Here is a 56,746-nt window from a genome sequence, read left to right as displayed (position 1 = left end):
GGTTTCCAAGACACCCACGCCACCGCCGAGGAACTCGCGAAGGCCCTGAGCAACTGGGGCACCGAGACCGGCGCGGGCGAGATCGCGGTCTGCTCAACGGGTCTCATCGGCGACCGCCTCCCGATGGAGAAGCTGATCCCCGCCATCACCGAGATCGTGCACGAGATGGGCGGCGGCCTGCAGGGCGGCGCGGAAGCCGCACGCGCCATCATGACCACCGACACCGTGCCCAAGGAAGCCGCCTTCCACCACACCGACAAGTGGAACGTGGGCGGCATGGCCAAGGGCGCGGGCATGCTCGCCCCGTCGCTGGCCACCATGCTGGTGGTGCTGACCACCGACGCGGCCGCGACCCCCGAACAGCTCGACACCGCGCTGCGCAACGCCACCCGCCTGAGCTTCGACCGCCTCGACGTGGACGGCTCCTGCTCCACCAACGACACCGTGCTGCTGCTGGCCAACGGCGCCAGCGGCGTCACCCCGTCGCAGGACGAGCTGGACGCGGCCGTGCTGGCGGTCTGCGACGATCTGGCCGAGCAGCTCATGGCCGACGCCGAGGGCGTCACCAAGCGGGTGCACATCACCGTCACCGGCGCGGTCAGCGAGGACGAGGCGCTCATCGGCGCGCGCATCATCGCCCGTGACAGCCTGGTCAAGACCGCGTTCTTCGGCTCGGACCCGAACTGGGGCCGCGTGCTGGCCACCATCGGCATCGCGCCGATCGAACTCGATCCCGACAGGATCTCGGTGTCGTTCAACGGAAAGCCGGTGTGCGTCGACGGCATGGGCGCGCCGGGCGCCCGCGAGGTGGACCTGTCCGGCCCGGACATCACCGTGCTGGTCGATCTCGGACTCGGCGACGGCGCCGCCACCATCCGCACGACCGACCTGTCCATCGGATACGTCGTGGAGAATTCGGCGTACAGCTCATGACCGCCGCGCACGAACAACTCACGGCGCTGGACAAGGCGCACGTCCTGGCCGACGCGCTGCCGTGGCTGCAGCGCTTCCGGGACAAGGTCGTGGTCGTCAAATACGGTGGCAACGCCATGATCGACGATGAGCTGAAGCGGGCGTTCGCCGCCGACATGGCGTTCCTGCGCACCGTCGGGGTGCACCCGGTCGTCGTGCACGGCGGCGGGCCGCAGATCAGCGCCATGCTGAAAAGGCTGGGCCTGCAGGGGGAATTCCGCGGCGGCTTCCGCGTCACCACCCCCGAGGTCATGGACGTGGTCCGCATGGTGCTGTTCGGTCAGGTCGGCCGCGAGCTGGTCGGGCTGATCAACGCGCACGGCCCGTACGCGGTCGGTATCTCCGGTGAGGACGCCGGCCTGTTCACCGCCACCCGGCGCACCGTGGACGTGGACGGCGAGGCAACCGATATCGGCCTGGTCGGCGACGTCACCGAGGTGAACCCGGACGCGGTGCTCGATCTCATTGCCGCCGGGCGCATTCCGGTGGTCTCCACCATCGCCCCGGACGCGGACGGGGTGGTGCACAACATCAACGCCGACACCGCCGCGGCCGCCCTGGCCCAGGGCATCGGCGCGGAGAAACTCGTCATCCTCACCGATGTCGAAGGGCTGTACACCAACTGGCCCGACCGCTCCTCGCTGACCACCCGCATCGACACCGATGAGCTCGCCGAGTTGCTGCCGAGCCTGGATGCGGGCATGGTCCCCAAGATGGAAGCCTGCCTGCGCGCGGTCGAGTCCGGGGTGCCCTCCGCGCACGTGATCGACGGGCGCGTACCGCATTCGGTGTTGCTGGAACTGTTCACCGGCGAGGGCATCGGCACGATGGTCACGCCCGCGCAGGGAAGTTCGAACGGAGTGAAACCATGAGCACAGCCGAGATTCAGCACCGGTGGAACGCCGCGCTGATGAACAACTACGGCACCCCGAAGATCGCGCTGGTGCGCGGCGCGGGCGCGGTGGTCTACGACGCCGACGGCAAGCGCTACCTGGACTTCCTCGGCGGCATCGCGGTCAACAGCCTCGGGCACGCGCACCCGGCCATCCTGGCCGCGGTCACCGCCCAGCTCGGCACGCTCGGGCACGTCTCGAACCTGTACGCCAGCGAACCGGCCATCGAACTGGCCGAGCGGCTGCTCGCGCACTTCGGGGACGGGCACGGGCGCGCGTTCTTCTGCAACTCCGGCACCGAGGCCAACGAGGCCGCGTTCAAGATGGCGCGCCTGACCGGCAAGACCAAGATCGTGGCCTGCCAGGAGGCGTTCCACGGCCGGACCATGGGCGCGCTCGCGCTGACCGGGCAGCCGGCCAAGCGCACGCCGTTCGAGCCCATGCCCGCCGGGGTCGTGCACGTGCCCTACGGCGACGCCGCCGCGCTGGCCGCCGCCGTCGACGATCAGACCGCCGCGGTGTTCCTCGAACCCATCATGGGCGAGAGCGGCGTCGTGGTGCCGCCCGCCGACTACCTGGCGCAGGCCCGCGCCATCACCAAAAAGCATGGCGCGCTGCTGATCCTGGACGAGGTGCAGACCGGCATCGGTCGCACCGGCGCGTTCTACGCCCACCAGGCCGCGGGCATCGTGCCCGACGTCATCACCCTGGCCAAGGGGCTGGGCGGCGGACTGCCCATCGGCGCGGTGCTCGCCCAGGGACCGGCCGCGGACCTGCTGCAGCCGGGCATGCACGGCACCACCTTCGGCGGCAATCCCGTCTGTGCCGCAGCGGCTCTCGCGGTGCTGCGCACCATCGACGAGGAGGGTCTGCTGGCGCACGTGGAGACCGTGGGCAAGATTCTGGTCGACGGCATCGACGCGCTGGACCACCCGCTGGTCGATCACGTGCGGGGCGCGGGGCTGCTCATCGGGATCCAGCTCAACGCCGATGTCTCGGCGCAGGTGGACGAGGCGGCGCGGGAAGCCGGGTACCTGCTCAATCCCGCCAAGCCCGACGTGATTCGGCTGGCGCCGCCGCTGGTGCTCACCGAGACCCAGGCCGACAATTTCCTATCCGACCTCCCCGGCATCCTCGATGCCGCGCAGGCCAAGGCCGAGAAGGAGAACAACCGGTGACGATCCGGCATTTTCTGCGTGATGACGATGTGAGCCCGGCCGAACAGGCCGAAATCCTCACCATCGCAGCCGAACTCAAGAAGGCTCCGCTCTCGGCCCGGCCGCTCGAAGGGCCGCGCGGCGTCGCGGTCATGTTCGAGAAGAACTCCACCCGCACGCGGTTCTCCTTCGAGATGGGCATCGCGCAGCTCGGCGGGCACGCGGTCGTCGTGGACGGGCGCGACACCCAGCTGGGCCGCGAGGAAACCCTCGCCGACACCGGGCGGGTGCTCTCGCGCTACGTGGACGCCATCGTGTGGCGCACCTTCGGGCAGGAGCGGCTCGACGAGATGGCCGGCGCCGCAACGGTTCCGGTGGTGAACGCGCTGTCCAACGAGTTCCACCCGTGCCAGGTGCTGGCGGATCTGCAGACCCTGCGTGAGCGCAAGGGCGATCTGGCCGGGCGCAATCTGACGTTCCTGGGCGACGGCGCGAACAACATGTCGCACTCGCTGCTGCTGGGCGGCGTCACCGCCGGAATGAACGTGACCATCGCCGCCCCCGCGGGTTTCGAGCCGTTCGGCTGGATCGTGGAACTGGCGCAGAAGCGCGCCGCCGAGACCGGTGCGAAGATCACCTTCACCGCTGATCCGCTCGCCGCCGCCGAGGGTGCGGACGCGCTGGTGACCGACACCTGGACATCCATGGGCCAGGAAGGCGACGGGCGCGACCGGGTCGCGCCGTTCCGCCCGTTCCAGGTCAACGCCGAGCTGCTCGCCCGCGCGGCCTCGGATGTGACAGTGCTGCACTGTCTTCCGGCGCATCGCGGTGAGGAGATCACCGACGAGGTCATCGACGGACCGCACAGCGCGGTCTGGGACGAGGCCGAGAACCGCCTGCACGCGCAGAAGGCGCTGCTGGTCTGGTTGCTGGCCAAGCACGCCAACGGTGTCGCGTGACGACCGAGCGCCGCTCGACCGCCCCGGCCGGCAGATCGGGTGCGGCCATCGCGCGCACCCGCGCCGGCCGGCAGGCCCGGATCGTCGCCATCCTGTCCCAGCACGAGGTCCGCAGCCAGTCCGAGCTCGCGGCCCTGCTCTCGGGCGAGGGGATCGACACCACGCAGGCCACGCTCTCGCGTGACCTGGACGAACTCGGCGCGGTCAAACTCCGCGCCGCCGACGGCGGGGCGGGCGTCTACGTCGTGCCCGAGGACGGCAGCCCCGTGCGCGGGGTGACCGGCGGCACCGAACGCCTGTCCAAACTCCTGGGAGATCTGCTGGTCTCGACCGACGCCAGCGGCAACATCGCGGTGCTGCGCACCCCGCCGGGCGCCGCGCACTTCCTGGCCAGTGCCCTGGACCGTGCGGCGCTGCCCGAGATCGTCGGCACGATCGCCGGTGACGACACCATCGCCGTCATCGCCCGAGAACCCATGACCGGCGCCGAATTGGCCGCCAAGATAGAGCAACTCGCGTAACGGCACCCGATCCCCGGATCGGCCGCTCGTTCGCCGCCCCGGGCCCGAGACCCCGAAAAGGCAGCGAACGCATGGCGACGAGTTCCCCCCTCACCACCGCCCTGGCTCACTCCCACCACCCCGCGACCCGCCTGTCGTCCATCCCCGCGCTGGCCGCGCACATCCACAGCGCGGCCGCCCGCCGCCGCCTGGAAGAGCTCCTGGACGACTTCCTGATCCCGGTCCAAGCCGACGCGGCGGCCGCGCTGGTGCTGCACGGCGGAGCGCCGGGCCGGGCCGCGGTGCGGGCCGCGATCGCCCGCCGCCCCGGCGACCCGGACGCCGACTATCTGGCCTACGCGCTCGAAACTCCGCCGCCGGCACCGAAATGCACGTCACCGGCGAACGGCCGCACGCGATCGCCGGGACCGCGCTAGCCGGCACCCCACCGCGCACCCGCGGTCATCCCGGCCCACCGGCCGCCGCGGGTCGAACGTCGGCGGCCGTGGAACTCAGGGTGATCGCGCTACTTCATGTAGCGGAGCAGTCCCAGGTTCGGATTCAGGGCGCCGTCCTGGCCGAGGGCGTGGAAATCGGCTTCGACGGCGTCGCGGGTCAGGACGCCTGCGCGGACCGCGCCGTAGCGGACGAAGGACCACAGGAACACATCCAGGTTGTCGAACCGGGTCTCGGCCTCGATGACCTCCTCCTCGTGGAACCACACGGCCACTTGGCCATTGGCCAGCACGACGTACAGGTTGCCGCCCCCGTCGGCCCCGATGGGATACACGTCGTCGTCGCTGAGTTCGGTCTCGTAGTCCGAATCCAGGATGTTGCAGTCGTTTCCGGCGAAGTCGAAGCCGTAGGACCAGTCGTACATGTCCAGGAACTGGGGGAGTTCGCCGGAGCGCACGCGCCGGTCCAGCGCCGCGAGCGCCGCGGCGTCGGTGGGCGCGAGCCGTTCGAGAAACGCTGCTACCGGGCGGGTTTCGGCGGGCACGTCCACCGGCGGGGCGTCCGGGAACCAGCGGGCGAGATCGGCGTCGAGGGCACGGTCGGTGTAGCCGATGAGATCGGCGGCAGAGAGTGGCACGGCGGGAGTCTAGGGCCGGCCGCCGACACTGTCAGCCGCTACGGCGGCCGCGGAACGCGGCTGCCGTAGCGCTGCCGTGCCGGGGATCAGCTGACCAGGCAGGCGCTGCCGAGGTTGGTGCCGGTGCCGACTTCGAGTGTCGCCCACTGGGATCCGTTGTAGGACCAGGCCTGGACGTAGTGGGTGCCCGTCGACGTGGGGCTCCACGTCGAGGTGCCCGTGCCGGTGGCGTCCAGGACCAACTGCTGGGGGTCGAAGCCGGCGGCGGCGCTGTCGTAGAGCCAGATGTTCTCGCTCGCGCTGCCCTTGACGGTGACCTTGTAGGAGCAGCCCGTGCCGTACTTGCCGCCGCTGGTGGAGGTGACGGTCACGCTGGTGACGTAGGCCGAGGCCTGGGGCGCGCTCCACAGCAGCGCGGCCGCCGTCGCCGTGAACGCGGTGGCGACGAACGCCGACTTCCGAAATCCGAACATGCCGATCATCTCTCTGCAGTGAATCCGCTTGCGCGCCATCAGCGGTGAGTATCCGCGACCGGCGGCGTTCGCGCAGGCCGACACCCGAGAATCGCGAATCGACTCGCCGTCGAGGAGGTGGGAGCGCGGGGGACGGGTGTGCCGGCACCCTGCGTGCGGCCCGCGGGCGCTGCCCTTCATTCAGGAAGCGGTGGGTCGGGTGGTCGCCGGTCGGCGCGGTGTCCGCCGGATCGGCGAGCGCGCCGGCCATCCACTACACCCCCTTGATCCACCTGTTCCCGCCGTATATCGGCACCGCCCCGCCGACGTCCGCACCGGTCCTGGCCAGGCCGTTCCCGTTTGCCCACCCCCGGTTATGAATGGGCTTGCATCATCGTGCATAATCATTTGCAGGACGACGGAGCGGGCACGCGGCGCGTGAACATACCGAGCTCGCCCGCACTGCCCCGTAGCGGGCGCGACCGACCTACACGTACTAATCGAGGAGCACACGGACTATGACCAAGCGCGTCGTACTCGCCTACTCCGGCGGGCTGGACACCTCAGTCGCCATCAGCTGGATCGGTAAGGAGACCGGCGCCGAGGTCGTCGCCGTCGCCATCGATCTCGGCCAGGGCGGCGAGGACATGAACGATGTGCGCCAGCGCGCGCTCGACTGCGGCGCGGTCGAGTCCATCGTGGTGGACGCGCGCGACGAGTTCGCCAACGAGTACTGCCTGCCGACCATCCAGTCGAACGCGCTGTACATGGGCCGCTACCCGCTGGTGTCGGCCATCTCCCGCCCGCTGATCGTCAAGCACCTGGTCGAGGCCGCCGAGTACCACGGCGCCGACACCGTCTCGCACGGCTGCACCGGCAAGGGCAACGACCAGGTTCGCTTCGAGGTCGGCATCGGCGCCCTCGCGCCCGACCTGAAGGTCATCGCACCGGTCCGTGACTACGCCTGGACTCGTGAGAAGGCCATCGAGTTCGCCGGCGAGAACAACCTGCCGATCAACGTCTCCAAGAAGTCGCCCTTCTCGGTCGACCAGAACCTGTGGGGCCGCGCGGTCGAGACCGGCTTCCTCGAGGATCTGTGGAACGCCCCGACCAAGGACGTCTACGACTACACCGTGGACCCGACCGTCAACTTCGAGGCGCCCGACGAGCTCATCATCACCTTCGACAAGGGCGTCCCGGTCGCCATCGACGGCCGCCCGGTGTCGATGTACGAGGCCATCCTGGAACTGAACCAGCGCGCCGGCCGGCAGGGCGTCGGCCGTCTCGACATGGTCGAGGATCGCCTGGTCGGCATCAAGAGCCGCGAGATCTACGAGGCGCCCGGCGCCATCGCCCTCATCACCGCGCACCAGGAGCTCGAAGCGGTCACCATCGAGCGCGAGCTGGGTCGCTACAAGCGCCAGGTCGAGCAGCGCTGGGGCGAGCTGGTGTACGACGGCCTGTGGTTCTCCCCGCTCAAGCGCGCGCTGGACGCGTTCGTGCAGGACACCCAGCAGCACGTCTCCGGCGAGGTCCGCATGGTCCTGCACGGTGGCAACGTGGTTGTGAACGGCCGCCGCTCGGACGAGTCGCTGTACGACTTCAACCTGGCCACGTACGACGCCGGCGACACCTTCGATCAGTCCCTGGCGAAGGGCTTCGTGCAGATTCACGGCCTGTCCTCCAAGGTCGCCGCGCGTCGCGACCTGAGCAGCAAGAAGTAAGTCACAGCACCGCATACGCGTCACCACCGTTCGGCGTCCTACCCATCGCGATCCCCGCGGGTAGGACGCCGATAGTGTGCATACCGGACCCACCCCGAGGACAGGAGAGATCCACATGACCGAGCAGCACGGCACCAATGAGGGCGCGCTGTGGGGTGGGCGCTTCGCCTCCGGTCCGGCCGCGGCCATGGCGGCGCTGAGCAAGTCGACCCACTTCGACTGGGTGCTCGCGCCCTACGACGTGCGCGCCTCCAAGGCGCACGCGCGCGTGCTGCACAAGGCCGGACTGCTCTCCGCGAGTGATCTCGACGCGATGCTGGCCGGGCTCGATGCTCTCGCCGCGGACGTGGCCTCGGGCGCGTACGGTCCCGCGGACTCCGACGAGGACGTGCACGGCGCGCTCGAGCGCGGGCTCATCGAACGCGTCGGCGCCGAACTCGGCGGCCGCCTGCGCGCGGGCCGGTCCCGGAACGACCAGGTGGCAACGCTTTTCCGGATGTGGCTGCGGGACGCGGTCCGCCGGATCGCCGCGGGCATGCTCGATGTGGTCGACGCGCTGGTCGCGCAGGCCGCCGCGCATCCGGACGCCGTCATGCCGGGCAAGACGCATCTGCAGGCCGCCCAGCCCGTGCTGCTCGCGCATCACCTGCTCGCGCACGCGCATCCGCTGCTGCGCGATATCGACCGGCTGCGCGACTTCGACAGGCGCGCCGCCATCTCCCCGTACGGCTCCGGCGCGCTCGCGGGCTCCTCGCTCGGCCTGGACCCCGAGGCCATCGCCGCGGACCTGAACTTCGATGCGGCCGCGTCCAATTCGATCGACGCCACGTCCTCGCGCGACTTCGCCGCCGAGGCCGCGTTCGTCCTCGCGATGACCGCCGTCGACCTCTCGCGCATGGCCGAAGAGGTGATCATCTGGAGCACACCGGAATTCGGCTACATCACCCTGGCCGACGCCTGGTCCACCGGCTCCTCGATCATGCCGCAGAAGAAGAACCCCGACGTCTCCGAACTGACCCGCGGCAAGGCCGGCCGCCTGATCGGCAACCTCACCGGCCTGCTCGCGACCCTGAAGGCCCAGCCCCTGGCCTACAACCGCGACCTGCAGGAGGACAAGGAACCGGTCTTCGACTCGGTGGCCCAGCTCGAGCTCCTGCTCCCCGCGATCGCGGGCCTGGTCGCCACCCTGACCTTCCACACCGACCGCATGGCCGAACTGGCCCCCGCGGGCTTCACCCTCGCCACCGACATCGCCGAATGGCTTGTCCGCCAGGGCGTCCCGTTCCGCGTGGCCCACGAGGCCGCCGGCGGCTGCGTCCGCGCCGCCGAGTCCCGCGGCGTCGGCCTGGACGAACTCACCGACGCGGAGTTCGCCGCCGTGGACCCGGCCCTGACCCCCCAGGTCCGCGAGGTCCTGACCGTGGAAGGCTCGATCGCCTCCCGCAACTCCCGCGGCGGCACCGCCGGCGTCCAGGTGGCGAAACAGCTCGACGAGGTCCGCTCCGCCGCCGCCGACCAGCGCACCTGGCTGAGCTGACACCGACCGGGCGCGCCGCCGTGCGTGAAACCGGCGGCCTCCCCGGGCGGCGCGTCCAACAGCACCGAATCCCTGTTCCCCGGACGCCGCGCTTGCCGTCGATATAACGTCCGTGTTATGAATTGGGGAGAGGTGGAGCTGGAATCGGAGATAGACGGGTGGTTCGACTCGCTCGATCAGGACGACCAGGAGACCGCGATCTTCTACGTCGACCTGCTCGCGGAGCGGGGCGTGCTACTCGGCGAGCCCTACACGCGACAGCTACAGGGCAAACTCCGCGAGCTTCGCTTCTACTTGACCCGAGACGCGGTGCGAATCACCTACTGGATCGCGCCCGGCAGGCGCATCATCCTGCTGACAGTGTTTCGGAAGCGTCGCATGCGCGAGTCTGCCGAGATCGAGCGCGCGATGCGGGCAATGCGGCGATGTATTGCCGAGGCGCACGCCGTGGAGGAGGAGTGAATTCCATGGATGAACGCAAGAATTGGTCGGATAAGCGGGCCGAGATCCTGGACCGTCCAGGGGCCGGCGCGGCGTATGACGCCGCTCGGATTCGTTTCGAGCTGGGGGCGGCGGTGCGTGAGCGGCGGGAGGCGCTCGGCCTCACGCAATCCGAACTCGCGGACCGGGCCGGTCTGAAGCAGCCCGCGGTAGCGCGATTCGAGGCGGGGGGCACGATGCCCACCATTCCGATGCTCGAACGTTTCGCCGAGGCATTGGAACTCAGGCTCCGAGTCGAATTCGCGCTGCCGGAAGCCGGTTGAGCGCCATCGGCGCGCCGGGCGGCTGATCGTGAACGCACCGAGGCCCGTCGCGGTGTGCGCGGCGGGCCTCGGTGCCTGTGCGGAATCGCTTATCCGCGACGGTAATTCATGTGTTTGCTGGCCGGGACGGCGGTGCGGCCGGGGCCGTGGACGCGGCCGGGGACCGACTGCGACTTCTCGGTCTTGCCGCGGCGCTCGCGGCGCGAGAGGGGGCGATCGGCGGGCTCGGGGGAGTGCGACTCGGGCGTGGAAGGCTGATCGGGCATGGGTCCTCCTGCGGGCATGTGGGACCGACTCACCGGAAGCGGCCGGTCAGTATCGGAATTCGCCGCGGGGCGGCGGGAGACTCACGTGGGGGCGACGCGGGGGAGCGTCGTGGCCGTCAGAGCACGCGGGCGCACGGGGCGCGGCGTCGGCCGTCCGAACGTGAAGCGCGAGAAGCGCTCAGGAGTACAGGGGCATCCACATGCCGGACACCGTATCCAGAAAATGTGAATCGGTGCCACCCATTTATTCGACCCGGGTGGGGCGGCGGAGCGAACCCGGCTCACGCGTCGAGCCGATCGGGACGCCGCGGCGGTCCGGGGGAGCGAGATCAGCGTCGATATGCTGCGGGTATGACCCTATTGCTGCTGGGCCTGGCCATCGCGTTCGAGGTGACGGCGACGGTGTCGCTGAAGATCTCCGAGGGCTTCACCAAGGTGGTGCCGTCGATCGTCGTGGTGATCGGGTACGGCTGCGCGTTCTTCTTCCTGTCGCAGGCGCTGAAGCGGGGGATGGCCATCGGGGTGGCGTACGGGATCTGGTCGGCGGTCGGCGTGGTCGCCATCGCGATCATCGGGGCGCTGTTCCTGAACGAGACGCTGACCCTGGTGCAGATGGGCGGCATCGTCCTGGTGATCGCGGGCGTGCTTGCCCTCGAACTCGGCGGGGCGCACTGACCGCGTGATCGGTCCCGCCCCGACCGCGCCGCCGGTCCCGCGCCGCTCCTGTCTCCGGTCCCGAACCCGCCCGGACCGTCAATCCTGTACGCGCACCGCGTATCCCGCGTCCGCCAGGGCGGTGAGGACCTCGTCGCGATGCGCGGGCCCGCGGGTCTCCACGGTGAGCAGCACCTCCACCTCGTCGATGGCCAGCCAGGCCCCGGTGCGGGAGTGGACCACGTCCAGGACGCTCGCGCCGGTGCGGGCCAGCTCGGCCAGCAGGCCACCGAGGCTGCCGGGGCGGTCGGAGATGGTGACGCGCGTGACCAGGTAGCGGCCGGCCGCGCTCAGGCCGTGGCCGATGACGCGGGTCAGCAGCAGCGGGTCGATATTGCCGCCGGACAGCACCGCGCAGACCTGGCCGCGCAGCGCGAGTTCGTCCGCGGCACAGGTCATGAGCGCGGCCACCGCGGCCGCCCCCGCGGGCTCGACGATGAGCTTCGCGCGTTCCATGCACAGCAGCAGCGCCCGCGAGAGCGCGTCCTCGTCGACGGTGAGAATCGCGGGTGCGCAATCGAGTACGTGCGCGAACGGCACCTCGCCCGGCAACCCCACGGCGATGCCGTCCGCCATGGTGGACATCTGGGTGAGCCGCACCGGTTTTCCGGCTTCCAGGGATCCGGGCCAGGCCGCCGCGTTCGCCGCCTGCACGCCGATCACCCGCACCTCCGGGGCCAGCTCGCGCAGGGTGGCCGCGATGCCCGCGAGTAGCCCGCCGCCGCCGGTGGGCACCAGCACCGTCTCCACCTCCGGCAACTGCTCCAGGATCTCCAGCGCCACCGTCGCCTGCCCGGCCACGATGTCGGCGTGATCGAAGGGGTGCACCAGGGTCGCCCCGGTCTGCTCCGCGAAGGTCTGTGCCGCCGTGATCGCCTCGTCGAGGGATTCCCCGACCTGATGCACGGTCGCCCCGTATGCCCTGGTGGCCACCAGTTTCGGCAGGGCCGCGCCCACCGGCATGAACACCGTGGACTCGATGCCCAGCGAGGTCGCCGACCACGCCACACCCTGCGCGTGATTGCCCGCGCTCGCGGCCACCACGCCGAGCTCGCGGGCGGCCGCGGGCAGATTCGCGATGCGGTTGTACGCCCCGCGAGGTTTGAAAGACCCGGTGCGCTGCAGGTTCTCGCACTTGAGCCACACGTCGTGCCCGGTGCGATCGCTCAGCGCCCGCGAGGCCACCACGGGCGTCCGGCGGATCACCGGCTCCAGCAGGGTCGCGGCCGCCTCGACCCGCGCGACGATATCCATGGCGTCATGCTGCCAGGTGTTCGCTGCGGTGTCGCGTAGGACACCATGGCCCGTGGATTGTTGCGCCGGGCGGGCGATGGCGCGATCGTGTTGCATGAGCAATTCCATCGCGATACCCCCGGAGGTGGCCGGCGTCCTCGAACGCCACTACACCGCGGAGTTCGCCACGCGCGCACGCGATCGCACCCCGATCGCCGTCCCCGTCGCCCCGCTCTGGCTGCCCGAACGCGGCGCCATCCTGGTGAGCACCGGAATCGGGTTCCCCTACAAGGCTTTCAACGCCCGGCGCGACCCCAAGGTCTCCCTGCTCTACTCCAATCCCACCGCCGGTGGACTCGATGATCCGCCCGTGGTCCTGGTGCAGGGCAACGCCGTGGTTTCCGAAATCGTCACCTGGGACGAGGAATTGGAGCGCCAGTGGCGCAAGGTCTGGGCGCAGAGCCCCAAGGGCATCGCCGGTGACGCCATCACCCGCCGCGTGTTCTGGTGGTACTACATGCGCCTGAAGATCACCGTCGAACCCGTCCGCATCCGCTGGTGGCCGGGCCGGGATATGACCGCCGTACCCCACGAGTCGGCGCTGCCCGGCTACGAGAACGTGACCCACGCCGACGGGCCGCCGCATCCCGCCGGATCCCCGTTCGCGGATGCCCCGCCGCCGCATCCTGCCGGATCCCCGTTCGCCGATGGCCCGCCGCCGCATCCGAACGCCCCGCATCCGCCCGGCGGCCGGCCGCACCCCGGCCCGCCGCCGCATCCACAGCATCCCGAGCGGCCGGAAGGGGCGCGGTAATGGGTTTGGTTCAGGATATTCACCACGCGCTCTACCGGTTTCCCGACGGCGTCGTGCTGACCGCCGACAGCCCGGCCGGCTATCCCGTGAGTCTGCGCTGCCACCCTGGTCCGCGCGGTGGCTCACTGGTGCTGGCGCGGCCCAGATGGTTCGACGCGATGGACGGCCCGGCGTCCATGCTGGCGCACAGTCACGACGCGGAGGGCGGGAGCATGCGGTCCGTGCGGATCCGCGGGAGCATTCGCGCCGAAGGCATCGACCTCGTCTTCACTCCCACCGGATTCGAGGAGTACACCGGGTCGGCGGCGCAGGGTCTGCGCCTGAGCCGCAGGGCGAGCCGCGCGGCCAAGGAGTATCTGCGCCGGCGCGGCCTGGCCCGCCCCGCGGTGCCGTGGGACCGCATCAAGGCCGTCCGGGCGGAGGTCGAGCGCGGGAAGTAGCCCGGCACTCGCGGTAATCAACCCGGCACTCGGGAACAGGTGCGGGTCGGTCGATCCGCGTGCTTCGCCACGCGGCGGGACCGGGCGCGGCCCGAAATGTCGGGCTCGGCCCCACGGCTCGGTCTAATGTTCGCGTCGAATGCGCTGACCTGCGCCTTTTCTGCTCCACCTCCACCATTCGGAAGAGAGGGAAGCTGTGCCGAAAACCTCGAAGATCATTGCCGCACTCGCTGTTTCCGCCGCTTTCGCAATGGCTCCGGCGGCGCTGCCCTCGGCCGCGGCCACCCCGATGGCCAGTTGTTCCGGCGGTGACTTCCGCTGGACCGCGGTCGACGGCGCGATCGATATGACGCCCAAGGATCTGGTATTCACCTCGGTCGGCCGGCTCTGGGGCTGCACGGGTGCGGACGGCATCACCGGCGGCACCTTCACCGGCGTGCACACCGCCTCCTCGGACTGCATGCACCCGGCGAACGGCCCGATCACGGTGCACATCGTCTGGTCCAACGGCGAGGTCAGCACCCTGTGGGGGCACTGGCCGGTGACGATGATGCAGCCGGCCGCCGGCCCACTCGAGGTCATCAGCGGCGTCGGAGCGGGTGAGCGGGTCCACGTCGTCGCCGAATACGAAATGATGACCCCGGACATGGTGATGGGCTGCATGGGCCCCGGCGTGAAGACGGGCCCGGGCAGGCTGAGCGCCAGCATGATGTGATTCGCGTCGTGCCCGGAATCGCCGCCCGCTCCGAATCAGGAGCGGGCTTTTTCGTTGCCGCCGAGTGTCGACGCCAAAAGTTAACCGGCGCGGCAATATTCGACCGGCAGGGCACCGCTTAAATCCGCACTGATTCGCGTATTAAAGACCACACCCGCAAAACATGCTTTAGAAAAGCGGAATTAGTAGCGTGGGGGACATGCAGCTCTCCCGGTTCACCGATCTCGGACTGCGTGCGCTCATGCGATTGGCGGTGAGTGATGACGCGCAGGAACGCGTCACCGTCAAACTCATTGCGCGACAGGTGAACGCGTCCGAGAACTACGTGGCGAAGGCGGTGTCCCGGCTCGTCGAGCTCGGCTACGTGCACTCCCAGCGCGGCCGGACCGGTGGCATTTTCCTGACCGATCGGGGCCGGTCCGAGACCGTGGGCACGATCGTGCGCGAACTCGAGGGTGATTCCGAGGTCATCGAGTGCCTCGGCGACAATCCGTGCCCGCTGGCGAGCGCCTGCCGTTTGCGCGGCATTCTCGCGCAGGCACAGGAGGCCTTCTATCGACAGCTGGACGGGTACACCCTGGCCGATCTGGTCGATCAGCGCACCGTGGAGTTGCTGCACATGCCGGTGCTCCCGGCCGCCGCATTCGAAGAACAGGAGTCACGATCATGACGTTCGCGCCGGAAGCCGCTCTCGAGGCCGTCCCCGAACTCGAACCCGAGCACGCCGCGGTGATCCGCGCGACGCTGCCGCTGATCGCGGCGAACATCGACGCCATCACCGCGCGGTTCTACCGCGAGATGTTCACCGCGCACCCGGAACTGCTGCGCGACAGGTTCAATCGCGGCAATCAGCGCCGGGGCGCACAGCAGCGGGCGCTGGCGGCCTCCATCGCCACCTACGCGAGTCATCTCGTCGATCCGGCCCTGCCGCATCCGCGCGAGTTGCTCGCGCGCATCGGGCACAAGCACGCCTCGCTCGGCGTCACCGCCCCCGAATACCGCATCGTGCACGAGCACCTGTTCGCCGCCATCGTGGCGGTGCTCGGTGCGGACGTGGTGACCGCCGAGATCGCGGCGGCCTGGGATCGCGTGTACTGGCTCATGGCCACCACGCTCATCGACTTCGAGAACGAGCTGTACGCGGGTGCCGGCGTCACCCCGGGCGACGTGTTCCGCGAGACCGTCGTGACCCAGCGCATCGACGACCCGTCGGGGGTGTCGACTTTCGTGGTGGAGTCCGCGGACCCGTCGCGCCCGCTCCCGGATTTCCTTCCGGGGCAATATGTCTCGGTGGGCGCTGACCTGCCCGACGGCGCTCGGCAGCTGCGCCAGTACAGCCTCACCAATCGTTCGGGCGACGGCAGGCTCGCCTTCGCGGTGCGCCGGGTCGAGGCCGGAGCCGACGGCCCGGAGGGGGAGGTCTCGGCCTGGCTGCACGACACGCTCGGCGTGGGGGACCGACTCCAGGTGACCCTGCCCTTCGGCGATCTCACCGTCGATCCGGCCGCCGGCACCCCCGTGGTGCTGATCTCCGCGGGCATCGGCATCACCCCGATGGTGGGAATCCTCGAGCATTTGCGCGCGTGCGCGTCCGAGCGTCACGCGCTGGTGCTGCACGCGGATCGTTCGGCCGCGACGCATCCGCTGCGCGAGCAGGCCGGCGAACTCGTCGCCGGCCTGCCCACCGCGCGGGCGCGCACCTGGTACGAGACCGACGGCCGCATGGACCTGTCCCGCATCGAGCTGCCCGCGGACGCCGACTTCTATCTGTGCGGCGGCGCGGGCTTCCTACAGGCGCTGCGTGCCCAGCTGCTGGCTCTCGGAATCCCGAGTGACCGTGTGCATTTCGAACTGTTCACGCCCAACGACTGGCTGCTCGACGCCTAGCGGCCGCGAGCGTCCGGGCGGGAACCGGCGTGCCACGCCCGTTCGGCGAGCGCGAGCACCTGCGGCAGCCACGGCGTGTACCCGGTCGGCACCACCGACATGTTCGACCGCAGTTCGCCGATGCCGACCCAGGCGAAGTCGTCGACCTCCTCCGGGTTCGGGCGGGGCGCGCCGTCCTCACCCCAGCCGATGAGGACGTGGTCGAACTCGTACTCGACTCGGCCGGTGGCCGGATCCGCCGCCTGATAGACGAAGGCTCCGACCTCGGTCAGCCGCGCCGCCATGCCCATTTCCTCGTCGAGGCGCACCGCGGCCGCCTCGATGACCGGCTGCCCGGGCATGGGATGCCCGCAACAGGTGTTGGTCCACAGCCGCGGGAAGCGGGTCTTGACCCCGGCCCGCTGCTGCAGCAGCACCTGCCCTTCGGCGTCGAAGAGCAGGACCGAGAAGGCGCGGTGCAGGCGCCCGGGCGCGGTATGGGCCGCCGCTACCGGCAGCGACCCCGCCGCCCGGCCCTGCTCGTCCACGAGCTCGACGAGCAGGGATTCACGATCGACCGCCGGGGTGGCGTCGGAAGTGTCGAGATAGCCGGTCACCTACCCACCTTATCGGCGGTGATCATCAGGTACTGGAAGCTGCCCTCCTTGTACGAGGTCAGGAAGGGCTTCTCCACGCCGGTGGCCAGCTCGGAATGGGTGCGCAGCTCCCAGTACGGGATGGTCGCCGGGGTCAGATCGGTAACCGCCACCGGGACCAGGTTATTGGCCGCGAGCGCCTTGAAATACGTGCTGCGCGGGTGGATGTTGCAGCCGTAGTGCGCGTCGATCCAGCTCACCGACGCCGAGCGGGCGCCGAAGACATCGTTGGAACAGCCGGTGATGCACACGTACCGGCCGCCCGGCTCGAGCAGCCGCGAGAATTCGGCGAAGAGCTCGAAAAGGTCGACGTACATGGTGGTTTCGTTGGTCCAGATGCCGCGCCGCGAGCCGGTCTCGAAACCGGTGTCCAGCATGTTCTTGAAGTGGAAGTTCACCTTGTCGGTGACCCCGCGCTCCCTGGCCTGGTCGTTGGCGAAGCCGGCCTGGTACTCGGAGATGGTGACGCCGTCCACGCTGCAGCCGAAACGCTGATTGGCCATGAAGCTGGTGCCGCCGCGCCCGGATCCGCCGTCCATCAGCCGATCGCCCGGCCGGACGTCGCCGAGCTGATCCAGCAGCGTGTCCGCCTGCGCGGTCTCGAGCCGGTGCAGCTCCTTGACCAGACGCTCCTGCCGGGTGTCCTCCGGGCCCTCCAGGACCGAGAGATCGGGCTCGCCGATGCCGTAGTGGTGGTGGTAGAGCCCGTCCACCTCGCCGAGCTTGGTGTTGACCCGATCGTCGTTGGGATTGTTGTTCCAGTACGCGGCGACCGACTTCTGGTATTCGGTGCGCAGGACGCCTTCGGGCTGGGGGTCGATCATGGTCATGGCAGATCATCCTCTCGATCACTGATGTGCGGTAGGAGAACGGGATCCGGTCTCCGAGATCAGGAACGCTCGGCAGCCTCACCGAGTCGGAAAGTCTTGGGGCTCAGGGGTTATCGCGCCGGGCCGGCGGTATGGATGGCGCGCCGGCCGGCAGCGGGGGCGGGGCGCCCGGGGTGGGGGCGCGCGCCGGACCCGCCCCGGGAACGGCTGCGGCAGTGGAACAGCGGCCGTCCGGGGCGGTCTCACGGGGGTCGTGCGCCGGCGGTGGGGATCGTGCGACGGTCGGGTGCGGGTGGGTCGGTGTGCGGGCTCGCGGATCCCAACCCCATGGGCCCGAGTAGCCGTTCCGAGGACCGTCGCGTCCGGTCGTTCCACCGCCGGGTGGCGTCAGTCCGACTGGCGGGCCACCAGCACGTTGTCGAGAATGCCGAGTGCGTCGGGCACCAGGACCGCCGCCGAGTAGTAGCAGCTCACCAGGTACGAGATGATCGACTGATCGTCGATGCCCTTGAACCGCACGTTCAGGCTGGGCTCGTACTCGTCCGGAATGCCGATCTGGTGCAGGCCGATCACGCCCTGCTCCTTCTCGCCGACGCGCATGGCCATGATCGAGGTGGTCTGGGTGTCGTTCACCGGGATCTTGCCGCAGGGGAAGATCGGCACCCCGCGCCAGGCGGGCACGCGGCGGCCGTCGATGTCGACCGGGTCCGGGTACAGCCCGCGCTTGGAGCATTCGCGCCCGAATGCCGCGATGGCCTTGGGATGCGCGAGGAAGAACGTGGTGCTGCGCCGCATGCTGAGCAGCTCGTCCATGTCGTCCGGGGTCGGCGGGCCGGACTCGGTGTAGATCCGCTGCTTGAGATCGCAGTTGTTGATCAGGCCGTAGTCCGGGTTGTTGACCAGGTCGTATTCGCGGCGCTCGTACATGGCCTCGATGGTCAGGCGCAGCTGCTGTTCGACCTGATCCATCGGGTCGTTGAACAGGTCCGCGACGCGACTGTGCACGCGCAGCACGCTCTGCGCCAGGCTGAGCTCGTATTCGCGGGGCTGCGAGTCGTAGTCGACGAAGGTGCCGTCGAGCAGCGGTTCCCCGGAATGGCCGGAGGAGACCACGATTTCGGCCTCGCCGTACTTGTTCTGCGACTTGGGCGGCGCGGAGGCGACCGCGGACAGGTGGTCCGCGAGCGCGGGGATGTTCTCGCTGAGTTCGCCGAGCCCGGCGCGCGGCAGCACCAGCACGGTGCAGGGCGTGACGGTCTTGACGGTCACCGGCCAGATGCCCGAGGGCTCGACCAGCATCTCGTCGCCGAAATAGTCGCCGCCGGCGAGCATGCCGAGCTTGGTGACCTCGCCGTATTCGCCGGTGCCGAGCTTGGTGAGCTTGCCGTGGACGATCAGCATGACCTGATCCATCGGATTGCCGAATTCGGCCACGACCGTGCCGGGCGCCAGATCGCGCTGTTCGAAACGCGCGGCGATGGCGGCCAGCGCCTCTTCGTCGTCGAAGCCGCGCAGCTGCGGCAGTTCCTGCAATTCGGCCGGGATGACCCGGGCGTTCGGGCCGTTGATGATGAATTCCACCTCGCCGTTGCCCACGGTGTGGGTGAGCCGGCGGTTCACGCGGTAGACGCCACCCTTTACCTGCACCCACGGCAGGCTGCGGGTCAACCAGCGCGAACTGATGCCCTGCATTTGCGGTTCGGATTTGGTGGTGTGCGCCAGCTGGTGGGCGGCAGTGGTGCTGAGAGTTTTGCGCTGGCCATTGGTTTCGGCGTGAATGGGCAATTCGATGGTCATGCTGCGGTCCTCACCTCGAAGGGCCACCGGGGACGGCACGCGAGCGTTGGAGTCCACGGCGAAACGGCAGGTCCGATAAGGGCCTGCTGAAATTAGACATGGGGATGAAATGACAAGCGAGACAGTGCGTTCCAGCGATACCGATGGTAGATCGCGAGGTTCGGCACGCGCAGGCAAACGCATAAACATGATGACTGGCGCATTGCTATCACCGGCGTGTCCGGGCTTCGCGGACTCGCAGCTACATTGCGCTATTCGGCGTGTCGCGCCCGCGACCCGCAGCGTGACCGGGTGAACTTGTTCGCGGATGGGTGTATTCGCAGGTTTACAGGATCTCGCTGAAAGATTGCTCCGCGGCTAAATAGCGATCGGTCGGTATTGGTAGCCCGCATGGTGCTGGTCACAGCCGCCACGCGATAGGGTGGCTCTATGGCAAGCTCTTCTGGACGCGTTGGGGCGGATAACGCAGGTCACAAGCAGGATGGGTCTGGGAGCGAAGCCGTGAAATTCAGTACGAAGTCCGTTGTCGGGCCGATGCAGCGCCTGATGGCGACCGCCCAGAACGGGCTCGAGGTGATCCGGTTCGGGGGACTGGTTCACGACATCGAGTCGTCGCCGTACGAAATCGTCGAGCGCAAGCGCATGTACCGGCTGCGGCACTACTTCCCGGACGATGTCGGCGCCGAGCGGCCCGTGGTGGTGCTCGTGCCCCCGCTCATGGTGACCGCCGAGATCTGGGACGTGAACGGCGCGGACGGCGCGGTGGGCATTCTGCATCAGGGCGGAATCGATTGCTGGGTGGTCGATTTCGGCTCGCCGACCACCGAGGAGGGCGGCTGGGACCGCGACCTCGCCGACCACGTGCTCGCCATCGGCAGCGTCATCGACACGGTCACCGAATTGACCGGGCGCAGCGTGCATCTCATGGGCTACTCGCAGGGCGGCATGTTCGCCTACCAGACCGCGGCCTACCGGCACGGCAAGGGCGTGGAGTCCATCGTCACCTTCGGCAGCCCGGTGGACGCCGTCGCGGGCATGCCGTTCGGCATCCCGCACGGACTCGCCTCCGACGCGGCCGACTTCCTGACCGATCACGTGCTGAACCGGCTGCCGATCACCGATTCCATGGTGCGCCTGGGCTTTCAGGCCCTGGATCCGGTCAAGACCGCCAAGGCGCGGCTGGACTTCCTGCGGCAGTTGCACGATCGCGAGGCGCTGCTGCCCAAGGAGCGCCAGCGCCGGTTCCTCGAGACCGACGGCTGGCTCGGATACCCGGGGCCCGCACTCACCGACCTGCTGCAGCAGTTCGTCAAGCACAACCGGATGATGCTGGGCGGCTTCGTCATTCGCGATCAGCCCATCTCCTTCGCGGACATCGCGAGCCCGATCCTGGCCTTCGTCGGCGAGGTCGACGACATCGGCCAGCCCGCCGCGGTGCGCGGCATCGTGCGGGCCGCGCCCAATGCCGACGTGTACGAAGCCAGCGTCGTGGCCGGGCATTTCGGCCTGGTGTCGGGGTCCACCGCCACCCGCAACACCTGGCCGCTGGTGCGTGACTGGGTGAACTGGCTCAGCGGGCGCGGCGAACTGCCCGCCCAGATCGACCACATGAGCCAGGAGGTCGGGCGCAACGGGCCGCGTACCGGGCTCACCCGCGTGGTGCACGCGGTCGGCACCCTGGCCGAGGCCGGCGCCGGACTCGGCCGGGCCATCGAGGGCGTGGCCGGGCAGACCCTGCGCGGCACCGTGGAACTCGGCGGCGAGGCCGCGCGGGCACTGCCGCGCCTGACCCGGCTCGGCATGATCCAGCCGCACACCCGCGTCTCGCTGGGCCGCCTGCTCGCCGAACAGGCTCGCCGCGGGCCCGATCGCGAGGCGTTCCTGTTCGAGGATCGCGTGCACACCCATCGCGCGGTCAATACCCGCATCGACAACGTCGTGCGCGGCCTGCTCTCGGTCGGCGTGCGCCCGGCCACCCGGGTCGGCGTGGTCATGGAGACCCGGCCCAGTGCGATGGTCGCCATCGCCGCGCTCTCGCGCATCGGCGCGGTCGCGGTGCTGCTGGCCCCGGGCAGCGAACTGGCCAAGGTCGCGGAACTGACCGGCGCGCGACTGCTCATCACCGATCCGGAGAACCTGCACGCCGCGGCGGGCACCGGGATCCGGGTGCTGGTGCTCGGCGGCGGCGACGCCCGCAAGCTGGACATCCCGGACGGGTGCGAGGTCGTCGATCTCGAACAGATCGACCCCGCCCGGGTGACCCTGCCCGCGTGGTACCGGCCCAATCCCGGCCTGGCGCGCGAGCTGGCGTTCATCCTGGTCACCGGCACCGGCGACCGCTTCGACATCAAGTACGTCACCAATCACCGCTGGGCGCTCTCGGCGTTCGGCACCGCCTCGGCGGCGGATCTGGATCGCAAGGACACCGTCTACTGCCTTGCGCCGCTGCATCATTCGTCCGGTTTACTGGTGAGCCTGGGTGGCGCGGTGGCCGGCGGCAGCCGGATCGCGCTGGCCCGTTCGCTGGATCCGGCGCAGTTCGCCGCGGAGGTGCACCGGTACGGGGTCACGGTGGTGACCTACACCTGGACCATGCTGCGCGACATCCTGGACGCGGACACCTTCGTCAAGGGGCACGCGCATCCGATCCGGCTGTTCATCGGCTCGGGCATGCCCGCCGGACTGTGGCGGCGCACCCAGGACCGCTTCGCCCCGGCGCGGGTGCTCGAGTTCTACGCTTCCATCGAGGGTGATGTGGTGCTGGCCAACGTGTCCGGCGCCAAGGTCGGCAGCAAGGGCCGGCCGGTGCCCGGCACCGCCAAGGTCGAACTCATCGGCTACGACCCCGAGGTCGAGCAGATCCTGGTCGACGGCGCGGGTTTCGCCCGGCGCTGCGCCGACAACGAGGTGGGCCTGCTCATCGGCACCGCCTCGGACAGCGTGGACCTGTCCGCGGGCGGGCTGCGGGGTGTCTTCGCCCCCGGTGACTCCTGGATGCCGACCGAGAACCTCTTCCGCCGCGACAGCGACGGCGACTACTGGCTGATGGATCGCGTGGACACCGTGATCCGGACCCCGCGCGGCCCGGTCTTCACCCAGCCCATCGTCGATGTCCTCAACGACATCACCGCGGTGGACATGGAGGTGGCCTACCGCCTGCCCGCCGCCGATCGCACCCTGGCGGTCGCCGCGGTCAGCGTGCGCGCGGGCCACCGCCTCGGGCCCGCCGACGTCACCGAGGCGCTGCGCGCCCTGGCCCCCGACCAGCGCCCCGACCTGATCTACGTCGTGGACGACATTCCCCGCAGCTCCACGTTCCGCCCCTCCACCCGCGCGGTGCAGGCCGCGGGCCGCCCGGTCGCCGGCGACCGAACCTGGTGGTACAACCGCGAATCCGAGCAGTACGAGGTGCTCACCCCCGAGCTGGCCGAGCGCCTGGGCATCTGACGGGCGCTAGGCGGCGTCGGCATCGCGTGCCGCGCACGGACCTGCCGGGCGGGATCCCGGCGGTAGCATGCGAGGGGTGAATCCCCTTGTCGCGCGTGTGATGTCCACGGTCGCCGGTCAGCTCGGTTATCCGCGCGGGGTGCTGGGGCGGGCGACCGCCGTCCTGTTGAACCGGGCCAATCGGGTGCTCATCGAGGAGGCGGTGCGCGCTGCGGATCCCGGAGCGGGGGAGACCGCGGCCGACATCGGGTTCGGCGGCGGGGTGGGGCTGACGCTGCTCGGGGATCGGGTGGGTGCGCAGGGGCTGGTGTTCGGGATCGAGGTCTCCGGCGACATGGCCGCGCGCGGGCGGGCGCGGTTCGCGAAGGAGATCGCGGCCGGCACGCTGCGCATCGCGGCGGGATCGCTGACAGCGCTGCCGGTCCGAGCCGGCATGCTCGACGCGGTGATCACCGTGAACACCGTGTACTTCGTTCCCGAGCTGGATCGGGTGGCCGCCGAGTTCGCGCGGGTCCTGAGCCCTGAGGGGCGCGCGGTGATCGGCATCGGCGATCCCGACGACATGGCGCGAATGCCGTTCACCCGGTACGGGTTCCGGCTGCGCTCGGTGGCCGAGATCGTCGCCGTGCTCGAGGCCGCCGGGCTGCGGGTGGAACACCGGACCGTGCAGCGCAAGCCGATCAACGGCCACCTGCTGATCGCCCGGCGCGCCTAACCGCGGGCGGACGCGGGTTCGCACACCTCGATCCGGCCGCGCTCTGAGCGGCGAACGGCGGACTCGGGTGAGACTTCCTCTGCCCGGCATCGGAATCCACCGGTTTGCCCGGTGGTCGCGCCACCCGGCTAGACGGTGAAGCTCGTGACCCCGTCGAGCACGCGCTCGATCTGCTCGGCCGACAGACCCGGCCACAGCGGCAGGCGCACCACGGTCCCGGAGAACTCGGCGCTGCGCACGCACGGCACCGGGGTGCGGCCGAGCTTGAGGCCGGCCGGGCTGGAGTCCAGCGGAACGTAGTGGAACGGGGCCGAGATGCCCAGCGAACCGAGATGTTTGATGAGGTCGTCGCGGCGGTCCTCGGTGGGCACCCGCAGGTAGTACAGGTGCGCGGTGTGCTCGCGGTCCTGCGGCACGCTCATCAGCCGCACGTCGTTGCGCGCCGCCCACTCCGGCAGCGCCGCCGCGTACGCGTCCCACACCCGATGCCGGTTGGCCTGGATGTTCTCGAACTCGGCCAGCTGCGCGTCCAGCACCGCCGCGTTCAATTCGCTGGGCAGATAACTGGATCCGATGTCCTGCCACGAGTACTTGTCGACCGCGCCGCGCAGGAACCGTGCCCGGTCGGTGCCCTTCTCGCGGATGATCTCCGCCCGCGCCATCAGGATCTCGTCGGTGAGCAGCAGCGCGCCGCCCTCGCCGCAGTGCACGTTCTTGGTGTCGTGGAAGCTGAGCGCGCCCACGGTGCCGATGCTGCCCAGCGCCCGGCCCCGCCAGCGCCCGCCCAGGCCGTGCGCGTTGTCCTCGATGATCGCGAAACCGTATGCGTCGGCGAGCTTTTGCAGCCCCTCCATATCGGCCGCGACGCCACCGTAGTGAATGACAACCACGGCCTTGGTGCGCGCGGTGACCACCGCGGCCACCGCCTCGGGGTCGAGATTGCCGGTCGCGGAGTCGATGTCGGCGAAGACGACCGTGGCCCCGCGCAGCGCCATGGAGGTGGCGGTCGAGGTGAACGCGAAGCTGGGGACGATGACCTCGTCCTCGGGCCCGAGCTCCAGCAGCAGTCCGGCCATCTCGAGGGAGTGCGTGCACGAGGTGGTGAGCAGCGCGTACGGCGCCTCGGTGATCGACCGGAGCTTGGCGCTCGCGGCCGCGGTGAACTGTCCGTCGCCGTGGCTGTGGTCCGAGGCCAGCACGGCCTCGAGATTGGTGAGTTCTCCGCTCGCCCGGTACGGACGGCTGAAGATGACGCGGTCGGTACTCACGCGGTCGGTCCCCCTCGTGGCGGTCGGTGGCGGCCCCGGGTTGCGGGCACGCCCCGACGGACGGCGGGGCCCGAGCCGTCGAACTCTAACATGGTGCCGATCCGCTGATTCTCCGCTGTTCCGGGGGAATGCGGTATGGGCGTCGCGACGACGATCCGCGCGGTCCCTGTAGTCTCTGGAACTCGTGGTCGACAGTGGAAGTCTCGATACCCGGCGCGTGGTCTTCCGATGGGGAGCGGTCACCGCGATCGGGGTACTACTCGGATACGCGGCGGTCCTGCTGGCGGACGTCCGCCACTTCTACACCGACGACACCGAATCCCAGTACGCGCCGATGTGGGTGATGATCGGCAACGCGTTGCGCGAGGGCCGTTTCCCGGTGATGGTTCCCGACCAGTGGATGTCGGGCAACTACACGATGGAGGAAGCGGGCCTGTTCAATCCGCCGCAGCTGCTGATCGATCTGATCGCGCCGTCGGTGCCGAACCTCGCGGTCTACGCCACCATCGTGAAGCTGATCTTCTCGATCATCGCGGGCCTCGGCGTGTACCGGGTCTGCCTGGCCTACGGCGCGCGCCCCGAATGGTCGGCGGTCGCGGGCGTGGCCTTCCCGTTCACCGGCTTCTTCCTGTTCTTCGACACCGCCAGCTGGATGACCGCGCTCACCGGCACGGCGTGGATGCTGCACGCGTGGGCGGCCTCGGTCCGGTACGCACGCGGGCAGGGCGGGCCGATTCCGGTCTTCGTCTATCTCTACCTGGCGATTTCGGTGCAGTACATCTTCCCCGCGGTCGAGGCGGCGCTCATGCTGTGCGCCGTCGCGGTGGGCGAACTCGTGACGCGCCGCGCCTGGCAGCAGGTGCTGCGGCTGGCGGCGGCCGCGGCGTGCGCCGGGCTCGCGGGCCTGCTGACCTTCCTGCCCAGCATGCTCTCGGCCAAGGTGAGCTGGCGCGGAACCGCGCAGATCAACAACGACCAGTTCCTGACGGTGCCGTGGTCCGAATCGCTCAATGCCAGTCTGCCCAGCACCTTTCCGGCGTTCAGCTCGTGGTGGGGCTATGTGCAGCCGCTGCCGATGACCTACATCGCCTGGTTCCTGATTCCGGCGCTGGCGTTCGTGGACTGGCGGGCCGCGCGCGAGCACTGGAAGGAGTTCGTCTCGATCGCGCTGTTCGCGATCATGGCGCTCATGTGGACGGCCGGACCGGGCACGATCGGCCCGCTGCGCTGGCCCGCCCGGGTGCTGCCGATGGTGGCCGTGGGCCTGCTCATCCTGGTCTGCGTCCTGCTGGGCCGATTCGGCACCGTGCGCGATGCGCGGTCCCGGGGCATGGCCGCGGGCGTGCTGATCCTGCTGCTGTTCGTGCGGACCTTCTCCGCGGATCCGCGCGATGTGAACTGGCACGTGCTGTCCGCCGTCGTGGTCGCCGCGCTGACCGCCGGCGCGGTGTGGCTGGGCCGCACCCGCGGCACGGCCGCGGCCTGCCTGCTGGCGATCGCCGCCGTGCTGCCCATCGCCTACTTCCAGGTGCGCAGCGTGCACCCCAACCTGATGTCGTGGAACCTGCCCGCGAATCGGGAAGAGGCCAAGGCCGCGTTCCCCGATTTCGCGGGCCGCAATATCCAGCTGGGTGATCGCGGGCTGATCCAGCCGGGCGAGAACAGCCTCGGCGGCGCGTACGGCTCGCTGGTCTTCGGCAACTACGCCAAGGACCTGGAACTGAACTACGTGCAGGGCTATACGCCCAACGGCCACTTCTACTTCGGTGAGCTGCTGTGCATGCGCTGGGACGGCAGCGTCTGCCCCGACGCCTACCGGCGCATGTTCGCCCCCGAACCCACCACCGGGCGCACGCTGGTCGACCTGATGCTGCTGGACCGGGTCATCCTGCAGCGCGCGATGTTCCCCGATGCCCGGAATCAGCCCGCCCCCGAGGGCTGGCACTGGGCCGACTACGCCGGGCACGAGCGCTGGATCTCGGTGCTGGAGCGCGACAACGGCCCGATCTCGGCGGTGAACGGCCGGGTCGCCGACGCGCAGGGCGTCACCGCCACCTCGATCTCGGAGACCGACACCACCGGTCGCGTCCGGGTGACCTCGGAGAACGGCGGCCGCGTCGTGTTCGCCCGGCTGGGCTGGCCCGGCTACCGCGCCACCCTGAACGGGCGCGACATCCCGTTCACCACGGTCGCGAATTCCTTTGTCGCCATCGATGTTCCGGCCGGCACGCGGGACGCCGAGCTGGTGCTGACCTGGCGGCCGCCGGGCTGGAAGATCGGCATGGGCACCGGCGCGGCCGGTCTCGCGGGACTCATCGCGCTGCAGTGGTGGCACCTGCGCTCGCGCCGCGAGGACGAGGACGCCGGAGCGGGCGAATCGATGTTCACGAAGGATCGCGAACTGGCAGGCTCGGTGTCGTGAGTACCGCCGACTTCTCGCCGGACGCCGTCGTGACCCGGGACCCGGACGTGCCGGACGCCGAGCCCGCCGCTCCCGGGTTGCTGCTGCGCCTGGTGCGGCGGCAGGAGATCGCCTTCGCCCTGGTCGGCGGGTTCAACACCGCGCTCGGCATGGCCCTGACCGTGCTGTGGCTCTCGGTGCTCGAGGGCGAGGTCGCCAAACCGGTCGCGGTGCTGCTGGCCCCCGCGCTGGCGTACGCCATGAGCATCGTGGTGGCGTTCGTGCTGCATCGCACGCTGGTGTTCCGCGTCCGGGGTCACGCGCTGCGTGACTTCCTGGCGTTCGTCGGGGTGAATTCCGGTGGGCTGGCGCTGAATCTGCTGCTGTTGCAGCTGGCGGTCACGGTGCTGCACGCGCCCGAGAAGCCCGCGGCCGTGGTGGTGATGGGTCTGGTGGCGATCGCCAGTTTCTTCGGGCACCGGCACATCTCGTTCCGCCGCGCCGATGACGCGGGGACCTCGCACCGGTAGTTCACCGGGCTCCGGACCGCAGCGGATGCGACAAACCGGACTGTTGGCTAGTTTGGGACACGGAAGCCGTTGTCCGCCATCAGTTCGGGAAACTTGTGAGTACCAGCTTCATCTACCGGCACGAAACGATCTACGGATTGCTGATGCGGGGGTTGTACGGGCGGCACTACGGCGCCCGGTATCGAGCCATCGCGGCGTTGATACCCGAGGGCGCTCAGGTGCTCGACCTCTGCTGCGGTCCGGCCACCCTCTACACGCGCCACCTGCGCGCGAAGTCCGTGCGGTACACCGGATTGGACCTCAACGAGCGCTTCGTCGCCGGGCTGACCGCGGCCGGCGCGGACGCCCAGGTGTGGGACCTGCACTCGGCGCTGCCGCTGCCCGCCGCCGATTACGTCCTGATGCAGGCGAGCCTCTACCACTTCCTGCCCGAGCCCGAACCGGTCCTGGACCGCATGCTCACCGCCGCCCGGCAGCGCGTGATCATCGCCGAGCCGATCAAGAATCTCACGTCGAGCGGCAACAAGGTGCTGGCCCGGCTCGGCGGACGATTCACCGACCCGGGCGATGGCGCGTCCGCGCACCGATTCACCGAGGAGACCTTGGACGAGCTGTTCCGCGGCTATCCCGAGCACATCGAGGAACGGTCGCTGATCGCCGGCGGGCGCGAGAAGCTCTATGTGCTGAAGCCCTGACGCCGGCCGGTCCCGGGGACCGGCGCGTGCGTCGATCAGGGATCGGTCAGCTCCCGACCCGTTCGATCTCCCGCTCGCCGGACTCGCGGGCCCGCTCGGGGCGCGGGGTCGGCGAATCGACCGTCAGATACAGCGGTTTGCCGACCAGAATGTGCAGGGCGACGCCCAGGTATTCGGCGATCAGGCCGAGGGAGAACAGGATCGCGCCGCAGCAGAACAGCAGCACCACGATCATCGAGGTCCAGCCCTCGGGCGCCCAGTCGTCGCGGGTCAGCGACTCGAACACGATGACCAGGGTCATCACCGCGCCGGCCAGCGCCAGTGTCATGCCCAGCAGGCTGACCAGGCGCAGGCCGCGAGTTCCGCTGCACAGCACCATCTTCCAGAACAGCGAGAACAGCCGCCGGTAGTTGTAGCCGGACTCCTCGCGGCCCTCGGCGCGCAGGGCCACCGGCACCTGGGCGACGGTGTCGACCACCCAGGTCAGCGCGACGTCGAGGTAGACGCCGTTGGAGGCGACCTCGGCGAGCTGGCGGCCGATGTCGCCCCGGATCAGCCGGTAGCTCTCGAACCGGGTGGAGTCCGGGAACGCGAAGACGGTGGCCAGCACCAGCTTCGCGCCGCGCGAGGTCAGATTGCGCAGGAACCCGTGCGGGCGCGTGTTGGACGGCTTCGAGTAGATCAGGTCGGCCCGCTGTTCGAGGGCGGCGTCCAGGAAGGCGCCGATGGCCGCGGGATCGTGCTGGCCGTCCTCGTCCATGGTGACGATCCAGTCGCCGCGCGCGGTGGACATGCCGGCGATGGTCGCCGCGTCCTGCCCGAAATTGCGGCTCAGCCAGACCGCGCGCACCTCGGCGTGATGCTGCAGCAGTTCCTTGATCGCCACGTCGGAGCGATCGGGGCCGTGATCGTGCACGAGGATGATCTCGTCGACCACGAAGGGCACGCCGTTGGGGGTGGTGCCGGGCACGGTCAACTCGTGCAGTTCGGCGACCAGCGCACCGATGGTGTGTTCACCCCGGTACACCGGCACGACGACGGACACCGCGTGCGGCCGGTCGACACCGGGCAGCGCGGGTTGATCCGTCGTGGCGTCGACGTCGGAGTGGTACATACGTCGGGAAGGAAGCGGCATCAGCTGAATCGACTTTCGAAGACGGTGCGTGCCGGTGCTCCTCGAGAGAGCGGAGCCCGAGCCGCGTGAACTCTAACACGGTGGGTAATCGCGATTGCTGCTCCGCGTATAACCCTCGGAGGCGGTGTGCGCAGCGGCGTTGCTACGGCGATGCCAAGAACCGTATCGCGCTGTAGGGTTGGGAACTCGTGACGGGCAGTACAGATTCCATGGTGACTTCGAACGGAAGCGCACACGTTCCGGAGGCCACCGGGGGTGATTCCGTCTCGCGTCGAAATGTCTTGCGCTGGGGCGCGATCACCGTGCTCGGCGTGCTGCTGGGCTACGCCGCGGTGCTACTGGCCAATGCCCGGCACTTCTTCACCGATGACACCGAATCGCAGTACACCGGACTGTGGGTCGCGATGGGCCGCGCATTGCGCGCCGGTGAATTCCCGGTGCTGTGGCCGGAACAGTGGATGTCCGGAAACAACACCATGGACGATGCCGGGCTTTTCAATCCGCCGCAGCTGCTGATCGATCTGCTCGCGCCCTCTTTCGACAATATGGCGCTGTACGCGACCATTGTGAAACTGGTCTTCGCCATTATCGCCGCGCTGGGCGTGTACCGGATCTGCCTCGCCTATGGCGGCAGACCGGCCTGGTCGGCGGTGGCGGGTATCGCTTTCCCGCTCTCGGGCTTCTTCCTGTTCTTCGACGAAGCCAGCTGGATGACCGCGCTCACCGGCACCGCGTGGCTGGTGCACGCCTGGGCGTCCGCGGTGCGCTACACGCGGGGACAGGGCGGGCCGATTCCGGTCTTCGTCTTTCTCTACCTGACCATTTCGACGCAGTACATCTTCCCGGCCATCGAAGCCATGCTCATGCTGGCGGCGGTCGCGGTGGGGGAGATCCTGTACCGGCGGGCCTGGGCGCAGGTCGCTCGGCTGGCCGCGGTCAGCGCGTGCGCCGGCCTCGCGGGTCTGCTGACCTTCCTGCCCAGCATGCTCTCGGCCAAGGTGACCTGGCGCGGGACCGCGCAGATCAACAACGACCAGTTCCTGACCGTGCCGTGGTCCGAGTCGCTGAACGCGAGCCTGCCCAGCACCCTGCCCGCCTTCAATTCCTGGTGGGGCTACATCCAGCCGATGCCCATCACCTACATCGCCTGGTTCCTGATTCCGGCGCTGGCCTTCGTCGACTGGCGAAAGGCCCGCGATTCCTGGCGTGAACTGAGCGCGCCCGCGCTGTTCGCGGTCGTCATGCTCATGTGGGCGGCGGGGCCGGGCACGATCGGCCCGCTGCGCTGGCCCGCCCGCGTGCTGCCGATGGTCGCGATCGGCCTGCTGGTGCTGGTGTGCGTGCTGCTCGGGCGGTTCGCGACGGTGCGTGACGTGCGTGCGCGCGGCATCGCGGCGCTGGTGCTGATCCTGGCGCTGTGGGTGCGGTCGTTCTCCGCCGATCCGCACAACGTGGTCCGGCACGTGCTGGCCGCGGCCGTGCTCATCGGGGCGGGCGCGCTGGTGGTGTGGCTCGGGCGCACCCGCGGCACCGCGCTGGCGTGCGCGGCGGCCATCGCCGCCATGTTCCCCATCGCGTTCTGGCAGGTGAGCGCCGCCCAGCCGACGCCGACCTCGTACAACATGCCGACCAATCGGTCCGAGGCCGGCGCGGTGTTCCCGGACTTCCCGGGCACCACCATTCAGCTCGCCGATCGCGGCCTGCTGCAACCGGGCGACCGCAGCCTGGACGGCGCGTACGGCTCCCTGGTCTTCGGCAACTACGCCAAGTCGCTGGAACTGGAGTACGTGAACGGGTACACCCCGACCGGGCATTTCTACTTCGGCGAACTGCTGTGCATGCGTTGGGATTCCAGCGTCTGCCCGGAGGCGTACGGCCGTCTGTTCGCGCCGGAGGCGACCACCGGCACGCCGCTGGTCGACATCCTGAAACTGGACCGCGTCGTTCTGCAGCGGGCGCTGTTCCCGACGGTGCGCGACGAGCCGGCGCCCGCGGGCTGGAAATGGGTGGATCAGCCCGGGCACGAGAAGTACATCTGGGTGCTCGAACGCGAGAACGGGCTCATCTCCACCGTGAACGGCCGGGTCTCGGACGCGAAGAACGTGACCGCGACCTCGCTGTCGGAAACCGACACCACCAGCCGGGTCCGGGTGTCCTCGGCCGAGGGCGGGCGCGTGGTGTTCGCCCGCCTGAGCTGGCCCGGTTACCGCGTGACCCTGGACGGCAAGCCCCTGCCGATCACCACGATCGCCAAATCCATTGTCGCCGTGAACATCCCCGCCGGGACCGACAACGCCGAGCTGGTGCTGACCTGGCGTCCGCCGGGCTGGAAGATCGGCATCGGCACCGCCGCCGCGGGTCTGGCCGGTCTGGGCGTGCTCCAGTGGCTGTACATCCGTTCCCGCCGCACCGAGGACGAGCCCGGGTCCGCCGAGCAGTCGGCGGGCGAACCCGAACGCGAGCTGGCGCGAACCCCCTCCTGACCACCGAGGTACCTCCCGCGGGTCCGGCATCGTGAGCGCGATGCCGGACCCGGCGGGGCCACCCGGTAGGTTGACGGACATGTCGGAGGAAATCCTGGACGCCACCCTGCTGAGCCTGCTCGCCTGCCCGCAGGACAAGGGTCCCCTGCTGCTGGTCCGCGACGAGAAGGACGCCCCCGTCCTCTACAACCCGCGCCTGCAGCGCGCCTACCCGATCGACAACGGCATCCCGGTCCTGCTCGCCGACGAGTCCCGCCCGGTGGACGACATCGAGCACACGGCCCTGATCGCCCAGGGCTGACCCGCCCCGGAGCGCGCCCGCTCGACCCGGACCACTCGCTCGGTCGAACGCCTCTCGCCCCCGGCGATTCCGCCGCGCTCGCCCGGCGTTCCGAACTCGAGTGCCGAACGCGGGCCGATGCGAGCGTGCGGCGACTGTGCCCGGCCGAGCCCGCCGGTAGCCGGCCCCGCCGATGGCGTGGAGCCGCGATCTCGGTGCTGCACTAGGGTTTTTCGGTGTGAACAGCTATCCGGAACCCGGTCGACATCCGAATCCCGGTGGCCAAGGGGGATTCTCGTACGGTGCGCCCGCACCCTCGGACTTCGCGCCACAGCCTCCGCCACCGGTCCGCGCCCGTGGTGTTCCGCGCGGCGATATCGTGCGGGGGGCGCTGCTCGGAGTCAGCGCGCTGCTACTGGTGGGCGGATCGTTTCTCCGGCTGGCGAGTACCGACTACAGGTCCGGTGATTACCGAGGCTGGGCGACGCCCTGGGGGTACGGCACCGAGGGAAGTTCGACCGCCGATTCCGCCGGCCTTCTCGGCAACCTGTTCCTGTTTTCCGCGCTGTTGGCGGTCATAGGCGCGGCACTGCTGCTACTCGGCGTCGGGTCGCGGACGCGCCCGCGCGCGTTCGTATCGCTCGCGACCGGTTCGGTGCTCGGCACGGCCGCGGTGGTCGTGCTGGCCAACTGCCTCGACCCGTTGCTCGAACCCGGCGGCGACATCGAGGTCAGCTACGGCGGCGCGTTCTGGCTGTGTGTGTCGATCATGCCACCGGCGCTGTTCGTGCTCGCCACCGTACTGCGGGAGCCGAACTCGGGTTTCACCGTGACGCTCGACGCCTACGGGCGGCCACGGCGCGAACGCGCCACCGGGCTCGACGTTTTCACCGGCGCGCTGCTGATGCTGTACGCCGTGCTCGCCCTCGGCGGCGCGATCTGGCGACTGTTCCCCAGGTCCGGTGAACGGATGATCTTCGCCCGGTCCGACGCGGACGTCGCCGTGCTGGGTGTGAGCGGTGTCGTGGCCTTCGTCGGTGGTCTGCTGATGGTCATCGCCGGCCGCGCCTTCGCCCGGCGCGTCGGCGCGATGGTGGCCGCGGTGGTTTTCAGCGCGAGCGCGAGTGTGGTCATCACCCAGGTGGACATGAACATCGCCTACGACGGCTCGGACGACGCTCTCGACTCGGTCCCCTACTTGTTCGTGACGACGACCGTGCTCGCCCTGATCGCCATGGTGCTGACCGTGCTCGCCGCCGGATCCGCCCCGCGCTACCGCACCCCGTATCCGTCAGCGCCGCCCGCGAACCCGTACGCGCCGCCGATGGGCGGTGTCCCGTATCCGGGAGTGCCCAACGGTTACGCCGCCGGCGGTCCGCCGCAGGGCACTTACCTTCCTGCTGCTCCGCCCGGCGGACTCGGAGGAGCGCCGGGCCACTTCGGGCCGGGTGGCAGCCCGCAGCACGGGTTTCCGCCCGCGGGAACGCATCAGGCGCAGTACACGCCGAGTCTCCGGAAGCCGGACCGGGTCGGACCGGATACGCCGCGGTAGCCGCCGAGCTATGTCCCCGGCGGCAATTCGCCGGTGAAGTAGCGCTGGAGGGTCGGGCCCACCGCGGCGACGAGTTCGTCTATCGGCATCGAGGCCAGGGGTTCGATGCGGATCATCTTGCGGGTCACCAGGAGACCGGTAAGTTGCGATGCCGCCAGGACCGAGCGTTTCGCGCCGTCGCCGACGGCCTCGTCCAGGCGCAGGCGAACCCCTTTGAGGATCACGTCGAGCAGCAGGGTGCGGGCCAGGGCCGGATCGCGGGTGGTGAGCAGGGTGCGAAATGTGGCAATCGCCGGTATGCCGACGGGAGAGTCCCATACTGTAACTACCGCCCGCACAAGGGTTTCGCCCAGATTCTCCAGTGGCGCCGCCGCGATCTGCGACAGCACCACCTCCGGATCGATCGGGAAATCCAGTGCGGCGGTGAACAATTCCTTCTTGGTGCCGAAGTAGTGATGCACCAGGGCGGGATCCACGCTCGCGGCGGTGGCGATCGATCTAATGGACGCCTGGTCGAACCCCACCTCCGCGAACCGCACCCGGGCGGCGTCGAGTATCGCCTCCCGGGTGCCGGAATTTCCGGGCCGCCGCCCGCTGCGCGTGTTCTCGGTGCCACTCACGTGCTCGTCTGTACCACCGCCGGTACCGGCGGCGCCACTTCCGGCGCCACCGGTACCGCTCGCGGGGACATTCACGCGGTGCGCCTGCGCAGCGTGGCCGCCCCCAGCGCCAGCGCGACGGCCGCGAAGCCGGCCACGATCGCCAGGTCCCGCCACATCTGCCCCGTCGCCCCGGTATGGGTGGCCACCTGCTGCAGCGCGTCCACCGCGTAGCTCAGCGGCAGCACATTGCTGATCGCCTCCAGCCAGCCCGGCAGCTCACCGCGCGGCACCAGCAGCCCGCACAGGAAGAACTGCGGCAGCACGATCACCGGCATGAACTGCACGGCCTGGAACTCGGTGCGCGCGAACGCACTCGCCAGCAGGCCCAGCGCGACCCCGAGCATCGCGTCCAGCACCGCGATCAGCACCACCAGCAGCGGCGATCCAGCGGCCTGCAGGTCCAGCAGCCAGAACGACACCGCGCACGCGATGATCGCCTGCCCGGCCGCGGCGACCGAGAACGCGGTGCCGTAGCCGGCCAACAGATCGATCTTGGACAGCGGCGTGGTCATCAGCCGTTCCAGGGTGCCCGAGACCCGTTCGCGCTGCATGGCGATCGCGGTGATGAGGAACATGACCACGAACGGCAGGATGCCGAGCATGGTGATGCCGATCCGGTCGAACAGCCGCGGCGCGCCCGGGGCCACCGCGTAGTCGCGGTACACGAAGTACAGCAGTGTCATGAGCAGCGCGGGCACCACCAGGATCATGGCCACGGTCCGATGATCGGCCTTCAACTGCTTCAGGATGCGCACCGTGGTGGCGGTGTAGCAGCGCAGCGGGTTGCGCCCGGCGGGTCGGGACAGGGTGGCGGTCACAGCTTTTCTCCCATTCGAATCAGGGCGAGGAAGGCGTTCTCGAGGCTGGATTCGCCGGTGCGGGAACGCAATTCGTCGGGGCTCAACTGGCCGAGCAGTTTGCCCTCGCGCATCAGCAGCAGGTTGTCGCAGTGCTCGGCCTCGTCCATGACGTGGCTCGAGACCAGCAGCGTGCGCCCCTGTGCGGCCAGGGCGTGGAACTGCTCCCACAGGTCCGCCCGCAGCACCGGATCCAGGCCGACGGTCGGCTCGTCCAGGACGAGCACCTCGGGATTCGCCACCAGGGCGCACGCCAGCGAGACCCGGGTCCGCTGCCCGCCGGAGAGCTGATTGCCGCGGTTGCCGGTGTGCCCGCCGAGCCCGACCGCGTCGATGGCCCCGTGCACGTCCGCGGCCGAAGAACCGTACAGCGCACCGAAATACGCGACGTTGTCCGCGACCGTCAGGTCGTCGTAGATGCTCGGCGCCTGGGTCACGTACCCCAGTCGATGCCGCAGCCCGGCCGAACCGGCGGGCTCGTCCAGCACCAGCACTTCGCCCTTCTCGATGAGCTGGGTGCCGACGATGCTGCGCATGAGGGTGGTCTTGCCGCAGCCCGACGGCCCCAGCAGCCCGGTGATGCTGCCGCGCGGCACGGTCAGCGAAATGTCTTGCAGGACTTGCCGTTCGCCCCGGCGTACGTGCAGATTCCGGACTGCGATGGCGGGTCCCGGGTTGGGTGCCGTCACGGGTCACCTCTCAATTCATCAAGCGTTGAATTCACTACGCGATGAATTATGTGCCCACCGGCTCGCAAAGCACAAGACCCCGGCGTGTGTCGCGCTGACACGAACCGGGGCCGGACGAGAAAAGAGTCAGTGACCTGCGTGCGGGGCGATCTGCCCGGCGTGTCCACCCGGCTCGACGACCACGAACTGACCCATCATGCCGAGGTCCTCGTGCCACAGCAGGTGGCAGTGGAACATGTACGGCGCACTCGGATCGGCGGGCCCGTCGAACCGCAGCACCAGGTCCACGCTGTCGCCGGGTCCCAGGAACACCGTGTCCTTGGGCCCGCGCAGTTCCGGCGGCGGCGCGGACCCGTTCAGCCGGGCGATCGCGAAGCGCACGTCGTGCACGTGGAAGTTGTGCGGCATGCCATCGGAATTGGTGACGGTCCAGGTCTCGGTGCTGCCCCGGGTCACCGTGGCGTCGATGCGATCCATGGCCATGGCGCGCCCGTTGATCTGCGCGAAGGTGAGGTCGAAGTCGCGCCGCAGCACCGATCGCGACTCCTGCGGCAGCTCAGGATCGACCAGGGCGGCCGGCAGCGCGGGCGACGGCCGCAACGTGGCGGCCGCGCGCAGCTCGAGCACATCGAAACCGTCGTCGCCGCCGCTGAATCGGGTGCCGAAGAAGTCCAGTCCCAGATCGGTTTTCGTGCTCCGCAGGGTCACCCGCTCCCCGGCGCGCACGCGCACCACCACCTCGGCCCGTTCGCCCGGGGACAGTCGCAGCCCGGTCAGCGCGGCCGGGCGCTCGAGCAGTCCGTTGTCCGTGCCGATCAGGTCGAACGCGCGATCGTCGGAGAAGCCGAAGGTGTAGACCCGCGCGGTGGAGGCGTTCAGCAGTCGCAGCCGCACCAGTTCGTCACCCACCTCGCGGAACGGCGCGAGCGTGCCGTTGACCAGGATCCGGTCACCCAGCACGCCGATGTCGGCGAACATGCCGCGCCCGGTGTCGAATCGCGCGCCGTCGAACTTCACGTCCTGCACGATGACCGGCAGATCGTCCACGCCGTAGTCGTGCGGCAGCGGCAGGGCCGACGCGGCGTCGTCATCGAGAATGAACATGCCCGCCAGCCCTTTTCGCACGTGCGACTCGGTGGCCCCGTGCGGATGCGGGTGATACCAGAGCGTCGCCGCGGGCTGATCGACCTGCCACCGCGGCTCCCAGCTCGCGCCCGCCGCGACCATCTGATGCGGCCCGCCGTCCATCGCGGCGGGCAGGTGCATGCCGTGCCAGTGCACGCTCGAGGCTTCGTCCAGGCTGTTGCGCACCTGGACCCGCACCCGCTCGCCCCGCTCGGCCCGCAGCGTCGGGCCCAGGTACGAACCGTTGAAACCCCAGGTCTCCGTCGCCTGACCTGGCCGGAATTCGGTTGTCCCCGAGCGCATATCGAGTTCGAACACCCGCGTTCCGTCCGCCTCCACCCGTGAGTCCGCCAGCGGCGGTATCCGCAGCTCGTTCTCGAACCGCACCCGCCCCAAAGTCGACACGTCCGCGGTCGTGAAAAGCCACACCGTGCCCGCCCCCAGCACGAGCGCTGCCGCCACCAGGAAACCGGTGAGGGCCAAGAGAATTCGCCGCGTTCGCGACCACCGCAATGCCATGTGCAGACAGTAGGAATTCGACCCGCCCGCCCACATCCGGCAGCACCCCGATCTCGGCCCCCAGAGATCCCTGAGATCGGTCCCGGGTGACGGGGGCGAGAATTCCGGGTGAAACGGACCATCCGGGATGGTTGGGACCCCGGACCACCTCTAAAGTCTTCACGTGACCAGCGATATCCCGAATACGGCCGAGGACGCCGAAGCCGGTGGGCAGCACCGCGCCTCCACCCTGGAACTGTTCTTCGACCTCGTGTTCGTCTTCACCATGACGCAGTTGACCCACGCCTTCACCCACCACCCCGGCTGGGCCGCGCTGGGGCAGGTGGCGCTCATGTTCGGGGTGATCTGGTGGATGTACGCCGGCTACGTCTGGCTCACCAACGAGGTCGCCCCCGACAATTCCAGCCGCCGCACCTGGCTGCTGATCGGCATGTTCGGCTTCTTCGTTCTCGCCCTGGCGATTCCGGACGCCTTCACCGGCTCCGGCCTGGCCTTCGGCCTGGCGTACGTGCTGGTCAACACCGTGCACACGCTGCTGTTCGCGAGCGCGGGCGGTGCGTCCGCCGCCCTGGCCATCCGCCGGATCGGCCCGATGAACGCGGTGTCGGCGGGTCTGGTGCTGGCCGGCGGGTTCATTCACGGCTGGCCCCGCTATCTGCTGTGGGGCCTGGCGTTCGCGATGCAGATCCTCACGCCCTACCTGGTCGACACCGGCGGCTTCGTGGTGCGCACCGCCCACTTCTGCGAACGGCACGGACTGGTTCTCATCGTGGCGCTGGGCGAGTCGGTGGTGGCCATGGGCGCCGGGCTCGCGGGCGAGGAGATCACGCCCGCGTTGATCGCCATGGTCGCGATGGGCCTGACCCTGGCCTACGTGCTGTGGTGGGCGTTCTTCGGGCTCGACGACGAACGCGGCGAACACGCTCTCGAGGCCCGCCCCACCGCCGAGCGCGCCCGCCCGGCCGTGGTGGCCTACGACTACGGCTTCTACGTACTGCTCGTCGGCATCATCCTGACCGCGGCCGGCATCAGCATGAGCATCGCGCACGGCGGGGAACCCGCGAGCACGGCCGCGGCCCTGGCCCTGTCGGGCGGGGTCGCGGTGTTCTTCCTGGGCCAGGCCGGTTTCCGCCGCGTGCTGGGCCTGCCCCGCCCCGGGCTGCGCCTGCTCGGCGCGGCCGCCGTGCTGGCCACCGCGCCCATCGGCGTGGTCTGGGTGGCGTGGGGCCAGCTCGCGGTCCTGGTCGCGGTCGCCTACGCCTTCGTGATCGCCGACGACGTGATCAGCGTGCGCGGCGGCGAGGAAGGCAAATACGTCAGCCGCCCGACTTTCGCCGTCCGCCGCCCGCGCGGCTAGTCACCGCGCGGCGCGGTTGCTGCTCGTGCGGACGTGCCCTGTGACCAATCCCTGACGTCTCCGCGCCACGCCGTCCGCGATGATGTGCGTGCGCGGGATCGGGGCCAGTATCGACCGCATGATCAGCCCCGAATACCTCCGCGACTCGATCGTGGGGAAGGCGTGCTCATGCGCGTATTGCTGACCGGCGCGGCCGGATTCATCGGATCGCACATCCACGACGCGCTGCGGCGCGCGGGGCACGAGGTCGTCGCGGTGGACCTCATGCTCGCGGCCGCACACGGTCCGGACGCCACGACGCCGGCGGGTGTGCGCCGGGTCGACGTGCGCGACCCGGACGCGCTCGCCGCGCTGCTGCCCGGCATCGACGCGGTTTGTCATCAGGCCGCGGTCGTCGGCGCGGGGGTGAACGCCTTCGACGCGCCCGCCTACGCCTCCCACAACGACCTCGGCACCGCGGTGCTGCTGGCCGCCATGGCCGGCGAGCGATGCCGCCACCTGGTGCTGGCGTCCTCGATGGTGGTGTACGGCGAGGGCCGCTACCGCGACGGCGACACCGATGTCATCCCGGCCGCCCGCACGGCCGCCGACCTCGACCGCGGCGTGTTCGACCACGTCGGCCGTTCCGGCGCACCGCTGGAATGGGCGGCCATCGACGAGGACGCCCCACTGCGTCCGCGCAGCCTGTACGCGGCGAGCAAAGCGGCGCAGGAGCATTACGCCGCCGCCTGGGCCGCGGCCACCGGCTCGACCGTGACCGCGCTGCGGTATCACAACGTGTACGGCGACCACATGCCCAGGGACACACCGTATTCCGGCGTCGCCGCGATCTTCCGATCGATGGCCGCGGCGGGCGAGGCCATTCGCGTCTTCGAAGACGGCCGCCAGACCCGGGATTTCGTGCACGTCCGCGATATCGCCGCCGCGAACGTGGCCGCGCTGGAACGCCCGCTCGAGCTCTTCACGCCGCTGAACGTCTCCTCCGGCCACCCGATCACCATCGCGGAGGTAGCCCGAATCCTGGCCACGGCGGCCGGCGGCAAGGATCCGGTGGTCACCGGCGACTACCGCTCCGGCGACGTCCGCCACATCGTCGCGTCCCCGGAACGGGCCACGGCGCTACTGGATTTCACCGCCGAGGTCACCCCGGCGGCCGGGCTCACCGAATTCGCCACCGCGCCACTGCGCGCGGTGTCGGCGGGGTCCGCGCCCGAGTGGCGCTGACCGGGTTCGCGCCCGCGTCGTCCGGCACGGTCGGGACGGGGAGTCGCGCGGCGTAGTGCCGAACGGGGGGCATCGATCGCGGGGAGGACCGCGCCGACAGTCCGGTTCGCGATCCGGTGCGCACCGAGTGGTCGAGTACCCGTGCCCCGCTCCAGCTTTCATCGTGGCGGGACACGGCCCGGGTTCAGTGCGCGGGTACCGGCGCGGGCGGTCCTTCCATCAGCAGCGGCAACCGCACCTGGAACCGGCAGCCCAGTTCCCGGTTCTCGGCGCTGATTTCGCCGTGGTGGGCCTGCACCAGCCCGGCGGCGATGGCCAGGCCCATTCCGCTGCTGCTGCCGAGTCCGGCGGCGGCGGGGGAGCGGGCCGAGCTGCCGCGATAGGCCACCTCGAAGATGCGCGGCAGATCGGTGGCGGTGATGCCCGGGCCGGTGTCCTCCACCCGCGCCCAGGCGTGGCCGTCGGCGCTGCCGCTGGACAGGTCGATGCGCCCGCCGGGCGGGGTGTGCGCGATGGCGTTGGCCACCAGGTTGGTGAGCACCCGGGTCAGCGCGTGATCGCTGGCGCACACCACTATTCGATCGCGCGGCTGGCTCGCGGCCAGGACGATGTGGGCGCGCTGGGCGGTGGGCTGGTTGGCGGCGAGCACCTCGTCGATGAGTTCGCGCAGATCCACCGGTTCCAGGCTCAGGCGCAGGGCCCCGGCGTTGATCTTCGACATCTCGAACAGATCGTCCACCATGGCCGAGAGCCGATTGGTGTCGCGCACAATTTGATTGGCGTAGCGCTCGATGTCCGCCTCGCGCCGGACCACGCCGTCGGCCAGCGCCTCGCCCATGGCGCGAATACCGGCCAGCGGCGTGCGCAGATCATGACTCACCCAGGCCACCAGTTCGCGCCGGGACTGCTCGGCCGCGCGCTCCTGGTCCAGCATCTCGCGTTCCCACACCGTGGTTCGCGCCTGCGCCCGGCCCAGCAGCACCGCCGCGGGCACGGTGACCGCCGTGACCACGCTCAGCACCACGGCGATCCGCTCGAACTCGGCGGTGAACATCAGCCCGCTCACCGCGACCACGCCGCTGAGGGTGGCCAGGGTCGGAATCAGCACCAGCACGGCCAGACTCGTCTTCATGGCGCGATTGCGGGTGTAGCGCAACAGCAGTGCGCCCAGGACCACGACGGGCAGCGATCCGGCGAGCGCGTAGCCGATCAGCTCGGTGGTGTCAGTCGGCATGATCGCGGTCCCAGGCGTAGCCGCGGCCCCACACGGTGTCGATGCGGTGGGCGTCGCCGAGCTTGGCGCGCAAGCGCTTGACGTGCACGGTCACCGTCGACAGATCCCCGAAGCTCCAGCCCCACACCTGGGCCAGCAGTTCGTCCCGGCTGAACACCCGGCGCTGATTGGCCAGCAGGAAGGCCAGCAGGTCGAATTCGCGTGCGGTCAGGTCGATCTGGGCGCCGGCCACGGTGGCGATCCGCGCGGACTGCCGCACCTCCACCGTGCCGCCGCGCAGGGTCGGCTCGTCCCGGCGGCGCACGGGATGTGAGCGGCGCAGCACCGAGGCGACCCGCAGCGCGAGTTCGCGCGGGCTGAACGGCTTGGTCACGTAATCGTCCGCCCCGGCCTGCAATCCGATGACCCGATCGTCCTCCTCGCCGAGCGCGGTGAGCAGGATGATCGGCGTGTTCGGATGCGGACCCGAGCGCACCGCCCGGCACAGGTCGATCCCGTCGGGCCGCGGCATCATGACGTCGAGCACGGCCAGATCGATCTCACCCCGCGCCAGCGCGGCCGCCGTGGCGGGCCCGTCCCCGGTCTCGATCACCTCCAGCCCGTCGCGTTCGAGGTAGCGCCGCACCACTTCCCGGACCATCGGGTCGTCGTCGGCCACGAGTATGCGCATGCGATTCACCAATTCGTCAGAATGACATGGGCCAGGACCAGTGTCCCGCCCGCCTGTACCGCGAGCCAGCCCCGCACGCCCCGCGCGGGCAACAGCGCGGCTCCCGCCAGCGCCCACACCTCGAACGGCAACCAGATCCGTTCCGTCTCGGCCTTGCTGAGCCCGCTGAGATCCGCCAGCAGCAACGCCGCGAACCCGGCCCCGGCGACCAGCGCCACCGGATCGACCGCGTCCCGCCACCGCACGAGCCGCCCGGCCGATCCGGGTGTGTCCGGCCCGCGCAGCAGAGTGCCGAAGCGCAGTCCGCGCACCACGCGGTGCGCCGCGGCCACCGGTGCGAGGCCGATCGCGCAGACCGTCCCCGCGAGGTTGGCCCACACCCAGTAGGAGTACGGCCGGTCGCTGGCTATGCCCTGGTAATACCGTTGCACCACCAGGTGATAGCCGTCGAGCCACCAGAATCCGGCGGCGTTGAACAGCGCCACCACCAGCAGCGCGGCCACCAGAGCGGGGAGCGCGGGGCGCAGGCCGCGCGCGAGCAGCACCGCCGCCGCGGGCACCGCCATGAGAATCATGCCGTAGCTGAGGAACAGCGCGAATCCGAACAGCGCGCCCGCCCCGCACGCCGCGACGACCCACCCGCGCCGCTGCCGGGTGGCGATGGCCGACAGCGCTACGGCCCAGGCCGTCACCCCCGCGAACAGCGCGTCCGCCGAGACGGCGAGCCAGATCGCGGCCGGGGCGAGAGCGAGGAAAGGCAGTGCGGCTCGGGCTTTTTGCTCGGCGTCCGCGCCCAGAGTGCGAATCGTGACCGGAACCGCCACGGCCGCAGCGCATCCCACGCTCATGCAGAGCAGCGCGGCCCACGCGCCGCCGCCGAGTCCGGCGCGGTCGAGCAGCACGAAGCTCAGCAGCGCGCCCGGCGGGTGGCCCGAGACATGGGTGGTCCAGGAGTCGGGCTGGAAATCCAGTATGCGGCCGGAGAATCCGCGCAGCATCGCCGCGATGTCGGTGACTCCGCCGACCTCGTGCAGGTATTCGTCGTGGGTGGTGAGCCGGCCGGCGAAACCGCGCTGCCAGCCGTCGACCATGGCCAGCGCGAACGCCCACGCCAGCGAAGTCACCCACGTGAGCAGCAGCGCCCGCCGCCAGGGCAGCCGCCGCGCCAGGTTCGGACCGTAGGCGACGACCAGCGCGGCGATCCCGATCGCCGGGCCGGTGCCCCAGCCGATATGCGGCAGCCAGGATCCGAAGATCGGCGCCGCGCCGGCGTAGAGATCGTTCCGCCACTGTTCGCTGAGGATTCGCGGAACCAGGAAAGCGGTGGCGACGAGTAGCGCTCCACCGAGCGCGCAGTAGAGATCGGCACGGCGGTGATCGGCGCGCACCCGGGTTTGGACAGCAGCATTCCGCACGGTCCCACCCTAGGCCGACACCCGGTCCGCGCACCCGCCGAATGGGCGTCGGTCCAGCTCCCGTCATACTTTTGTCACCGTTGTCTTCGGGGCCTGCCGGGCCGCAGGGACTTACGGTCTTCGGGTGACCGAAACGATCGAGCTGTCCGGAGTCACCGTCGTGATTCCGTGCCGGGACGAAGCAGGCGCACTTCCTGGCGTACTTTCCGCAATCCCCAAGGGCTACCACGTCATCGTGGTCGACAACGCCTCCACCGATGCCACCGCCGCCGTCGCCAGACTGGCCGGCGCTCGGGTCGTCACCGAACTCATCCTCGGCTACGGCAGCGCCGTGCAGGCCGGGCTGTCCGCCGCTCGCACCACCGTCGTCGCGGTGCTGGACGGCGACGGCTCCCTCGATCCGGCCGAATTGCCCGCTCTGGTAGCCGAACTCACCCCCGAGGTCGACATGGTGGTCGGCCGCCGCCGCCCCGTCGGCGCGGCGGCCTGGCCCTGGCACGCCCGCCTCGGGAACCGTCTGGTCAGCGCCCGCCTGCGCAGCCGCTACGGCCTCGCCGTCCACGACATCGCCGCGATGCGGGTGGTGCACCGCTCGCGACTGCTGGCCCTGGGCCCGCTGCACCCGCGCTCGGGCTATCCCCTCGAACTCCTGATCACCGCCGCCCGCGCGGGCTGGCGGCTGACCGAACGCGACGTCACCTACCGCCCCCGCACCCACGGCGTCTCCAAGGTCTCCGGCTCGGTACGCGGGACGATCAACGCCATCCGCGACTTCTGGAGTGTCCGATGAATCAAAATATGTGCACCGCAACAGATGTCGATCGCGACCGCGCTTCGGTGATGCCGCATGCGACACCGCGCGGCGATGCCTGCCGATGTACCACCGCGGCGGCCCGCGACATCGCGGATCGCACCGGTACCCGCCCGGCCGTGTCGCGGATGGTTCCCGCCGGGGGTGTGCGATGACTCGTCCGGACACTGCCGCGACGGTCCTGGTGGTCGCCAAGGCCCCGATCGCGGGCTTCGCCAAGACCCGGCTCACCCCGCCGCTGCGCCCGCGAGACGCGGCCCGCCTGGCCGCGAGCGCGCTGCTGGATACCCTCGCCGCGGTCCGCGCCAGCTCGGCCCGGCACCGGGTGGTGGCCTGGACGGGTGAACTGGCGGTGGCCGAGGAGGCGGAGACCATCGCCGCGGCCCTGCGCGACTTCACCGTGGTTCCCCAGCGCGGCAACACCTTCGGAGAGCGACTGGCCAACGCGCACGCCGACGCCGCGCGGCACGGGGCCCCGGTCCTCCAGATCGGCATGGACACCCCGCAGATCGACGCCGACCTGCTCGACGGGTGCCTGGCACGCCTGCTGGCGACCGGCGACTCGGTCCTCGGCCCCGCCGTCGACGGCGGCTGGTGGGCCCTGGGCGTGACCGATCCGCGGGCGGCCCGCGCCCTGGTGGACGTCCCCATGTCCACCCCGCAGACCGGCGAGTTCACCCGCGCTGCCTTGCGCCGCAACGGGTTCCACGTCCATGCCCTCCCGATGCTCACCGACGTCGATCACTACGCCGATGCCCTCGCCGTCGCCGCCCGGTGCCGCGGCCGCTTCGCCGCGACCCTGGCTCTCGTGGCCCCGGCCGATCCGTCCACACCGCGCATCACCCCGGACCTCGACCTCGAACCGGACTGTGCCATAACGGTTTCCCCGGCGGGAAGCCGCTGATGCCCGGCTTCCCGGACCCCGGGTCCCCGGATCCCGCGGGGGCCGGGGAGCCTTCGGATTCCGCCGCACCCGCGGCCGCCGCCGGGCTGATGCTGCCGGCCCCGCTCGCCGCGGCGGTAACCCCCACGCGGGGTGCGGGTTTGGCGGCGCGAGTGGGGATCGCGCTCGGGGTCGCGGTGGCCGTGTGCTTCTGCACCGGGCTGATCAGTCACTGGATTCAACACCCGCCCGGGTGGTTCGCCTGGCCCGTGCATCCGGTGTCGCTGTACCGGGTCACGCAGGGCGCGCACGTCATATCGGGTGTGGTGGCCATACCGCTGGTACTGGTGAAACTGTGGGCGGTGTATCCGCGGCTGTTCGCGCGGCCGCTGCTCGGCAACCCGCTGCGTCTGCTCGAACGCGGATCGATCGCGCTGCTGGTCGGCGCGATCCTGTTCCAACTGGTGACGGGACTGTTCAATACGGCGCAGTTCTACCCGTGGAAGTTCTTCTTCACCACGACGCACTACGCCATGGCCTACGTCGCGGCCGGTGCGCTGCTGGTGCACCTCGCGGTGAAGCTGCCGGTGGTGCGCGCGGCTCTCGCTCGACCGGAGGACGACCGGCCCGCGCCCGCGGTCGCCCATTCGGTCGCCCCCGCCCATTCGGCCGCGAGCCCCTCGAAAATGACTGCCGGACAACCCATCGCGCGCCGGGCGCTACTCACGGCCGCGGGCATCGGCGCTGCCGTCGCCGCGCTCTCCGTCGCCGGGCAGACCATTCCGTACCTGCGGTGGCTGGCGATCCTCTCGCCCCGCAGCGGTCAGGGCCCGCAGGGCGTTCCGGTGAACCGCACCGCGGCGGCCGCGGGCGTCTCGGACCGGGCCCGCGCCGCCGACTACCGGCTCACCGTCGACATCGGCGGTGACCGAAGGGAATTCACGCGCGCGGATCTCGAAGCCCTGCCCCAGGTCACCGCCGATCTCCCCATCGCCTGCGTGGAGGGCTGGAGCGCGGCGGCCCGCTGGACCGGCGTGCGCCTGCGCGACCTGCTCGCGACCGTCGGCCCCTACCCCGATCGCGACGTCCGCTTCGAGTCCCTGGAAACCGGTGGCATCTATCGGACTTCGATCCTGCCCGCACGGCACGTCCGCGCCCCCGACACCCTCGTAGCGTTGCGGCTCAACGGCGAAGACCTGGTCCTGGACCACGGCTATCCCTGCCGTCTCATCGCCCCCAACCGCCCCGGCGTCCTGCAAACCAAATGGCTCTCCCGCATCGAGGTGCTCGCATGAGACTCGCTCGCGCCCTGCTGATCCTGCTCGGCGTCGCCCTGGCCTGGTACGGGATCGCCCTGCTGCTGCGGATGAATCCCGCCGACCTGAAATCCATCGCGCTCTGGTTCGCGGGCGGAATCCTGCTGCACGACGCGGTTTTCGCGCCGGCCGCCGCGGCCCTCGGCCTCGCGGGCCGCCGCCTGCTCCCCACCTCGGCGTGGGGCCCGCTCGCGTGCGGCGCGCTGTGCACCGTCACGCTGGCGCTCATCGCGGTGCCGGTCCTGGGCCGCGCCCACGCCATCGCGGACAACCCCACGATCCTCGACCGCGCCTACCCCCTGGGCCTGGCCGTCGCCCTCGCGGTCATCTGGTCGGCGGTCCTGCTCGTGCTGCGCGGATCCGCTCCGTCGCGGACATCGAAGGTGAAAGGTGAACTACCATGACCGATTTCGCTGATCTGCGTGCCCTGTACATCAACTGCACGCTCAAGCGCTCCCCGGACCGCAGCAACACCGAGGGCCTGATCGACGTCAGCGCCCGCATCATGGAGAAGAACGGCGTCGCCGTCTCGCACATCCGCGCCGTGGACCACGACATCGCCACGGGCGTCTGGCCCGACATGACCGAGCACGGCTGGGAACGCGACGAATGGCCCGCGCTCCAGGAGCGGGTCATGGCCGCCGACATCCTCGTGCTGGCGGGCCCGATCTGGCTGGGCGACAACAGTTCCGTCATGAAGCGGGTCATCGAACGGCTCTACGCCAACTCCAGCGTGCTCAACGACTCCGGGCAGTACGCCTACTACGGCCGCGTCGGCGGCGCCTTGATCACCGGCAACGAGGACGGAATCAAGCACTGCGCCATGAACATCCTGTACAGCCTCCAGCACATCGGCTACAGCATCCCGCCGCAGGCCGACGCGGGCTGGATCGGCGAGGCGGGTCCGGGCCCGTCCTACCTGGACCCCGGCTCGGGCGGGCCCGAGAACGACTTCACCAATCGCAACACCACGTTCATGACCTGGAACCTCATGCACCTGGCCCGCCTGCTGAAATCGGCGGGCGGATTCCCGGTGCACGGCAACCAGCGCAGCGAATGGGATGCGGGCTGCCGCTTCGACTTCGAGAATCCCGAATACCGCTGAACCGGTGCGGGCGGGCGCGCGTCAGTCCCGTTCGGGCAGCGCGCATCCGTCCGGTCCGCACACCTCGCCGTCGGCGCCGGTGACGCTCTGCAGCACCGGCTCGTGATCACTCCACGCCTCGCGCAGCGCCTGGGCGAACACCTCGGCGGGCTGCGCGCCCGACACGCCGTATTTGCGATCGAGCACGAAGAACGGCACCCCGCGCGCACCCAGGCGGGCCGCTTCGGCCTCGTCCGCGCGCACCGCGGCGGCGTACGCGTCCGGGTCCGCGAGTACCGCGCGCACGGCGGCCTCATCGAAGCCGGCGCCCGTCGCGACCCGCACCAGACGCTCGGTATCGCCGAACAGCGGCTCGTCCTCGGCGAAATTGGCCGCGTACAGCGCGTCGATCATCGCGTCCTGCCGGCCCTGCTCGAGGGCGAAGTGCAGCAGCCGGTGCATGTCGAAACTGTTGCCGAAGTCGCGGCCCTCGATGCGATAGGTCAGGCCCATGGCCTCGGCCTGCGCGCCGATGCCGCGTTCGTTGGCCGCCGCCTGGGCCTCGCTGATGCCGTACTTCTCGGCGATGTGCGGCACCACGGCGTCGCTGTGATCGTGCGGCAGGGTCGGATCCAACTCGAACGACCGGTGCACCACCTCGACCGCGTCGCGATGCTCGAACTCCCCGAGCGCCTCCTCGAACCGCGCCTTGCCCAGGTAGCAGAACGGGCAGTTGATATCGGTCCAGATCTCGACCTGTACAGCCATCACACCTCATTCGAACGAAGGTTTCCGCAGGCCGGGGCCCCGGCCGCCGATATTTCCAACCGGCGTGACCCGGGGAAGATTCCACGGTGACCGGGCTCACATCACCCGGTTGTCACGTTCGGGGCGGCCCGGCTGTCTCCTGCCCGAACCCATCGAACGAGGCACCTGGAGCCGAACATGAACGCCACCACCGCAACCCACGACATCGTCGTCCTCGGCGCGGGCTACACCGGCATGCTGGCCGCCATCCGGGTGGCGCGCCGCACCCGGAAACTCGATACCCGGGTCACCCTGGTGAACCCGTCGGCCCGCTTCACCGAACGGCTGCGCATGCACCAGATCGCCGCCGGCCAGGAACTTGCCGATCACCGCATCCCGGACATCCTGGCGGGCTCGCCGGTGATCTTCCGGCAGGCCACGGCCACCGCCATCGATCCGGTGGCCCGCACCGTCACCCTCGACGACGCCGGCGTCCTGCGCTACGACACCCTCGTCTACGCGCTCGGCAGCGCCACCGATACCTCGCGCGTCCCCGGCGTGGCCGAACACGCCTGGACCCTGAACGATCCGCGCCTGGCCCGCCGGTTCTCCGAACGCCTCACCGAGGTCGCCGCCGCGCGCGGCCGCGTCACCGTCTGCGGCGGCGGGCTCACCGGCATCGAAGCGGCCGCCGAGATCGCCGAGGCGCACCCGGACCTCACCGTCACGCTGGTCGCCGCCGCCGAGCCCGGCGCGATGATGGGGGACCGGGCGCGAGCGCACCTGAACCGCGCACTCGATCGCCTCGGCGTCGAGCGCCGGGTCGGCGTGAAGGTCGTCAAGGTCCTGCCCGCGGCGGTGGGCCTGGACACCGGCGAGACCCTCGACTCGGATCTGACGCTGTGGACCACCGGCGTGCGCGTCTCCACGCTGGCCGCGCGGGCCGGAATCGCCACCGACGCACAGGGTCTCATCATCACCGATCCCACCCTGCGCTCGGTCTCGCACCCGGAGATCCGCGCTGTCGGCGACGCCGCCGCGGTCACCATGGCCTGGGGCCGGATCCACGGCACCTGCCAGTCCGGTCTGCCCACCGCCGCGTACGCCGCCGACGCCATCGCCCGCGAACTCCGCGGAAAGCCCGTGCGGCCCTTCCGCTTCGGCTACGTGCACCAGCCGGTGAGCCTGGGTCGCAAGGACGCGGTCGTGCAGTTCACCAACGCCGACGACACCCCGAAGCGCTGGTACCTGAAGGGCGGCGCGGCGGTGTTCTACAAGGAGAGCGTGTCGAGCAGCCCCGTGCCCGCGTTCAAGCGCAGTAGGAAGATGACCGCGCAGGTGCAGCTGTCCAAGGGCGGCCGCGCCACCCGGAAGACCGCGTGACACCCGCCCCGCGGCCGGATGCCGACCCGGCATCCGGCCGTCATTCGACACCGCAACCTCGGACCGGTAGGTATGTTTCTCATGCAGGACCGCACCCGCGCTGATTCCGGCACCCCGTCCCCGCGCCCCGGGGGTCGCGACCCGGTGATCGATCCCTTCGTCGAGCACCGCCGCCTGCTGTTCGGCACCGCGTACCAGATGCTCGGGACCGTCACCGACGCCGAGGACGTCCTGCAGGACACCTGGCTCAAATGGCATGGCGTCGATCAGGATTCGATCGAGTTTCCGAAGTCCTACCTGGTTCGCACGGTCACCAACCTGTCGCTGAACCGCCTCACCTCCGCCCGGGCCACCCGCGAGACCTACGTCGGGCCGTGGCTGCCCGAACCCCTGCTCACCACGAGCGCCGACGCCGCCGAGGAGACGGAATTGGCCGAGACCGTCTCGACCGCCATGCTGGTCGTGCTGGAAACCCTGACCCCCGTCGAACGCGCGGTCTTCGTTCTGCGCGAGGTCTTCGGGTATTCGCACGCCGAGATCGCCGGATTCCTGGACCGCCCCGAGGCCACCGTGCGCCAGATCGCGCACCGCGCCCGCTCCCACGTGCAGTCCCGCCGCCCGCGGTTCGACGCCGACGACGCGGCCCGCCGCGAGGTCACCGCGAAATTCATGGCCGCCTGCCAGGGCGGGGACCTCAACGCGCTGATGGAACTGCTCGCCCCCGACATCACGCTGTGGAACGACGGCGGCGGCAAGGTCACCGCGGCCCGCCGCCCGCTGCACGGCCCCGATCACGTGGCCCGCTGGATGCTGGGCGTCATGGCCAAACCGGTTAGCGCCGGCATCCGCCTCGAACCCGCCGTCATCAACGGCGAGCTCGGCATCCTCGGCAAGATCGGGGACTACACCGTGGGCGCACTCACCTTCGACCTGGTCGACGGCCGCATCGAACACCTCCGCTTCCAGGTGAACCCGGACAAGCTCGGCGGACTGCGCCCGGCGGGAGAGACCCCGGCCTAGCCCGCTCGCCGTGGTCGATCCGGTAGCGGACATCGGTGTTTCCGGTGCGGGTCATCGGTGGACCGGGGAGCTCGGCGGAGGTGTGCACGCCGAGGCCGGCGAGGGTATCCACGGCGAGGTGACCGCTCGCGGCGAACATCCGCGGGTTCACCCGCCGGGCGGACCGGATGGAGTGTCCGCACAGGTCGCTCGCAGCGGTGTGTGCGCGATCCGCCAGGATGGGACATCGTGAGCGCCGAAGAACTCTCCACCGAGCCACTCGCGGCGGCGCGCCGCCTGCTCGGGGCCACGCTTGCGGCCGGTTCGGTGGTCATGCGCATCGTCGAAGTCGAGGCGTACGGCGGTGACCCGGCGGGGCCGTGGCCCGACCCGGCCGCGCACTCGGGCCGGGGTCGTACGGCTCGCAACGCGGCCATGTTCGGGCCGCCGGGGGTGCTGTACGTCTACCTCAGCTACGGCATGCACACCTGCGTGAACGTCACCACCGGCCCGGACGGGATCGCCAGTGCGGTCCTGGTGCGCGCGGGGGAGATCATCGAGGGGTACGACGACGTGCGCCCGCGCCGCCCGGCCGCGCGGACGGATGCCGACCTTGCCAGGGGCCCGGGCAATGTGGGCAGCGCGCTCGGAATCACCCTGCCGGACTACGGAACCCGGCTCTTCGACCCGAAAGCGCCCGTCCGCCTGGAACTCTCGGCCCCGATCACCGACGACTCGGCGATCGGGACGGGGCCGCGCGTCGGGGTGAGCCTGGCCGCCGACCGGCCGTGGCGACTCTGGTTGCGCGACTCCCCGGCCGTCTCGGCCTACCGGCGCAGTCCCCGCGCACCGCGGCCCGGCGAATCCACCTAGTCCCCGACACGTTCGTCGGCACCGGTCGCGCCCACCCGTGTCCGGGCCCGGACACGATCGCGCCCGCCGGAGCGCAACAGTCCGCATGCGCGACGGCCCGACCGCCGGCCGGTGCGCCGGCATCCCGGTCACGGCCCGGAATCCGGCGAACGGGGAGTCGCGGGGAGCGGTCCGGCCGCAGCGAGCGGCCGCGTCCGCCCCGGGCCCGCGACCGCCCGCACAACGCCGAACCTGGAACGGAATTTCCCCGGCGGTCTACCGTGGAATGGATGCAGTACTCCACGAGGGGGTTTCATGTTCAGCCGATTCTCCGAGCGCGCCCGCCGAATAGTGATCCTGTCGCAGGAGGAGGCCATGCTGCTCCAGCACGACTACATCGGCACCGAGCACCTGCTGCTCGGCCTGCTGCACGAGGGTGAGGGCCGGGCCGCGCACATTCTCGGCCTGCTCGGGGTCGATCTGAAGATGACGCGCGATCGGGTCGAGGAACTGCGCGGGCGCGGCGCCGAGCAGCCCGCCGGGCACGTGCCCTTCACCGCGCGCGCCAAACGCGTCCTCGAACTGTCGCTCATCGAGGCGAAAGGGCTGGGCGACAAGGAAATCGGCAGCGAGCACCTGCTGCTCGGCCTGGTCGGGGAGACCGCCGGCACGGCCGCCCGCATCCTGACCGCGCTCGACGTGGACGCCCACACCGTGCGCGTGCGGGTCCGGGAACTGCACGGTCGCCCGCTCGAGTCCCTCGAATCCCTCGAGCGGGAGACCATCGCCGCGCCCCGTCCCGGCCGTCGCGAACTGGAACAGCGCGTGCTCGAGCTGGAACGCCGGGTCAGCGAGCTCGAACAGCTGGTGCGCCCGCCCGGTCCGGCCGACGCCACCGGGTGACGACCTCGTCCCCGTAAACCTGGGTGAACAACTCCCACAGCGTCCGCGCGGACACCTCGGCGCCGGACTCGTCGGTCAGGCGCTGCACGTGCCGGGCGAAATCGATCTGCAGTTCGCGCGGCAGACTCAGCCCGTACTCGGACTCGAGCAGATAGGCGATCCCGCCCTTGCCGGACTGCGAATTCACCCGGATCACCGCGTCGTAGGTGCGGCCCACATCCGCCGGATCGATGGGCAGATACGGCACCGCCCACGCGATGTCGCGCTCGTCCCGCCCGGTGCGCGCGGCCCGCTCCCGATGTTCGGCGAACCCCTTCTTGATGGCGTCCTGGTGCGTGCCGGAGAACGCGGTGTAGACCAGATCACCCGCGTACGGATGCCGTTCGTGCACGTCGATGCCCGTGCAGTGCTCGACCGTGCGCTTCACCCGGTCGATATCGGAGAAGTCGATCATCGGGTTCACGCCCTGCGCGTGCAGATTCAGCGCCAGCGTGGCCAGATCCACGTTGCCGGTGCGCTCGCCGTTGCCGAACACGCAACCCTCCACCCGCTGCGCCCCGGCCAGTACCGCCAGCTCGGCGCAGGCCACCCCGGTGCCACGGTCGTTGTGCGGGTGCACCGACAGGATCACGCTGTCCCGGCGCGCCAGATTCCGGTGCATGTACTCGATCTGGTCGGCGTACACGTTCGGCGTCGCCACCTCCACGGTCGCCGGCAGGTTCAGGACCACCGGCCGCTGCGGCGTGGCATCCCAGAGCGTGGTCATGCGGTCGCAGATATCGAGCACGAAGTCGGGCTCGGTCAGCATGAAGACTTCCGGGGAGAACTGGAACCGCACGTTCGGCATCTCGCCCGCCAGCCGCAGGATGTCCCGGCCACCGGCCACGATGAGGTCGGCGACCTGCTCGCGCGTGGAGCCGAGCACCACCTCGCGCCAGACCGGCGCGGTCGCGGTGTACATGTGGATCACCACGTCGTTGGTGATCCCGCGCACCGATTCCACGGTCCGCTCGATGAGATCGCGACGTGCGGGGGTGAAGACCACGATGGACACATCCTCGGGGGCCAGGCGCTCGGCGCCGATGAGCCGGACGAAGTCGAAGTCGGCCTGGGAGGCGCTGGGATAGCCGACCTCGATCTCCTTGTAGCCCATGCCTACCAGCAGCTCGAAGAACTCGCGCTTGCGCGCCGGGTCCATGGGTTCGGGCAGCGCCTGATTGCCGTCGCGCAGGTCGACCGGCACCCACAGCGGGGCGGCGGTGATGGTGTTGGCGGGCCAGTGCCGATCGGTCAGCGGTACCGAAACCCGCTGGTGCACATCGCGATACCGATGCGAGGGCATGGCGGAGGGTTGCTGTCGATTCCAGTGCGGAGAAGTGTTCACGAGTGTGCCGTGCGCTTTCGCGTCGATGAGGGACCGGCACGCCACAGCACCCGCGAGCGGGGTGCCGGTCGATCAGACCCCGCTGCGGCAGCGAAGGAGAAGCAGCACACCCTGTTCCATGTGACCTAGACTAGAGGGCGATAACTCCTCAGACAAGTAGAGAAGTGGAGAAGTTGTGGCGCAGGTCCAGCGACACCCGCTCGCCACCCAGGCCGCCGAGGTTCTGCTGGCCCGGATTCGCGCGGGGGAATGGGAACTCGGGCACAAGCTGCCCGGGGAGACCACCCTGGCGCCGCAACTCGGCGTCGGGCGCTCCACGCTGCGCGAGGCCATTCGCGAACTCTCCGGCCGCGGCGTTCTCGAAAGCCGCCAGGGCGCGGGCGTTTTCGTCACCTCACTCGATCCCGTCGAAGACTGGGACACCGTGCTGCGCCGCGCGGACATCGTCATGGTCATCGAGGCCCGCATCGCCATCGAGGCCGAAGCCGCCGCCCTGGCCGCCACGCGCCGCACCCCCGCGGACCTGCGCTCCATGCTGCGCGCCCTGAACGCCCGCACCGAGGCGGCCACCACCGAAGCCCTGGTCGACGCGGACACCGCCTTCCACCGCACGGTCATCGCCGCCGCGCACAACGACGTGCTCCTCGAGATGTTCAATGCCTTCGTCCCGCGCTCGCGCCGCGCCATGATCGACATGCTCACCCTGAAGCCGATGGCCGACCCGCGCGCGGATCACCACGCGCACGAACACCTCTACGACGCGATCCGCGCGCACAAGCCGGAGGCCGCCGCGTCCGCGAGCCGCGTGCACCTGACAGCGCTGAAAGCGGCATTCGAGGGCTAACCGCGCCCCGGGCGAATAATGCCTCGACCCCGGGCACGCCACCGCGCACAATCGGCGGCGGATTCCCCGTGTACCCGCCCGCCCACCGGGCAATGCGCACGCGGGTCCGACCCGCCGCCGACCTGTCCGTCGGCGAGCTACCGACGTGCGGAAAGATGGGTACGGTGACCGGCGACATCATTGATGAACTCACTTGGCGCGGCTTGATCGCGCAGTCCACCGACCTGGACGCCCTGCGGGCGGACCTGGCCGAGGGACCGCTCACCCTCTACGCCGGATTCGATCCCACCGCGGCCAGCCTGCACGCCGGGCACCTCGTCCCGCTGCTGGCGCTCAAGCGTTTCCAGCGCGCCGGACATCGCCCGGTCGTGCTCGCCGGCGGGGCCACCGGCCTCATCGGCGACCCGCGTGACGTGGGCGAGCGCACCATGAACTCCACCGACACCGTGGCCGAGTGGGCCGGGCGCATTCGCTCGCAGCTCGAGCGGTTCGTCGACATCGACGATTCCCCCACGGGCGCGATCATCGCGAACAACATGGACTGGACCGGGCCCATGAGCACGGTGAACTTCCTGCGCGACATCGGCAAGCACTTCTCGATCAACGTCATGCTCGCCCGCGACACGGTCAAGCGCCGCCTCGAGAGCGACGGCATGTCCTACACCGAGTTCAGCTACATGCTGCTGCAGGCCAACGACTACCTGGAACTGCGCCGCAAGCACGCGTGCCGGCTGCAGGTCGGCGGCTCGGACCAGTGGGGCAACATCATCGCCGGCGTCGAACTGAACCGCCGCGTCGACGGCGAGCACGTGCACGCCCTCACCGTTCCCCTGGTGACCTCGGCCGACGGCAAGAAGTTCGGCAAGTCCACCGGCGGCGGCAGCCTCTGGCTCGATCCGGAGATGACCAGTCCCTACGCCTGGTACCAGTACTTCGTGAACACCGCGGACGCCGACGTGGTCCGCTACCTGCGCTGGTTCACCTTCCTCTCGCGGGAGGAACTCGACGAGCTGGAGCAGGCGACCGTCGAGCGCCCGCACGCCCGCGAGGCCCAGCGCCGCCTGGCAGCGGAGATGACCACGCTGGTGCACGGGGAGGAGAACACCCGCTCGGTGCAGCTGGCCAGTCAGGCGCTCTTCGGCCGTGGCGAACTCGCCGAGCTGAACGAATCCACCCTGGCGGCCGCGCTCACCGAGGCCGCGGTCGACGGCAAGGTCGCCGAATCCACTTCGGCGTCAACGATTGTCGACCTGCTGGTGGCGACCGGTCTGTCCGATAGCCGCGGCGCGGCCCGCCGCGCGGTCAACGAGGGCGGTGTCGCGGTGAACAACCAGAAGGTGTCCGACCTGGAGTGGACCCCGTCCGACGCCGACTACCTGCACGAACACTGGCTGGTGCTGCGCCGGGGCAAGAAGAACTTCGCCGGCGCCCGCCGGGCAGGCTGACCCGCTCGAACCCGAATTTCCATGACCTGGGTCACAATTGGGTGGCCCGGGTCGGGAAATGCCCCTGAACGCGGTCCCGCGACCAGCGCTGATGGGTGCGTGACCAGGCGATTTGACGTTCCGTTTCCCGGCACGTAACTTATTCCAGGTCAGAGCGACACGGACACCGACCGGGTGCCGAACGCCCAGCTCAGAGGCTGGAAACGCGGATCCGGAAACGAGGTAGTACGAGGAGCGCCTGACAGACAGGCAAGACGATCTGGAACCCCGAGTTTGACTCGATGGGAGACAGGCGTTAGGCTGGAAAAGTTGCCTCAGAGACTATCCGGGACATTGAGCCCGCGAAGTTCTGTGTGCGCCTGTTCTTTGAGAACTCAATAGTGTGTCGATGAATGTCAGTGCCAATAATTTATTGGTTCCGATCTTCCACACCCCCGTGTGAGAGGGTCGGACAT

At 69.9% G+C, this 56,746-nt stretch carries 55 protein-coding genes (1 of these 55 cut by a window edge); 37 read left to right on the top strand and 18 right to left on the bottom strand.

Translation table 11 applies throughout. The features are described from left to right. The 6 genes from argJ to ACFVBH_RS36295 form a co-directional block, all read left to right on the top strand. Positions 1-933, top strand: partial view of a bifunctional glutamate N-acetyltransferase/amino-acid acetyltransferase ArgJ gene (gene argJ / locus ACFVBH_RS36320; RefSeq protein ID WP_379008850.1) — the 3' portion only. The gene continues 279 nt to the left of window position 1, outside the view; only the last 933 of its 1,212 coding nucleotides appear in the window; its start codon lies beyond the left edge, outside the window; the stop codon is at positions 931-933. Next, entirely contained in the window at positions 930-1,844 is a 915-nt protein-coding gene (gene argB / locus ACFVBH_RS36315) for an acetylglutamate kinase (protein WP_354990891.1), read from the top strand. Before argJ ends, argB begins: the two co-directional genes overlap by 4 nt. Next, on the top strand, positions 1,841-3,043 hold the full coding sequence (locus ACFVBH_RS36310) for an acetylornithine transaminase (protein ID WP_354990890.1): 1,203 nt from the start codon (positions 1,841-1,843) through the stop codon (positions 3,041-3,043). The genes argB and ACFVBH_RS36310 overlap by 4 nt, the downstream gene beginning before the upstream one ends. Then, on the top strand, positions 3,040-3,981 hold the full coding sequence (gene argF / locus ACFVBH_RS36305) for an ornithine carbamoyltransferase (RefSeq protein WP_354990889.1): 942 nt from the start codon (positions 3,040-3,042) through the stop codon (positions 3,979-3,981). The genes ACFVBH_RS36310 and argF overlap by 4 nt, the downstream gene beginning before the upstream one ends. Then, positions 3,978-4,502, top strand: coding sequence for an arginine repressor (locus tag ACFVBH_RS36300; protein ID WP_379008846.1), 525 nt, complete (start codon positions 3,978-3,980; stop codon positions 4,500-4,502). The genes argF and ACFVBH_RS36300 overlap by 4 nt, the downstream gene beginning before the upstream one ends. A 71-nt stretch (positions 4,503-4,573) precedes the next feature. Further along, a complete protein-coding gene (locus ACFVBH_RS36295) occupies positions 4,574-4,918 on the top strand; it encodes a hypothetical protein (protein WP_354990888.1) in 345 nt (114 codons plus the stop codon). Positions 4,919-5,007: 89 nt separating this feature from the next. Here the strand turns inward: ACFVBH_RS36295 and ACFVBH_RS36290 are convergent, their stop codons facing one another. After that, positions 5,008-5,574, bottom strand: a complete 567-nt coding sequence (locus ACFVBH_RS36290; RefSeq protein WP_354990887.1) for a hypothetical protein — start codon at positions 5,572-5,574, stop codon at positions 5,008-5,010. Between the two features lie 86 nt (positions 5,575-5,660). Further along, entirely contained in the window at positions 5,661-6,047 is a 387-nt protein-coding gene (locus ACFVBH_RS36285) for a hypothetical protein (protein ID WP_354990886.1), read from the bottom strand. 497 nt (positions 6,048-6,544) lie between these two features. Here ACFVBH_RS36285 and ACFVBH_RS36280 point away from each other — a divergent pair, with 497 nt between their 5' ends. The 4 genes from ACFVBH_RS36280 to ACFVBH_RS36265 all read left to right on the top strand — a co-directional run bounded on the left by ACFVBH_RS36280 (position 6,545) and on the right by ACFVBH_RS36265 (position 10,051). Then, the gene (locus ACFVBH_RS36280) at positions 6,545-7,750 is read left to right on the top strand and encodes an argininosuccinate synthase (protein WP_379008843.1); all 1,206 of its coding nucleotides are present in this window, start codon (positions 6,545-6,547) and stop codon (positions 7,748-7,750) included. Between the two features lie 115 nt (positions 7,751-7,865). After that, positions 7,866-9,287 (top strand): argininosuccinate lyase, encoded by a 1,422-nt coding sequence (gene argH / locus ACFVBH_RS36275; RefSeq protein ID WP_379008841.1) that lies wholly within the window; start codon positions 7,866-7,868, stop codon positions 9,285-9,287. A gap of 117 nt (positions 9,288-9,404) precedes the next feature. After that, the gene (locus tag ACFVBH_RS36270) at positions 9,405-9,749 is read left to right on the top strand and encodes a type II toxin-antitoxin system RelE/ParE family toxin (protein ID WP_379008839.1); all 345 of its coding nucleotides are present in this window, start codon (positions 9,405-9,407) and stop codon (positions 9,747-9,749) included. Positions 9,750-9,754: 5 nt separating this feature from the next. After that, on the top strand, positions 9,755-10,051 hold the full coding sequence (locus ACFVBH_RS36265) for a helix-turn-helix domain-containing protein (protein WP_379008837.1): 297 nt from the start codon (positions 9,755-9,757) through the stop codon (positions 10,049-10,051). A gap of 89 nt (positions 10,052-10,140) precedes the next feature. Here the strand turns inward: ACFVBH_RS36265 and ACFVBH_RS36260 are convergent, their stop codons facing one another. Then, the gene (locus ACFVBH_RS36260; RefSeq protein WP_354990881.1) at positions 10,141-10,317 is read right to left on the bottom strand and encodes a hypothetical protein; all 177 of its coding nucleotides are present in this window, start codon (positions 10,315-10,317) and stop codon (positions 10,141-10,143) included. Positions 10,318-10,668: 351 nt separating this feature from the next. On the opposite strand from ACFVBH_RS36260, the gene ACFVBH_RS36255 reads away from it, so the two are divergent. Continuing rightward, entirely contained in the window at positions 10,669-10,992 is a 324-nt protein-coding gene (locus ACFVBH_RS36255; protein ID WP_354990880.1) for a multidrug efflux SMR transporter, read from the top strand. A 78-nt stretch (positions 10,993-11,070) separates the two neighbouring features. On the opposite strand, the gene ilvA is transcribed toward ACFVBH_RS36255, so the two are convergent. Further along, on the bottom strand, positions 11,071-12,285 hold the full coding sequence (gene ilvA / locus ACFVBH_RS36250; protein WP_379008834.1) for a threonine ammonia-lyase: 1,215 nt from the start codon (positions 12,283-12,285) through the stop codon (positions 11,071-11,073). Positions 12,286-12,379: 94 nt separating this feature from the next. Here ilvA and ACFVBH_RS36245 point away from each other — a divergent pair, with 94 nt between their 5' ends. The 5 genes from ACFVBH_RS36245 (at position 12,380) to ACFVBH_RS36225 (ending at position 16,120) form a co-directional block, all read left to right on the top strand. Beyond that, positions 12,380-13,078, top strand: a complete 699-nt coding sequence (locus ACFVBH_RS36245; protein WP_354990879.1) for a pyridoxamine 5'-phosphate oxidase family protein — start codon at positions 12,380-12,382, stop codon at positions 13,076-13,078. Then, complete coding sequence (locus tag ACFVBH_RS36240; protein WP_379008831.1) at positions 13,078-13,518, top strand: hypothetical protein; 441 nt, start codon at positions 13,078-13,080, stop codon at positions 13,516-13,518. Before ACFVBH_RS36245 ends, ACFVBH_RS36240 begins: the two co-directional genes overlap by 1 nt. 196 nt (positions 13,519-13,714) lie before the next feature. Then, entirely contained in the window at positions 13,715-14,233 is a 519-nt protein-coding gene (locus ACFVBH_RS36235; protein ID WP_379008829.1) for a hypothetical protein, read from the top strand. Between the two features lie 199 nt (positions 14,234-14,432). Further along, complete coding sequence (locus ACFVBH_RS36230; RefSeq protein WP_379008826.1) at positions 14,433-14,903, top strand: RrF2 family transcriptional regulator; 471 nt, start codon at positions 14,433-14,435, stop codon at positions 14,901-14,903. Continuing rightward, positions 14,900-16,120 (top strand): globin domain-containing protein, encoded by a 1,221-nt coding sequence (locus tag ACFVBH_RS36225; RefSeq protein WP_379008824.1) that lies wholly within the window; start codon positions 14,900-14,902, stop codon positions 16,118-16,120. The genes ACFVBH_RS36230 and ACFVBH_RS36225 overlap by 4 nt, the downstream gene beginning before the upstream one ends. Here ACFVBH_RS36225 and idi read toward each other — a convergent pair. From idi to ACFVBH_RS36210, 3 genes are all read right to left on the bottom strand, one after another. Continuing rightward, positions 16,117-16,716 (bottom strand): isopentenyl-diphosphate Delta-isomerase, encoded by a 600-nt coding sequence (idi, locus tag ACFVBH_RS36220; RefSeq protein WP_354989441.1) that lies wholly within the window; start codon positions 16,714-16,716, stop codon positions 16,117-16,119. The two genes, ACFVBH_RS36225 and idi, sit on opposite strands and share 4 nt — an antisense overlap. Next, entirely contained in the window at positions 16,713-17,585 is an 873-nt protein-coding gene (locus ACFVBH_RS36215) for a geranyl diphosphate 2-C-methyltransferase (protein ID WP_354989442.1), read from the bottom strand. The genes idi and ACFVBH_RS36215 overlap by 4 nt, the downstream gene beginning before the upstream one ends. A 387-nt stretch (positions 17,586-17,972) precedes the next feature. After that, on the bottom strand, positions 17,973-19,382 hold the full coding sequence (locus ACFVBH_RS36210) for a family 2B encapsulin nanocompartment shell protein (RefSeq protein WP_354989443.1): 1,410 nt from the start codon (positions 19,380-19,382) through the stop codon (positions 17,973-17,975). A gap of 534 nt (positions 19,383-19,916) precedes the next feature. Here ACFVBH_RS36210 and ACFVBH_RS36205 point away from each other — a divergent pair. Together ACFVBH_RS36205 and ACFVBH_RS36200 are read left to right on the top strand one after the other, a co-directional pair. Further along, complete coding sequence (locus ACFVBH_RS36205) at positions 19,917-22,829, top strand: AMP-binding protein (RefSeq protein ID WP_379009790.1); 2,913 nt, start codon at positions 19,917-19,919, stop codon at positions 22,827-22,829. 76 nt (positions 22,830-22,905) lie between these two features. Next, a complete protein-coding gene (locus ACFVBH_RS36200) occupies positions 22,906-23,544 on the top strand; it encodes a methyltransferase domain-containing protein (RefSeq protein WP_379008820.1) in 639 nt (212 codons plus the stop codon). A gap of 128 nt (positions 23,545-23,672) precedes the next feature. Here the strand turns inward: ACFVBH_RS36200 and rffA are convergent, their stop codons facing one another. Beyond that, the gene (gene rffA / locus ACFVBH_RS36195) at positions 23,673-24,812 is read right to left on the bottom strand and encodes a dTDP-4-amino-4,6-dideoxygalactose transaminase (protein WP_379008818.1); all 1,140 of its coding nucleotides are present in this window, start codon (positions 24,810-24,812) and stop codon (positions 23,673-23,675) included. A gap of 184 nt (positions 24,813-24,996) precedes the next feature. Between rffA and ACFVBH_RS36190 the strand changes: the two genes are divergently transcribed. From ACFVBH_RS36190 to ACFVBH_RS36180, 3 genes are all read left to right on the top strand, one after another. Then, positions 24,997-27,234 (top strand): hypothetical protein, encoded by a 2,238-nt coding sequence (locus tag ACFVBH_RS36190; protein WP_354989447.1) that lies wholly within the window; start codon positions 24,997-24,999, stop codon positions 27,232-27,234. Positions 27,235-27,281: 47 nt separating this feature from the next. Next, positions 27,282-27,743 (top strand): GtrA family protein, encoded by a 462-nt coding sequence (locus ACFVBH_RS36185; protein ID WP_354989471.1) that lies wholly within the window; start codon positions 27,282-27,284, stop codon positions 27,741-27,743. A gap of 95 nt (positions 27,744-27,838) precedes the next feature. Continuing rightward, the gene (locus ACFVBH_RS36180; protein ID WP_379008816.1) at positions 27,839-28,438 is read left to right on the top strand and encodes a class I SAM-dependent methyltransferase; all 600 of its coding nucleotides are present in this window, start codon (positions 27,839-27,841) and stop codon (positions 28,436-28,438) included. A gap of 46 nt (positions 28,439-28,484) precedes the next feature. Here ACFVBH_RS36180 and ACFVBH_RS36175 read toward each other — a convergent pair whose 3' ends face one another. Then, complete coding sequence (locus ACFVBH_RS36175) at positions 28,485-29,573, bottom strand: glycosyltransferase family 2 protein (RefSeq protein WP_379008814.1); 1,089 nt, start codon at positions 29,571-29,573, stop codon at positions 28,485-28,487. Positions 29,574-29,884: 311 nt separating this feature from the next. Here ACFVBH_RS36175 and ACFVBH_RS36170 point away from each other — a divergent pair, with 311 nt between their 5' ends. The 3 genes from ACFVBH_RS36170 (at position 29,885) to ACFVBH_RS36160 (ending at position 33,888) form a co-directional block, all read left to right on the top strand. Then, on the top strand, positions 29,885-32,056 hold the full coding sequence (locus tag ACFVBH_RS36170) for a hypothetical protein (protein WP_379009785.1): 2,172 nt from the start codon (positions 29,885-29,887) through the stop codon (positions 32,054-32,056). A 79-nt stretch (positions 32,057-32,135) separates the two neighbouring features. Next, on the top strand, positions 32,136-32,357 hold the full coding sequence (locus tag ACFVBH_RS36165) for a Trm112 family protein (RefSeq protein ID WP_354989450.1): 222 nt from the start codon (positions 32,136-32,138) through the stop codon (positions 32,355-32,357). 358 nt (positions 32,358-32,715) lie between these two features. Beyond that, positions 32,716-33,888 (top strand): hypothetical protein, encoded by a 1,173-nt coding sequence (locus tag ACFVBH_RS36160; RefSeq protein WP_379008811.1) that lies wholly within the window; start codon positions 32,716-32,718, stop codon positions 33,886-33,888. Positions 33,889-33,896: 8 nt separating this feature from the next. Here ACFVBH_RS36160 and ACFVBH_RS36155 read toward each other — a convergent pair whose 3' ends face one another. From ACFVBH_RS36155 to ACFVBH_RS36140, 4 genes are all read right to left on the bottom strand, one after another. After that, positions 33,897-34,508, bottom strand: a complete 612-nt coding sequence (locus ACFVBH_RS36155; RefSeq protein WP_379008809.1) for a TetR family transcriptional regulator — start codon at positions 34,506-34,508, stop codon at positions 33,897-33,899. 71 nt (positions 34,509-34,579) lie between these two features. Then, positions 34,580-35,368: an ABC transporter permease gene (locus ACFVBH_RS36150; protein ID WP_379008807.1), complete on the bottom strand. Its 789-nt coding sequence runs from the start codon at positions 35,366-35,368 to the stop codon at positions 34,580-34,582. Further along, on the bottom strand, positions 35,365-36,096 hold the full coding sequence (locus ACFVBH_RS36145; RefSeq protein WP_379008805.1) for an ABC transporter ATP-binding protein: 732 nt from the start codon (positions 36,094-36,096) through the stop codon (positions 35,365-35,367). Before ACFVBH_RS36145 ends, ACFVBH_RS36150 begins: the two co-directional genes overlap by 4 nt. 126 nt (positions 36,097-36,222) lie before the next feature. Next, positions 36,223-37,740, bottom strand: a complete 1,518-nt coding sequence (locus ACFVBH_RS36140; RefSeq protein ID WP_379008803.1) for a multicopper oxidase family protein — start codon at positions 37,738-37,740, stop codon at positions 36,223-36,225. Positions 37,741-37,903: 163 nt separating this feature from the next. Here ACFVBH_RS36140 and ACFVBH_RS36135 point away from each other — a divergent pair, with 163 nt between their 5' ends. Both ACFVBH_RS36135 and ACFVBH_RS36130 read left to right on the top strand, forming a co-directional pair. Then, positions 37,904-39,097, top strand: a complete 1,194-nt coding sequence (locus ACFVBH_RS36135; RefSeq protein ID WP_354989456.1) for a low temperature requirement protein A — start codon at positions 37,904-37,906, stop codon at positions 39,095-39,097. Positions 39,098-39,265: 168 nt separating this feature from the next. Then, positions 39,266-40,321: an NAD-dependent epimerase/dehydratase family protein gene (locus ACFVBH_RS36130; protein ID WP_354989457.1), complete on the top strand. Its 1,056-nt coding sequence runs from the start codon at positions 39,266-39,268 to the stop codon at positions 40,319-40,321. A 184-nt stretch (positions 40,322-40,505) separates the two neighbouring features. Here ACFVBH_RS36130 and ACFVBH_RS36125 read toward each other — a convergent pair whose 3' ends face one another. Genes ACFVBH_RS36125 through ACFVBH_RS36115 form a run of 3 tightly spaced genes read right to left on the bottom strand, consistent with a single transcriptional unit; the run spans position 40,506 to position 43,640 of the window. Beyond that, the gene (locus ACFVBH_RS36125; RefSeq protein WP_354989458.1) at positions 40,506-41,555 is read right to left on the bottom strand and encodes a HAMP domain-containing sensor histidine kinase; all 1,050 of its coding nucleotides are present in this window, start codon (positions 41,553-41,555) and stop codon (positions 40,506-40,508) included. After that, on the bottom strand, positions 41,545-42,225 hold the full coding sequence (locus ACFVBH_RS36120) for a response regulator transcription factor (protein WP_379008800.1): 681 nt from the start codon (positions 42,223-42,225) through the stop codon (positions 41,545-41,547). Before ACFVBH_RS36120 ends, ACFVBH_RS36125 begins: the two co-directional genes overlap by 11 nt. 5 nt (positions 42,226-42,230) lie before the next feature. After that, positions 42,231-43,640: a hypothetical protein gene (locus tag ACFVBH_RS36115; RefSeq protein ID WP_379008798.1), complete on the bottom strand. Its 1,410-nt coding sequence runs from the start codon at positions 43,638-43,640 to the stop codon at positions 42,231-42,233. A 124-nt stretch (positions 43,641-43,764) separates the two neighbouring features. On the opposite strand from ACFVBH_RS36115, the gene ACFVBH_RS36110 reads away from it, so the two are divergent. The 5 genes from ACFVBH_RS36110 to ACFVBH_RS36090 all read left to right on the top strand — a co-directional run bounded on the left by ACFVBH_RS36110 (position 43,765) and on the right by ACFVBH_RS36090 (position 47,755). Then, on the top strand, positions 43,765-44,430 hold the full coding sequence (locus tag ACFVBH_RS36110; protein WP_354989460.1) for a glycosyltransferase family 2 protein: 666 nt from the start codon (positions 43,765-43,767) through the stop codon (positions 44,428-44,430). A gap of 172 nt (positions 44,431-44,602) precedes the next feature. Continuing rightward, positions 44,603-45,355 carry a DUF2064 domain-containing protein gene (locus ACFVBH_RS36105; RefSeq protein ID WP_379008795.1) on the top strand — a complete coding sequence of 251 codons (753 nt, stop codon included), beginning with the start codon at positions 44,603-44,605 and terminating at the stop codon, positions 45,353-45,355. An 89-nt stretch (positions 45,356-45,444) separates the two neighbouring features. Next, a complete protein-coding gene (locus ACFVBH_RS36100) occupies positions 45,445-46,629 on the top strand; it encodes a molybdopterin-dependent oxidoreductase (RefSeq protein ID WP_379009782.1) in 1,185 nt (394 codons plus the stop codon). Continuing rightward, positions 46,626-47,054 carry a hypothetical protein gene (locus ACFVBH_RS36095; RefSeq protein ID WP_379008793.1) on the top strand — a complete coding sequence of 143 codons (429 nt, stop codon included), beginning with the start codon at positions 46,626-46,628 and terminating at the stop codon, positions 47,052-47,054. Before ACFVBH_RS36100 ends, ACFVBH_RS36095 begins: the two co-directional genes overlap by 4 nt. Continuing rightward, a complete protein-coding gene (locus ACFVBH_RS36090; RefSeq protein WP_379008791.1) occupies positions 47,051-47,755 on the top strand; it encodes a flavodoxin family protein in 705 nt (234 codons plus the stop codon). Before ACFVBH_RS36095 ends, ACFVBH_RS36090 begins: the two co-directional genes overlap by 4 nt. A gap of 21 nt (positions 47,756-47,776) precedes the next feature. Here ACFVBH_RS36090 and ACFVBH_RS36085 read toward each other — a convergent pair whose 3' ends face one another. Beyond that, positions 47,777-48,502 (bottom strand): DsbA family oxidoreductase, encoded by a 726-nt coding sequence (locus ACFVBH_RS36085; protein WP_354989464.1) that lies wholly within the window; start codon positions 48,500-48,502, stop codon positions 47,777-47,779. Between the two features lie 177 nt (positions 48,503-48,679). On the opposite strand from ACFVBH_RS36085, the gene ACFVBH_RS36080 reads away from it, so the two are divergent. The 4 genes from ACFVBH_RS36080 to ACFVBH_RS36065 all read left to right on the top strand — a co-directional run bounded on the left by ACFVBH_RS36080 (position 48,680) and on the right by ACFVBH_RS36065 (position 52,618). Next, positions 48,680-49,864 (top strand): NAD(P)/FAD-dependent oxidoreductase, encoded by a 1,185-nt coding sequence (locus tag ACFVBH_RS36080; protein ID WP_379008788.1) that lies wholly within the window; start codon positions 48,680-48,682, stop codon positions 49,862-49,864. Between the two features lie 81 nt (positions 49,865-49,945). Then, complete coding sequence (locus tag ACFVBH_RS36075) at positions 49,946-50,884, top strand: RNA polymerase sigma-70 factor (protein ID WP_354989466.1); 939 nt, start codon at positions 49,946-49,948, stop codon at positions 50,882-50,884. Between the two features lie 228 nt (positions 50,885-51,112). Further along, entirely contained in the window at positions 51,113-51,736 is a 624-nt protein-coding gene (locus ACFVBH_RS36070; protein WP_379008786.1) for a DNA-3-methyladenine glycosylase, read from the top strand. A 294-nt stretch (positions 51,737-52,030) separates the two neighbouring features. Beyond that, positions 52,031-52,618 (top strand): Clp protease N-terminal domain-containing protein, encoded by a 588-nt coding sequence (locus ACFVBH_RS36065; protein ID WP_354989468.1) that lies wholly within the window; start codon positions 52,031-52,033, stop codon positions 52,616-52,618. Here the strand turns inward: ACFVBH_RS36065 and ACFVBH_RS36060 are convergent. Continuing rightward, the gene (locus ACFVBH_RS36060) at positions 52,563-53,960 is read right to left on the bottom strand and encodes a 2-isopropylmalate synthase (protein WP_354989469.1); all 1,398 of its coding nucleotides are present in this window, start codon (positions 53,958-53,960) and stop codon (positions 52,563-52,565) included. The two genes, ACFVBH_RS36065 and ACFVBH_RS36060, sit on opposite strands and share 56 nt — an antisense overlap. 217 nt (positions 53,961-54,177) lie before the next feature. Here ACFVBH_RS36060 and ACFVBH_RS36055 point away from each other — a divergent pair, with 217 nt between their 5' ends. After that, positions 54,178-54,846 carry an FCD domain-containing protein gene (locus tag ACFVBH_RS36055; RefSeq protein WP_354989470.1) on the top strand — a complete coding sequence of 223 codons (669 nt, stop codon included), beginning with the start codon at positions 54,178-54,180 and terminating at the stop codon, positions 54,844-54,846. A 164-nt stretch (positions 54,847-55,010) separates the two neighbouring features. Next, positions 55,011-56,291 carry a tyrosine--tRNA ligase gene (tyrS, locus tag ACFVBH_RS36050; RefSeq protein ID WP_354989475.1) on the top strand — a complete coding sequence of 427 codons (1,281 nt, stop codon included), beginning with the start codon at positions 55,011-55,013 and terminating at the stop codon, positions 56,289-56,291. The last annotated feature ends 455 nt before the right edge of the window (positions 56,292-56,746 follow it).

Source organism: Nocardia sp. NPDC057668 (assembly GCF_042799795.1).
Classification (GTDB): Bacteria; Actinomycetota; Actinomycetes; order Mycobacteriales; family Mycobacteriaceae; genus Nocardia.
The sequence above is the reverse complement of the archived record's forward strand: the minus strand, read 5'-3'. Positions and strand labels throughout refer to the sequence as shown.

Bases quoted from the DNA above. Each gene is read 5' to 3' on its own strand.
- argB (WP_354990891.1), top strand. From the start codon at position 930: ATGACCGCCGCGCACGAACAACTCACGGCGCTGGACAAGGCGCACGTC.
- ACFVBH_RS36310 (WP_354990890.1), top strand. From the start codon at position 1,841: ATGAGCACAGCCGAGATTCAGCACCGGTGGAACGCCGCGCTGATGAAC.
- ACFVBH_RS36295 (WP_354990888.1), top strand. From the start codon at position 4,574: ATGGCGACGAGTTCCCCCCTCACCACCGCCCTGGCTCACTCCCACCAC.
- ACFVBH_RS36285 (WP_354990886.1), bottom strand. From the start codon at position 6,047: ATGTTCGGATTTCGGAAGTCGGCGTTCGTCGCCACCGCGTTCACGGCG.
- ACFVBH_RS36280 (WP_379008843.1), top strand. From the start codon at position 6,545: ATGACCAAGCGCGTCGTACTCGCCTACTCCGGCGGGCTGGACACCTCA.
- argH (WP_379008841.1), top strand. From the start codon at position 7,866: ATGACCGAGCAGCACGGCACCAATGAGGGCGCGCTGTGGGGTGGGCGC.
- ACFVBH_RS36270 (WP_379008839.1), top strand. From the start codon at position 9,405: ATGAATTGGGGAGAGGTGGAGCTGGAATCGGAGATAGACGGGTGGTTC.
- ACFVBH_RS36265 (WP_379008837.1), top strand. From the start codon at position 9,755: ATGGATGAACGCAAGAATTGGTCGGATAAGCGGGCCGAGATCCTGGAC.
- ACFVBH_RS36260 (WP_354990881.1), bottom strand. From the start codon at position 10,317: ATGCCCGATCAGCCTTCCACGCCCGAGTCGCACTCCCCCGAGCCCGCC.
- ACFVBH_RS36255 (WP_354990880.1), top strand. From the start codon at position 10,669: ATGACCCTATTGCTGCTGGGCCTGGCCATCGCGTTCGAGGTGACGGCG.
- ilvA (WP_379008834.1), bottom strand. From the start codon at position 12,285: ATGGATATCGTCGCGCGGGTCGAGGCGGCCGCGACCCTGCTGGAGCCG.
- ACFVBH_RS36245 (WP_354990879.1), top strand. From the start codon at position 12,380: ATGAGCAATTCCATCGCGATACCCCCGGAGGTGGCCGGCGTCCTCGAA.
- ACFVBH_RS36240 (WP_379008831.1), top strand. From the start codon at position 13,078: ATGGGTTTGGTTCAGGATATTCACCACGCGCTCTACCGGTTTCCCGAC.
- ACFVBH_RS36230 (WP_379008826.1), top strand. From the start codon at position 14,433: ATGCAGCTCTCCCGGTTCACCGATCTCGGACTGCGTGCGCTCATGCGA.
- ACFVBH_RS36225 (WP_379008824.1), top strand. From the start codon at position 14,900: ATGACGTTCGCGCCGGAAGCCGCTCTCGAGGCCGTCCCCGAACTCGAA.
- ACFVBH_RS36215 (WP_354989442.1), bottom strand. From the start codon at position 17,585: ATGACCATGATCGACCCCCAGCCCGAAGGCGTCCTGCGCACCGAATAC.
- ACFVBH_RS36210 (WP_354989443.1), bottom strand. From the start codon at position 19,382: ATGACCATCGAATTGCCCATTCACGCCGAAACCAATGGCCAGCGCAAA.
- ACFVBH_RS36205 (WP_379009790.1), top strand. From the start codon at position 19,917: ATGCAGCGCCTGATGGCGACCGCCCAGAACGGGCTCGAGGTGATCCGG.
- ACFVBH_RS36175 (WP_379008814.1), bottom strand. From the start codon at position 29,573: ATGCCGCTTCCTTCCCGACGTATGTACCACTCCGACGTCGACGCCACG.
- ACFVBH_RS36165 (WP_354989450.1), top strand. From the start codon at position 32,136: ATGTCGGAGGAAATCCTGGACGCCACCCTGCTGAGCCTGCTCGCCTGC.
- ACFVBH_RS36140 (WP_379008803.1), bottom strand. From the start codon at position 37,740: ATGGCATTGCGGTGGTCGCGAACGCGGCGAATTCTCTTGGCCCTCACC.
- ACFVBH_RS36130 (WP_354989457.1), top strand. From the start codon at position 39,266: ATGCGCGTATTGCTGACCGGCGCGGCCGGATTCATCGGATCGCACATC.
- ACFVBH_RS36125 (WP_354989458.1), bottom strand. From the start codon at position 41,555: ATGCCGACTGACACCACCGAGCTGATCGGCTACGCGCTCGCCGGATCG.
- ACFVBH_RS36120 (WP_379008800.1), bottom strand. From the start codon at position 42,225: ATGCGCATACTCGTGGCCGACGACGACCCGATGGTCCGGGAAGTGGTG.
- ACFVBH_RS36105 (WP_379008795.1), top strand. From the start codon at position 44,603: ATGACTCGTCCGGACACTGCCGCGACGGTCCTGGTGGTCGCCAAGGCC.
- ACFVBH_RS36100 (WP_379009782.1), top strand. From the start codon at position 45,445: ATGCTGCCGGCCCCGCTCGCCGCGGCGGTAACCCCCACGCGGGGTGCG.
- ACFVBH_RS36095 (WP_379008793.1), top strand. From the start codon at position 46,626: ATGAGACTCGCTCGCGCCCTGCTGATCCTGCTCGGCGTCGCCCTGGCC.
- ACFVBH_RS36090 (WP_379008791.1), top strand. From the start codon at position 47,051: ATGACCGATTTCGCTGATCTGCGTGCCCTGTACATCAACTGCACGCTC.
- ACFVBH_RS36085 (WP_354989464.1), bottom strand. From the start codon at position 48,502: ATGGCTGTACAGGTCGAGATCTGGACCGATATCAACTGCCCGTTCTGC.
- ACFVBH_RS36080 (WP_379008788.1), top strand. From the start codon at position 48,680: ATGAACGCCACCACCGCAACCCACGACATCGTCGTCCTCGGCGCGGGC.
- ACFVBH_RS36075 (WP_354989466.1), top strand. From the start codon at position 49,946: ATGCAGGACCGCACCCGCGCTGATTCCGGCACCCCGTCCCCGCGCCCC.
- ACFVBH_RS36065 (WP_354989468.1), top strand. From the start codon at position 52,031: ATGTTCAGCCGATTCTCCGAGCGCGCCCGCCGAATAGTGATCCTGTCG.
- ACFVBH_RS36060 (WP_354989469.1), bottom strand. From the start codon at position 53,960: ATGCCCTCGCATCGGTATCGCGATGTGCACCAGCGGGTTTCGGTACCG.